49 protein-coding genes (2 of these 49 only partly in view) are annotated in these 56,909 nt (G+C 68.2%); 16 read left to right on the top strand and 33 right to left on the bottom strand.

Annotated features, from left to right (window positions below):
- The 14 genes from flhA to flhD all read right to left on the bottom strand — a co-directional run.
- Positions 1-451 carry the beginning of a flagellar biosynthesis protein FlhA gene (flhA, locus tag EL288_RS10855; protein ID WP_003811905.1) on the bottom strand. It extends 1,667 nt beyond the left edge of the window, so only the first 451 of its 2,118 coding nucleotides appear in the window; its start codon is at positions 449-451; the stop codon falls past the left edge of the window.
- A gap of 3 nt (positions 452-454) precedes the next feature.
- Complete coding sequence (gene flhB / locus EL288_RS10850) at positions 455-1,609, bottom strand: flagellar biosynthesis protein FlhB (protein ID WP_015063731.1); 1,155 nt, start codon at positions 1,607-1,609, stop codon at positions 455-457.
- A 227-nt stretch (positions 1,610-1,836) separates the two neighbouring features.
- The gene (cheZ, locus tag EL288_RS10845) at positions 1,837-2,469 is read right to left on the bottom strand and encodes a protein phosphatase CheZ (RefSeq protein ID WP_003811909.1); all 633 of its coding nucleotides are present in this window, start codon (positions 2,467-2,469) and stop codon (positions 1,837-1,839) included.
- An 8-nt stretch (positions 2,470-2,477) separates the two neighbouring features.
- The gene (cheY, locus tag EL288_RS10840) at positions 2,478-2,867 is read right to left on the bottom strand and encodes a chemotaxis response regulator CheY (protein ID WP_003811911.1); all 390 of its coding nucleotides are present in this window, start codon (positions 2,865-2,867) and stop codon (positions 2,478-2,480) included.
- A gap of 52 nt (positions 2,868-2,919) precedes the next feature.
- On the bottom strand, positions 2,920-3,972 hold the full coding sequence (locus EL288_RS10835) for a protein-glutamate methylesterase/protein-glutamine glutaminase (protein WP_003811913.1): 1,053 nt from the start codon (positions 3,970-3,972) through the stop codon (positions 2,920-2,922).
- Positions 3,969-4,829 carry a CheR family methyltransferase gene (locus EL288_RS10830; protein ID WP_003811915.1) on the bottom strand — a complete coding sequence of 287 codons (861 nt, stop codon included), beginning with the start codon at positions 4,827-4,829 and terminating at the stop codon, positions 3,969-3,971. Before EL288_RS10830 ends, EL288_RS10835 begins: the two co-directional genes overlap by 4 nt.
- Before the next feature lie 8 nt (positions 4,830-4,837).
- A complete protein-coding gene (locus tag EL288_RS10825) occupies positions 4,838-6,544 on the bottom strand; it encodes a methyl-accepting chemotaxis protein (protein ID WP_033450720.1) in 1,707 nt (568 codons plus the stop codon).
- 73 nt (positions 6,545-6,617) lie between these two features.
- The gene (gene cheW / locus EL288_RS10820) at positions 6,618-7,118 is read right to left on the bottom strand and encodes a chemotaxis protein CheW (RefSeq protein ID WP_003811919.1); all 501 of its coding nucleotides are present in this window, start codon (positions 7,116-7,118) and stop codon (positions 6,618-6,620) included.
- Between the two features lie 14 nt (positions 7,119-7,132).
- Entirely contained in the window at positions 7,133-9,190 is a 2,058-nt protein-coding gene (gene cheA, locus EL288_RS10815) for a chemotaxis protein CheA (protein ID WP_126621924.1), read from the bottom strand.
- A gap of 26 nt (positions 9,191-9,216) precedes the next feature.
- Positions 9,217-9,597 (bottom strand): response regulator, encoded by a 381-nt coding sequence (locus tag EL288_RS10810; RefSeq protein ID WP_003811922.1) that lies wholly within the window; start codon positions 9,595-9,597, stop codon positions 9,217-9,219.
- A gap of 14 nt (positions 9,598-9,611) precedes the next feature.
- Positions 9,612-10,559: a flagellar motor protein MotB gene (gene motB / locus EL288_RS10805; protein ID WP_003811924.1), complete on the bottom strand. Its 948-nt coding sequence runs from the start codon at positions 10,557-10,559 to the stop codon at positions 9,612-9,614.
- 12 nt (positions 10,560-10,571) lie between these two features.
- The gene (gene motA / locus EL288_RS10800; protein ID WP_003811927.1) at positions 10,572-11,447 is read right to left on the bottom strand and encodes a flagellar motor stator protein MotA; all 876 of its coding nucleotides are present in this window, start codon (positions 11,445-11,447) and stop codon (positions 10,572-10,574) included.
- Between the two features lie 120 nt (positions 11,448-11,567).
- Positions 11,568-12,128, bottom strand: coding sequence for a flagellar transcriptional regulator FlhC (gene flhC, locus EL288_RS10795; RefSeq protein WP_003811929.1), 561 nt, complete (start codon positions 12,126-12,128; stop codon positions 11,568-11,570).
- A 34-nt stretch (positions 12,129-12,162) separates the two neighbouring features.
- On the bottom strand, positions 12,163-12,486 hold the full coding sequence (gene flhD, locus EL288_RS10790) for a flagellar transcriptional regulator FlhD (protein ID WP_003811931.1): 324 nt from the start codon (positions 12,484-12,486) through the stop codon (positions 12,163-12,165).
- A 435-nt stretch (positions 12,487-12,921) separates the two neighbouring features.
- On the opposite strand from flhD, the gene EL288_RS10785 reads away from it, so the two are divergent.
- A complete protein-coding gene (locus tag EL288_RS10785) occupies positions 12,922-13,659 on the top strand; it encodes an RNA polymerase sigma factor FliA (protein ID WP_003811933.1) in 738 nt (245 codons plus the stop codon).
- A 417-nt stretch (positions 13,660-14,076) separates the two neighbouring features.
- The gene (locus EL288_RS10780; protein ID WP_033459589.1) at positions 14,077-15,246 is read left to right on the top strand and encodes a flagellin FliC; all 1,170 of its coding nucleotides are present in this window, start codon (positions 14,077-14,079) and stop codon (positions 15,244-15,246) included.
- Between the two features lie 222 nt (positions 15,247-15,468).
- Here the strand turns inward: EL288_RS10780 and lpdA are convergent, their stop codons facing one another.
- From lpdA to aceE, 3 genes are read right to left on the bottom strand one after another with little or no spacing between them, the layout of a single operon-like run.
- Entirely contained in the window at positions 15,469-17,229 is a 1,761-nt protein-coding gene (lpdA, locus tag EL288_RS10775; protein WP_033459591.1) for a dihydrolipoyl dehydrogenase, read from the bottom strand.
- A 12-nt stretch (positions 17,230-17,241) separates the two neighbouring features.
- Positions 17,242-18,885 carry a dihydrolipoyllysine-residue acetyltransferase gene (gene aceF / locus EL288_RS10770; protein ID WP_033459592.1) on the bottom strand — a complete coding sequence of 548 codons (1,644 nt, stop codon included), beginning with the start codon at positions 18,883-18,885 and terminating at the stop codon, positions 17,242-17,244.
- A 12-nt stretch (positions 18,886-18,897) separates the two neighbouring features.
- Positions 18,898-21,603 (bottom strand): pyruvate dehydrogenase (acetyl-transferring), homodimeric type, encoded by a 2,706-nt coding sequence (gene aceE / locus EL288_RS10765; RefSeq protein ID WP_003811941.1) that lies wholly within the window; start codon positions 21,601-21,603, stop codon positions 18,898-18,900.
- Positions 21,604-21,895: 292 nt separating this feature from the next.
- Here aceE and EL288_RS10760 point away from each other — a divergent pair, with 292 nt between their 5' ends.
- The 6 genes from EL288_RS10760 (at position 21,896) to EL288_RS10735 (ending at position 28,547) form a co-directional block, all read left to right on the top strand.
- Positions 21,896-23,650: a PAS domain-containing sensor histidine kinase gene (locus tag EL288_RS10760; protein ID WP_003811943.1), complete on the top strand. Its 1,755-nt coding sequence runs from the start codon at positions 21,896-21,898 to the stop codon at positions 23,648-23,650.
- Positions 23,647-24,273: a response regulator transcription factor gene (locus EL288_RS10755; RefSeq protein ID WP_003811946.1), complete on the top strand. Its 627-nt coding sequence runs from the start codon at positions 23,647-23,649 to the stop codon at positions 24,271-24,273. Before EL288_RS10760 ends, EL288_RS10755 begins: the two co-directional genes overlap by 4 nt.
- The gene (gene folD, locus EL288_RS10750; protein WP_003811948.1) at positions 24,270-25,121 is read left to right on the top strand and encodes a bifunctional methylenetetrahydrofolate dehydrogenase/methenyltetrahydrofolate cyclohydrolase FolD; all 852 of its coding nucleotides are present in this window, start codon (positions 24,270-24,272) and stop codon (positions 25,119-25,121) included. Before EL288_RS10755 ends, folD begins: the two co-directional genes overlap by 4 nt.
- A gap of 75 nt (positions 25,122-25,196) precedes the next feature.
- Positions 25,197-27,311, top strand: a complete 2,115-nt coding sequence (locus EL288_RS10745; RefSeq protein ID WP_080707692.1) for a M3 family metallopeptidase — start codon at positions 25,197-25,199, stop codon at positions 27,309-27,311.
- 224 nt (positions 27,312-27,535) lie between these two features.
- Positions 27,536-28,150 (top strand): SCO family protein, encoded by a 615-nt coding sequence (locus EL288_RS10740; RefSeq protein WP_033446818.1) that lies wholly within the window; start codon positions 27,536-27,538, stop codon positions 28,148-28,150.
- 145 nt (positions 28,151-28,295) lie between these two features.
- Entirely contained in the window at positions 28,296-28,547 is a 252-nt protein-coding gene (locus EL288_RS10735) for a GlsB/YeaQ/YmgE family stress response membrane protein (protein WP_003811953.1), read from the top strand.
- Positions 28,548-28,616: 69 nt separating this feature from the next.
- Here EL288_RS10735 and adeC read toward each other — a convergent pair whose 3' ends face one another.
- From adeC to EL288_RS10720, 3 genes are read right to left on the bottom strand one after another with little or no spacing between them, the layout of a single operon-like run.
- Positions 28,617-30,083: an AdeC/AdeK/OprM family multidrug efflux complex outer membrane factor gene (adeC, locus tag EL288_RS10730; protein ID WP_003811956.1), complete on the bottom strand. Its 1,467-nt coding sequence runs from the start codon at positions 30,081-30,083 to the stop codon at positions 28,617-28,619.
- Complete coding sequence (locus EL288_RS10725) at positions 30,080-33,259, bottom strand: efflux RND transporter permease subunit (RefSeq protein ID WP_033451100.1); 3,180 nt, start codon at positions 33,257-33,259, stop codon at positions 30,080-30,082. Before EL288_RS10725 ends, adeC begins: the two co-directional genes overlap by 4 nt.
- Positions 33,260-33,271: 12 nt before the next feature.
- A complete protein-coding gene (locus tag EL288_RS10720; RefSeq protein WP_003817140.1) occupies positions 33,272-34,462 on the bottom strand; it encodes an efflux RND transporter periplasmic adaptor subunit in 1,191 nt (396 codons plus the stop codon).
- Positions 34,463-34,694: 232 nt separating this feature from the next.
- Here EL288_RS10720 and EL288_RS10715 point away from each other — a divergent pair, with 232 nt between their 5' ends.
- A complete protein-coding gene (locus EL288_RS10715) occupies positions 34,695-35,630 on the top strand; it encodes a LysR family transcriptional regulator (RefSeq protein WP_225665747.1) in 936 nt (311 codons plus the stop codon).
- Between the two features lie 51 nt (positions 35,631-35,681).
- On the opposite strand, the gene EL288_RS10710 is transcribed toward EL288_RS10715, so the two are convergent.
- Entirely contained in the window at positions 35,682-36,413 is a 732-nt protein-coding gene (locus EL288_RS10710) for a pseudouridine synthase (RefSeq protein WP_003811964.1), read from the bottom strand.
- A 59-nt stretch (positions 36,414-36,472) separates the two neighbouring features.
- On the opposite strand from EL288_RS10710, the gene EL288_RS10705 reads away from it, so the two are divergent.
- Complete coding sequence (locus tag EL288_RS10705; protein ID WP_010926548.1) at positions 36,473-37,045, top strand: chorismate--pyruvate lyase family protein; 573 nt, start codon at positions 36,473-36,475, stop codon at positions 37,043-37,045.
- Between the two features lie 72 nt (positions 37,046-37,117).
- Positions 37,118-38,302, top strand: a complete 1,185-nt coding sequence (locus EL288_RS10700; protein WP_033447190.1) for an MFS transporter — start codon at positions 37,118-37,120, stop codon at positions 38,300-38,302.
- Positions 38,303-38,437: 135 nt separating this feature from the next.
- On the opposite strand, the gene EL288_RS10695 is transcribed toward EL288_RS10700, so the two are convergent.
- Positions 38,438-38,974, bottom strand: coding sequence for a YaeQ family protein (locus EL288_RS10695; RefSeq protein ID WP_003811971.1), 537 nt, complete (start codon positions 38,972-38,974; stop codon positions 38,438-38,440).
- 91 nt (positions 38,975-39,065) lie between these two features.
- Between EL288_RS10695 and EL288_RS10690 the strand changes: the two genes are divergently transcribed.
- A complete protein-coding gene (locus EL288_RS10690; protein ID WP_003811973.1) occupies positions 39,066-39,710 on the top strand; it encodes a LysE family translocator in 645 nt (214 codons plus the stop codon).
- A gap of 2 nt (positions 39,711-39,712) precedes the next feature.
- On the opposite strand, the gene EL288_RS10685 is transcribed toward EL288_RS10690, so the two are convergent.
- The 5 genes from EL288_RS10685 to ggt form a co-directional block, all read right to left on the bottom strand.
- A complete protein-coding gene (locus EL288_RS10685; RefSeq protein WP_003811975.1) occupies positions 39,713-41,572 on the bottom strand; it encodes a dipeptide ABC transporter ATP-binding protein in 1,860 nt (619 codons plus the stop codon).
- A gap of 2 nt (positions 41,573-41,574) precedes the next feature.
- Positions 41,575-42,450 (bottom strand): ABC transporter permease, encoded by an 876-nt coding sequence (locus EL288_RS10680; RefSeq protein ID WP_003811978.1) that lies wholly within the window; start codon positions 42,448-42,450, stop codon positions 41,575-41,577.
- On the bottom strand, positions 42,447-43,391 hold the full coding sequence (locus EL288_RS10675; RefSeq protein ID WP_003811980.1) for an ABC transporter permease: 945 nt from the start codon (positions 43,389-43,391) through the stop codon (positions 42,447-42,449). Before EL288_RS10675 ends, EL288_RS10680 begins: the two co-directional genes overlap by 4 nt.
- 94 nt (positions 43,392-43,485) lie before the next feature.
- On the bottom strand, positions 43,486-45,003 hold the full coding sequence (locus tag EL288_RS10670; RefSeq protein ID WP_003811982.1) for an ABC transporter substrate-binding protein: 1,518 nt from the start codon (positions 45,001-45,003) through the stop codon (positions 43,486-43,488).
- A gap of 41 nt (positions 45,004-45,044) precedes the next feature.
- Positions 45,045-46,673 carry a gamma-glutamyltransferase gene (gene ggt / locus EL288_RS10665; protein WP_003811984.1) on the bottom strand — a complete coding sequence of 543 codons (1,629 nt, stop codon included), beginning with the start codon at positions 46,671-46,673 and terminating at the stop codon, positions 45,045-45,047.
- Between the two features lie 107 nt (positions 46,674-46,780).
- Between ggt and EL288_RS10660 the strand changes: the two genes are divergently transcribed.
- Together EL288_RS10660 and EL288_RS10655 are read left to right on the top strand one after the other, a co-directional pair.
- Positions 46,781-47,662 carry a LysR family transcriptional regulator gene (locus EL288_RS10660; RefSeq protein ID WP_003811986.1) on the top strand — a complete coding sequence of 294 codons (882 nt, stop codon included), beginning with the start codon at positions 46,781-46,783 and terminating at the stop codon, positions 47,660-47,662.
- 72 nt (positions 47,663-47,734) lie between these two features.
- Entirely contained in the window at positions 47,735-48,280 is a 546-nt protein-coding gene (locus EL288_RS10655; RefSeq protein WP_003811996.1) for an ATP-binding protein, read from the top strand.
- A 149-nt stretch (positions 48,281-48,429) separates the two neighbouring features.
- On the opposite strand, the gene EL288_RS10650 is transcribed toward EL288_RS10655, so the two are convergent.
- Complete coding sequence (locus tag EL288_RS10650) at positions 48,430-50,367, bottom strand: PhoX family protein (protein WP_010926545.1); 1,938 nt, start codon at positions 50,365-50,367, stop codon at positions 48,430-48,432.
- Positions 50,368-50,483: 116 nt separating this feature from the next.
- Positions 50,484-50,864 (bottom strand): RNA-binding S4 domain-containing protein, encoded by a 381-nt coding sequence (locus EL288_RS10645; RefSeq protein ID WP_010926544.1) that lies wholly within the window; start codon positions 50,862-50,864, stop codon positions 50,484-50,486.
- Between the two features lie 85 nt (positions 50,865-50,949).
- Here EL288_RS10645 and EL288_RS10640 point away from each other — a divergent pair, with 85 nt between their 5' ends.
- Positions 50,950-51,324 (top strand): pyrimidine dimer DNA glycosylase/endonuclease V, encoded by a 375-nt coding sequence (locus EL288_RS10640; protein WP_003812001.1) that lies wholly within the window; start codon positions 50,950-50,952, stop codon positions 51,322-51,324.
- Positions 51,325-51,348: 24 nt separating this feature from the next.
- Here the strand turns inward: EL288_RS10640 and EL288_RS10635 are convergent, their stop codons facing one another.
- The 3 genes from EL288_RS10635 to EL288_RS10625 are packed head-to-tail and all read right to left on the bottom strand — an operon-like array spanning position 51,349 to position 54,750.
- Entirely contained in the window at positions 51,349-51,687 is a 339-nt protein-coding gene (locus EL288_RS10635; protein WP_003812004.1) for a P-II family nitrogen regulator, read from the bottom strand.
- Between the two features lie 43 nt (positions 51,688-51,730).
- Positions 51,731-53,365, bottom strand: a complete 1,635-nt coding sequence (locus EL288_RS10630) for an NAD+ synthase (RefSeq protein WP_003812006.1) — start codon at positions 53,363-53,365, stop codon at positions 51,731-51,733.
- Positions 53,366-53,403: 38 nt separating this feature from the next.
- Positions 53,404-54,750, bottom strand: coding sequence for a mechanosensitive ion channel family protein (locus tag EL288_RS10625; protein WP_003812007.1), 1,347 nt, complete (start codon positions 54,748-54,750; stop codon positions 53,404-53,406).
- A 107-nt stretch (positions 54,751-54,857) separates the two neighbouring features.
- Here EL288_RS10625 and argH point away from each other — a divergent pair, with 107 nt between their 5' ends.
- Positions 54,858-56,279 carry an argininosuccinate lyase gene (gene argH, locus EL288_RS10620; RefSeq protein ID WP_003812010.1) on the top strand — a complete coding sequence of 474 codons (1,422 nt, stop codon included), beginning with the start codon at positions 54,858-54,860 and terminating at the stop codon, positions 56,277-56,279.
- A gap of 69 nt (positions 56,280-56,348) precedes the next feature.
- Here argH and EL288_RS10615 read toward each other — a convergent pair whose 3' ends face one another.
- On the bottom strand, positions 56,349-56,909 hold the 3' portion of the coding sequence (locus EL288_RS10615; RefSeq protein WP_010931084.1) for a nitroreductase family protein. It continues 24 nt past the right edge of the window; only the last 561 of its 585 coding nucleotides appear in the window; its start codon lies beyond the right edge, outside the window; it ends in the stop codon at positions 56,349-56,351.

Below are 56,909 nucleotides of genomic sequence, written 5' to 3'. Positions count from 1 at the left end.
GCGCGCCGACTTCGGCGATCCGCCCGGCGCCCTTGGTGATGACGATGAAGTTGATGATGGTCAGGATCACGAACAGGATGATCCCGACCGCGAAATTGCCGCCCACCAGGAAGTGGCCGAACGCCTCGATCACCTTGCCGGCCGCGTCCGGGCCCTGGTGGCCGTTGAGCAGCACCACCCGCGTGGACGCCACGTTCAGGGACAGGCGCAGCAGCGTGGCAAACAGCAGCACCGAGGGGAACGCGGCGAAATCCAGCGGCTTGCGCGTGAACATCGCCACCAGCAGGATCATCACCGACAGGGCGATGTTGAAGGTGAACAGCAGGTCCAGCAGGAAGGTGGGCAGCGGCAGCACCATCATGCCCAGCACGAGCACGATGAGGATGGGGCCGGCCAGCAGCTTGGCGTTGGCGGCCCCGTTGGTTTTCAGCATGGAGAGCAGCGCGCTCATTCGTCAGGCTCCTTGGGTGGCGGGCGGGCTGTGCGGGTCCAGTTCGGCCGGTACGGCCAGCGCCGTCGGCGCCTGCGGCTCGCGTCCCAGTCCGGGACGCCAGCTGCGCAGCTGGAACACCCACGCCAGCACCTCGGCCACCGCGGTATAAAGCGCCGTCGGGATTTCCTGTCCCAGTTCGACGTGTTGATGCAGGGCGCGCGCCAGCGGCGGCGCCTCGAGCGTCGGGATGCGATGCTCGGCGGCGAGCTCGCGGATGCGGGCGGCGATCAGCCCGGTGCCCTTGGCGACCACGCGCGGCGCGCCGGCCGCGCCGTCCACATATTTCAGCGCCACCGCGTAATGGGTCGGGTTGGTCACCACCACGTCGGCGCCGGGCACCTCCGACATCATGCGCCGGCGCGCCATGGCGCGCTGCTGCTGGCGGATGCGGCCCTTCACATGGGGGTCGCCCTCGCTTTCCTTGTGTTCCTGCCGCACATCTTCCTTGGTCATGCGCAGCTTCTTCAGATGGTTCCAGATCTGCCAGGGCACATCCAGCAGCACCACGAACAGCAGCGAGCCCACGATCAGGGCGCTGCACAGCGCCACCAGCGACATGGCGCTGGTCAGCGCGGCGCTGGGCGCCACGTGCATCAGGCCCAGCATGTCGTCGTGGTAGTGCCAGATCACCCAGACCGCCACCCCGCCCACCAGCGCGGCCTTGGCCAGCGCCTTGACCAGTTCGACCACGGTCTGGGCCGAAAACATGCGCTTGATGCCCGACCAAAGGCTCAATTTCGAGAAATTCGGCTCCAGCGGCTTGGTCGAGAAGACAAAGCCGCCCAGCAGCACCGCCGACAGCACCGCCACCACGGCCAGCATGCCGAACATGGGCAGCACCGTCAGCAGCGCCCGCCCGGCGCCATGCACCGCCTGCTCGACCATCACGCCCGGGTCCTGCGCCACCCGCGGCTCGAACCCCAGGCCACGCCGCAGCACGCCGGTCAGGCCCTGGTACAGCATCGAACCGCTCAGCCATACGCCCGCCACGCCGGCGGCCAGCATCATGAACGTGCCCAGCTCGCGCGAACGCGCAATCTGCCCCTCCTCGCGCGCCTTTTCCAGGCGCCTGGGAGAGGCGGCTTCGGACTTTTCAAGATCGCTTTCTTCGGCCATGCTCGACGCTTCGTTTGCAGCCCGGATGCGGGTTGTGGACTGCCCGCCGAGATTCTAGGCGGACGGCCCGCGCGGCGATAAGCCAAGAAGCGGGGGGAAAGCGGCGTTATTCCGGGATGGCGGCGGCCGGCGCGTGGGGGCGCCTGTCCCCGCGGGGACAGGCGCCCCGCACCCTGCGCCACGCCCAGTCGGTGCCTGTCCCTGCGGGGACAGGCACCCTGCCCTGGTCAGAAGCCCAGGCTGGCCAGCAGGTCGTCGACCTGGTCCTGGCTGGTGACGACGTCGGCCTTGCCGCCGGGGTTGACCTGCGGGCCGTTGAGCAGCGAATTGGCTTCGTCGCGGCGCTCCTGCGGCACATTGTCCAGCAGCACCTGCAGCAGTTCGCGCTCGATCGCGCCCACCACGTCCATCATGCGCATGATGACCTGGCCGGTCAGGTCCTGGAAATCCTGCGCCATCACGATTTCCATCAGCTTCGCCTGGGTCTGCTGCGTGTGCTGCGGCACCGCGGCCAGGAAGGCGCGCGTGTCCTGCACCAGGGCGCGCGCCTGCGGCAGCTCGAGCGGCTGGTCGTACCATTGCTGCCAGCGCGCGTCCAGCGCCTGGGCGCCGCGCGCCATGCCGTCCTGGATGGGGCCGGCGGCCTCGGTGGCGTTCAGCACCCGGTTGGCGGCCTGCTCGGTCATCTGCGCCACGTAGCGCAGGCGGTCGCGCGCATCGGGAATCGCCTCGGCGGCATCCTTGATGGCCTGGTCCAGCCCGAGCTCGCGCATGCTGTCGCGCAGCATGCGCGTCAACGAGGCGATCCGCTGGATCAGGTCGGTCGGGTCTGCCTGCATGCCAGTGTCCGTCGCATTCATTCGGTACCTCAGCCGGCGAGTTTCTCGAAGATCTTGTTCAGCTTTTCTTCCAGCGTCGCGGCCGTGAACGGCTTGACCACGTAGCCGTTGGCGCCGGCCTGGGCCGCCGCCACGATGTTCTCCTTCTTGGCCTCGGCCGTCACCATCAGCACCGGCAACGACTTCAGCGCCGCGTCGGCGCGGATCTGCTTGAGCATCTCCAGGCCGTCGAGGTTCGGCATGTTCCAGTCCGACACCACGAACTGAAAGGCGCCGTTGCGCAGTTTCTCCAGCCCGATGGCGCCGTCCTCGGCCTCGTCGACGTTCTCGAAACCCAGCTCCTTGAGCAGGTTGCGTATGATGCGCCGCATGGTGGGGAAATCATCCACCACCAGTATCTTCATTCCCTTATCTACCATCTCAACTCCAAGAAAATAATGTCCGGACGCCCGCTCCGTTGGGACCGGGGCGTCAAACGCGATGCCCGCGGTCGCCCAGACGCGTCAGAATCCGCTCACTGATGTCGGCCAGCGGCACGACCTCGTCGGCCGCGCCCAGCGCGATGGCCTCGCGCGGCATGCCGAAGACCACGCAACTGGCCTCGTCCTGCGCCATGGTCCGCGCGCCGGCGCGTTTCATGGCCAGCAAGCCGGCCGCGCCATCCTTGCCCATGCCGGTCAGTATCACCCCGATCGCATTGCCGCCGGCCGCCTCGGCGGCCGAATGGAACAGCACGTCCACCGAGGGGCGGTGCCGGTTGACCGGCTCGCTGGCCTGCAGCCCGATCACGTAGTTGGCGCCGCTGCGGCCCAGGCGCATATGCGTCTCGCCGCCCGGCGCCAGGTACACGTGGCCAGGCAGCACCCGCTCGCCGTCGCTGGCTTCGCGCACGGTCACCGCGCACAGCGCGTCCAGGCGCTGCGCGAACGAGCGCGTGAAGCCGGCCGGCATGTGCTGGGTGATGAGGATCGCCGGGCTGTCGGCCGGCAGGGGCTGCAGCACCTCGCGGATCGCTTCGGTGCCGCCGGTCGATGCGCCCACGATCACCAGCTTCTCGGAGCTGGCGAACGGGCTGCGCAGGCGCAGCGGCGCCGCGTGGCCGGCCGGCGCCGGCGCGCGCAGGCGCGCGCGCGAGGCGGCGCGGATCTTGTCCGCGATCACCTCGGAATACTCGATCAGTCCGTCGCGGATCCCCAGCTTGGGCTTGGTCACGAAATCGATCGCGCCCAGTTCCAGCGCCCGCAGCGTGATCTCGCCGCCGCGCTCGGTCAGCGACGACACCATCACCACCGGCATGGGCCGCAGCCGCATCAGCTTCTCGAGGAAATCCAGGCCGTCCATGCGCGGCATTTCCACATCCAGCGTCAGCACGTCCGGGTTGTGCTTCTTGATCAGTTCGCGCGCCACCAGCGGATCGGGCGCGGTCGCGACCACCTCCATGTCCGGATGGCTGTTGATGATCTCGGTCATCAGGCCGCGCACCAGCGCGGAATCGTCCACGCACAAGACCTTGATCTTCTTCATACTGGCAACTCGCCGCTGGCCTGCTCATAGACAGTCTGTCCGCGCAGGCGGAAGTCGCGGCTGATATAGGTGAAATTCTCGGAATGCCCGGCAAACAGCAGCCCGCCCGGCTTGAGCAAGGGGACGAACCGCCGCAGGATCCTGGCCTGGGTCGGCTTGTCGAAGTAAATCATGACATTGCGGCAGAAGATCGCGTCGAACTTCTCGTTGATCGGCCAGTGCGGCGCCAGCAGGTTCAAGGTCTCGAAGCGCACCATGTCGGCCAGCTCCGCGCGCACCTTGACCTGCCCCTCATTGGCGCCGCGTCCGCGCATGAAGAAGCGCTTCAGGCGCGCCGGGTCCAGCTTGGCCACCCGCTCGTACGGATAGACGCCCGCGCGCGCGCGCTGCAGGCAGTTGGTGTCGATATCGGTAGCCAGCAGCTGGCTGGCCTGGGCGCGCGCGCCCAGGCTCTCGACCAGCGTCATGGCGATCGAGTACGGCTCCTCGCCGGTCGAGGCGGCGCAGCACCACACCGATACCGGCCCGCCGCGCTGGCGCGCGAAATCGGCCAGAATGGGAAAGTGATGCGACTCGCGAAAGAAGGCGGTCAGGTTGGTCGTCAGGGCGTTGACGAAGTCTTCCCACTCGGGCGCGGCCGGCTCGTTCTCCAGCCCGTCCAGGTAGACGCGGAACTCCTGCTGCCCCAGCGCGCGCAGGCGCCGCGCCAGGCGGCTGTACACCATCTCGCGCTTGTGCGCGCCCAGCGAAATGCCGGCGCGCGCGTAGATCATCTGCCGTACCCGGGCGAAGTCCGCGTCGCGGAACTCGAACTGGCGCTCGGCGCTGAAAGCCGGCGTCGTCATTGCTGTCGCCACGCCTGACCTCAGTGCCCCAGCGCCAGCGCGTCATCGTGCGCCAGCGCCGTCTCGCGCGCACCCGGCGCCTGCCTCGATCCCAGTTGGCGGGCCGGCAGATCGATCACTTCGCCGGCGTTGATCCTGAACACCGCGACCGCCTCGGCCAGGCGCTGCGCCTGCTCCTGCAGCGAACCGGCCGCCGCGGCCGCCTCTTCCACCAGCGCCGCGTTCTGCTGCGTCACCTCGTCCATCTGCGACACCGCGCGGTTGACCTGCTCGATCCCGCTGGACTGCTCTTCCGAGGCCGCCGAGATCTCGCCCATGATGTCCGTCACCCGCTTGACCGAGGCCACGATCTCCTGCATCGTCGCCCCGGCGCGCTCGACCTGCTGCGAACCCGTGCCCACCTTGCCGACCGAATCCTCGATCAGCACCTTGATCTCCTTGGCCGCCTGGGCGCTGCGCTGCGCCAGCGAGCGCACTTCGCCCGCCACCACCGCGAAACCCTTGCCCTGCTCGCCCGCGCGCGCCGCTTCCACCGCCGCGTTCAGCGCCAGGATGTTGGTCTGAAACGCGATCCCGTCGATCACCGACACAATCTCGGAAATCTTGCGCGAGCTGGCCGAGATGTCCTGCATCGTCGCCACCACCTCCGACACCGCCGAACCGCCACGCTCGGCCACGTCCGAGGCGACTCCCGCCAGCTGGTTGGCCTGGCGCGCGTTGTCGGCATTCTGCTTGACCGTCGAGGCCAGCTGCTCCATCGAGGCCGCGGTCTCTTCCAGCGAGGCCGCCTGTTCCTCGGTGCGGCTGGACAGGTCCGTGTTGCCGGCCGAGATCTCGCGCGAACCCACGTTGATCTCGTCCACCCCGCGGCGCACCGCCGCGACGGTACGCGTCAGGCTTTCCTCCATGCGCTTGAGGCCGGCGAACAGCTGGCCGATCTCGTTGCTGTTGCGCACGTCCACCCGCGCGGTCAGGTCGCCCGCGGCGATCTTGTCGAAATGCTGGCCTACTTCGCGCAAAGGCTGGAGCACGCGGCGGCGCAGGAACAGATAGGTCGAAAACACCAGCAGCGCGGCCAGCACCCCGCCCGCGGCCACGGCCGCCAGCACGAAGCGATAGCGCGTCTCGGCCACTTCGTGGGCGTCGAGCAGCTCGCTGGCGCGCCAGAAGTCGAACGCGGCGATGGCGCCCGAGAAACGTCCTTCCAGCGCGTCAAGGACGTTCTGCGCATGCGACTGATAGCCGGCCATGTCGCCCTTCTCCAACGCGGCGGCCAGCGGATGGAGCCCCTGGCCGACCAGCGCCTCGAAGGCGTTCTCGACTTCTTTCAGGCTGTCGGCGGCGCTGGCCGGCCGAGCCAGGCCCTTGTAGTACTCGTATTCGGTCTCGGCGCGGTTGAGCGAAGCCTTGGCGCGCTGCAGCAAGCCCGCCGCCTCGCTGCCCAGGCCCTGTTCGACCTGCACCGGCTGGCCGATCGCGCTCACGATCGCGCCATAGTGCGACGCCGCGGCGCGACCCAGGCCGTTGAGCGCGTCCTTGTAGCTGTTGACGACGCGATCCATCGCGTCGGCGACATCCTGGGTCTGCTTGACTCCCTGCAACGTGTCGTTGCTGACCCGCAGCGACAGCACGCCCAGGGCGGCGCCGACGACCAGCATGAAAGAGAAGAACGCCAGCACGCCCAACAGGCTGCCGCGTATCGACAGGTTCGCGAGGAACTTGCGCATGACAGGAACCACTCCTTGACTGCAAGCGTTGAACGAAACGACGGGCGGCGCGCCGCCCGCGGCCTGACCGCCGTCAGGACGCCACTTTCTCCACCAGCGCCATCTCGTCGCTGGTCATCAGCTTCTCGATGTCGACCAGGATGAGCATGCGTTCGTCCACCGTGCCCAGGCCGGTCAGGTACTCGGTGGACAGGGTGGCGCCGAACTCGGGCGCCGGACGCACCTGGGCCGCGTTGAGCATCAGCACGTCCGACACCCCGTCGACCACGATGCCGACCACGCGGCGGTCCAGGTTGAGGATGATGACGACGGTCTGCTCGTTGTATTCGACGCTGCCCAGGTTGAACTTGATGCGCAGGTCCACGATGGGCACGATGATGCCGCGCAGGTTGGTCACGCCCTTGATGAAGGACGGCACGTTCGCGATGCGCGTGACCGTAGCCGCGTCGTAGCCGCGGATTTCCTGCACTTTCAGGATGTCGATGCCGTATTCTTCCTCGCCCAGCGTGAAGACCAGGAACTCGTTGCCCACGTCTTCCGCGCGCGTGGCCTGGGTGTGCGGTTTGGCTGCCATGATATGTCTCTCCGTCAATTCAGAATGGCTTCGGGCTGGGACCACTTTTCCCGGTTGGCGCGCGCCAGCGCGAATACGTCCACGATCAGCGCCACGCTGCCGTCGCCCAGGATGGTGGCGGCCGAAATGCCAGGCACCTTGCGATAATTCGATTCGAGATTCTTCACCACCACCTGGTGCTGGCCGACGAGGTGATCGACCAGCAGCGCGAAGCGGCGCTCCTCGGCCTGCATGATGACGGCGATGGCCTGGGTGGGATCGGCCTGCGCCTGGCCCACCGAAAACACCCGGTGCATTTCCACCAGCGGCAGGTATTCGCCGCGCACCTGCATCACGCGCTCGTTGCCGGCCACCGAATAGATCTGGTCGGCCTGCGGCTGCAGCGATTCCGTCACATGGTTCAGCGGCAGGATGAAGGTTTCCTCGCCCACCCGCACCGACATGCCGTCCAGGATGGCCAGCGTCAGCGGCAGCACGATGCGCGTGGTCGTTCCCTGCCCCGGCACGCTGGAGAGCTGCACGTGGCCGCCCATGTCCTGGATGTTGCGGCGCACGACGTCCATGCCGACGCCGCGCCCGGAGATGTCCGTGACCTGGTCGGCGGTGGAGAAACCGGGCGCGAAGATCAGTTGCCAGATCTCGTCGTCGGGCGAGTTCTCGTTGACCGTCAGCCCCTGGGCCACGGCCTTCCTGAGGATGCGCTCGCGGCTCAGGCCGCCGCCATCGTCGCTGACCTCGATGACGATGTTGCCGCCATTGTGCTGCGCCGAGAGCACCAGTTGGCCCACCGGCTCCTTGCCGGCCGCCACGCGCTTGTCCGGCGTTTCGATGCCGTGGTCCAGGCTGTTGCGCACCAGGTGCGTCAAGGGGTCGATGATGCGCTCGATCAGGCTCTTGTCCAGCTCGGTGGCCCGCCCATAGGTCTGCAGTTCGATCTGCTTGCCCATCTTGCCGGCGATATCGCGCACCAGGCGCGGAAAGCGGCTGAACACGTAGTCCATCGGCATCATGCGGATGGACATGACCGCTTCCTGCAGGTCGCGCGCATTGCGCTCGAGCTGCTCCATGCCATTGAGCAGGCGATCGTGCAGCACCGGATCGAGCGTCGAGGCGGTCTGCGCCAGCATCGCCTGCGTGATCACCAGCTCGCCGACCAGGTTGATCACCTGGTCGACCTTCTCGACGCCGACGCGGATCGAGGTCGATTCCTTGTCGGCGTGCGCGGGCGCGATGCTCGGGCGCGCGGCGCGCGCCGGCTCGGCGGCCTGGGCCGCGGCGGGAGCGGCAACCGGCGCCGGCGTGGCGGCGGCATCCGGCGCGGCCGCTACGGCCGCCTGCGCCGACGCGTGGGCCGGCTCGGCCTCGCGGGCGATTTCCAGTTGGTCCGCGTCGATGATGAAGCAGCACACCGCTTCGATATCGTCCGGCGAGCAGGTCGTGTCGACCCACACCGTCAGCGTCTGGCCGGCGCGCTCGCTGGCGCGCACGTCGCCCAGGTTGCCCATTTCCTCCAGCAGCGACTGGGCGTCCTTGTCCGAGACCTTGCTGAAACGCACCCGCAACGGCAGGCCCGCCGCCGTCGATGCCGCGGCGGGCTGGGGCGCGGGTGCGGGTTCCGGGCCGGGTTCGGAAGCCGCTACCGGCGCCGGCGCCGCGGCCGCCGGCGCCTGTCCGCCTTCCAGCGCCAGCTGGCGCAACACGGCGCAAATGCGCTCGAACACGGCATCTTCGGGCTCTTCGGAGGCCCGGTAGGCGTCCAGTTGGCTTTTGAGCACGTCTTTCGTTTCCAGGAAAATGTCCACCATGTCGGCGCGCAGTCCCATCTCGCCGCGCCGGATCGCGTCCAGCAGGTTCTCAAGCAAATGCGTGGTTCCGGCCAGCTTCTGGAAGCAGCCGAAAGTGGCCGCGCCGCCCTTGATGGAATGCGCGGCGCGGAAGATCGCGTTGAGCTGCTCGATGTCGGGCGCGCCCACATCCAGCTCGAGCAGCAACTGCTCCATCTGCGCGAGCAGCTCGTCGGCTTCGTCGAAGAATGTTTCGTAGAACTGACTGAGGTCCAGACCTGAACTCATGACCCGTATGCTTCCTATAGAAACCGCTACGCGCCTGGCGCCACGCCAAGCAGCTCCGCCGCCAGATCGACCAGCACATCCGGATCGAGCGGCTTGTTGAGCCAGCCGCATACGCCCAGATCGCGCGCGGCGGCCTTGCTGTCGCCATCGTCCTCGGTGGTCAGCACCAGCACGGGCAGATCCTGGTAGCGGGCCTGCCCACGCAGGCCCCGGATCAGGTCCAGCCCGCCCATGACGGGCATGTTCCAGTCACTGACGACCAGGTCGACAGCCTGCGCCTGGGCCAGTTCGAGCGCCTGTTTGCCATCGCTGGCGGTCACGACCTGCCAACCCGCCCCCGTCAACGCGGCCTGCACGATCATGCGCATCGTCGCCGAATCGTCCGCCACCAGAATTCTTGCCGTCATGCCTCTCCCTATCGCTACCTGGCGCCCCCGTCCGAGCCGCTGACCGCCAACTGGCCGGCCAGCGCCGCGCCGACGCCCTGCGCGTCGCGCGCGTTGACATCGGCCGCCGCTGCGTTCTCGTTCTCGATGCGCCGCTGGGTCGATGCATTGAGCACCACCAGACTGATACGTCTGTTAACGGCAGCAAACGGGTCATCTTTAACCAGGCTCATGCTCGAGGCCAGGCCCTGGATGCGCAACACCTTGCCCTCGTGCATGCCGCCGGCCACCAGCTCCTGGCGCGACGCGTTGGCGCGGTCGGCCGACAGCTCCCAATTGCTGTAGGCGCGCTCGCCGCGCGCGTACTGCGACGCGTCGGTATGGCCGGCGATGCTGATCTTGTTGGGCAGGTCGTTGAGCACCGGCCCCAGCTCGCGCAGGATGTCGCGCATGTACGGCTGCACGTCGGCGCTGCCGGTGGCGAACATGGGGCGGTTCTGGTTGTCGACGATCTGGATGCGCAAGCCCTCGGTCGTCATGTCGATCAGCAGCTGCGGCCGGAAATTCTTCAGGACCGGGCTTTCCTCGATCAGGTTTTCCAGGCGGACCTTCAGGCGTTCCAGGCGATGGCGGTCGCGCCGCTCGGCGTCGCCCATGGGCTGGGCCTCGACCCGGTTGCCCTCGGCGCGCCGCACGTCGCCCTGGCTGCGCAGCGGGTCCTGCCCGCCGCCGGGGATCGCGCTGGTCTCGGCCGAGCTGCTGGGGCCGCCGGTCAGGGCCACCCGCAGGGGCATGCGGAAATACTCGGCGATGCCCTTGAGTTCTTCGCGCGGCACGATGCTGATCAGCCACATGACGAGGAAGAACGCCATCATGGCCGTGATGAAGTCGGCGTAGGCGATCTTCCAGCTGCCGCCGTGGTGTCCGCCGCGGCGCACCTTGCGGCGCCGGATCACCACACGGTGATTGTTGACCGTGCTCATGCGGCGGCTCCGTCAGGCGCGGCCGGTGGCCGCGCTCTTGGCCTGGCGCACATGCTCTTCCAGCTCGCCGAACGAGGGGCGCACCGCCGAGAACAGCACCTTGCGGCCGAACTCCACCGCCAGTTGGGGCGGATAGCCGTTCATGCTGGCCAGCAAGGTCACCTTGATGCATTCGAGCACCTTGACCGATTCCGAGGTGCGCCGTTCGATGCGGGCGGCCATCGGCGCCACGAAACCGTAGGCCAGCAGCACGCCCAGGAAGGTGCCGACCATGGCCTTGGAGATCAGGTCGCCCAGGATCGCCGGCGGCTGGTCCACCGCCGCCAGCGCCTTGATCACGCCCAGCACGGCGGCCACGATGCCGAAGGCCGGCAAGGCGTCGGCCACCTGCTGCAGCGCATGGGTAGGCACTTCGCGCTCGTGCCGGTAGGTCTCGATCTCCTCGTCCATCAGCGTTTCGATCTCGAACGAGCTCATGTTGCCGCTGATCATGATGCGCAGGTAGTCCGTGATGAACTCCATCAGCTTGGCATCCTTCATGATGCGCGGATACTCATTGAAGATCGGGCTGGACAGCGGATCCTCGATGTGCGATTCGATGGCCATCAGCCCTTCGCGGCGCGCCTTGTTCAGCAGCACGTACAGAAGCGCCATCAGCTCCATGTACACGTCCTTGCTGTAGGGCGAGCTGCGAAACGCCTCCGGGATCGCCTTGGCGACCAGGCCGAGCGACTTGCGGCTGTTGCCCGCCATGAAGGCGCCCACGGCCGCGCCGGCGATCAGCGTCAGCTCGAAAGGCTGGTAGAGCGCGCCCAGATGGCCGCCCAGGCCGATGAAACTGCCGACCACCGCCAGGATGACCACTGCATAACCGATAACAATCAACACATCAGGCCTCTGCCAACGAAGTCTAGAACCGACGCCAATGATCCCCCCTGACCCGTCGGGCAAAAACGCGGGTTATGGGGGGTTTTCTGGTGCTTTTGGCCTATTTGGAAGCTGGCGCGCTCACGGCCGCGCCGGCGCGGCGAGCTGCCCGGCGCGCGCGCGGGCCGCCGCGCGCGTCTTGCCGGCCCGGGGCGGCGGGCGGCAGATGGCGCAGACGAAATCGGTCTGCGGATCGTGCGCGTGGGCGATGAAATGCCCGCCGCACTGGCGGCAGCCCGACAGCTGCAGCATGCCGCCGTCGAAGAACCGCACCAGCATCCAGGCCCGCGTGAAGCTGAGCACCGGCTCGGCGGCATCGGCCGGCGCGTGCTCCAGGTACAGGCGGTATGCGTCGATCACAGCCCGGATGCCCTGGCTCGAGGTGCGCTGGTTCAGGAACGTATACACGTTGTAGAACAGCGACGAATGGATGTTCGGCAGCCAGGTCATGAACCAGTCCACCGAGAACGGCAGCATGCCCTTGGGCGGCGAACAGCCGCGAATCTCGCGGTACAGCCGCGCCAGCCGGTCGTGGCTGAGGCCGGTCTCGGCCTGCAGCACCTGCAGACGCGCGCCCAGCGTGATCATCGAACTGGCAAGCAGGATCTCGTCGGCTTCCTGCGAAACACTCTTGGTGGCCATTGCGCCCTCTTGTTCCTATCTATCCAGCCGGCGCTCAGGCCAGCTCTTCGACAGGCTGGCGCGCCAGCAGGATGGTGGCGTGCGCCTGTTGCAGGGCGCCGCCCAGCACGTCCTGGGTCAGGGCCGACAGGAGGCTGTAATCGTCGAAGCGAAATCGGCACAGCAGCGAGCTGGAGCTGGCCAGCTTCACCAGCTGGGCCGGCGATAGCCGCATCAGGATATCGGCCACTTCATTGCTGAAACCCAGGCGGAACATCGACGCGGCATAGTCGTCGCGCAGCATGCGCTGGGCCAGCAACAGATACGAAAGATTGACTTCCCGAATATCCGCGAGCAAGGAACTATCGGCTGTTTTCACACATGACTCCTGAGACTTAGGCAAGCCGGGGGGCTGAACTCCAGGCGGCGCGCCCCGAGAACCCCGCGCCAGCCTGCTTTCGTCTTAATGCGAAATGTATCATTTCATCGCAATTTGAATGCAATTTACCATGGATGGTGTCATTTTCTATGACTTTTATGACAAAACATTGATATTTTGCAGATTATCTCCGGTAAAGTTACCGCCGAGTTACATCATTTGCATTTCGATGTCGGCAATTTCGTAAATAAACGTGCAAAAAGTTGCGTTCTTCTCCGAATGAAAAGCGGCTATTTGCCGACAATCTCCCCTTGAAACGACAGGGTCGAACCGGTCCGCGCCCAGCGGCCTGACCGCCAGGCCACTGTCGCCGCCCAGCAACACCCCACCTGTTCGCAGCTTTGTTCGCGCGAGACATCCGCAGACAGAACCTGAATGCCCAACCCCGAAGACAGCCTGGTCCAATATGCCCCGCTGGTGCGCAAACTGGCGCTACAGCTCCTGGCGCGCCTGCCCTCCAGCGTGCAGCTGGACGACCTGGTGCAGGCCGGCATGATCGGCCTGCTCGACGCCGTGCGGCGCTACCAGGAAAGCCCTGACGCGCAGTTCGAGACCTATGCCACCGCGCGCATCCGCGGCGCCATGCTCGACGAGCTGCGCAGCCAGGACTGGCTGCCGCGCAGCGTGCGCAGCAAGAGCCGCCGCATCGAAACCGCCATCCAGCGCAAGGAACAGGAATTGATGCGCGCCCCCAGCGAAGGCGAGATCGCCGAGGAGCTGGGCGTGCCGCTGGCCGAGTACCAGGGCATGCTGGCCGATGCGCAAGGCGTGCAGATCCTGCACTACGAAGATTTCAATACCGACGGCGACAGCGACAGCCCGTGGGCTGAAAGCAGCGCCGAACATGCCGATCCGCTCGACGCCCTGCTCGCCGGCGACCTGCGCCGCGCCCTCATCGACGCCATCGACGGCCTGCCCGAACGCGAGAAGCTGCTGCTGTCGCTGTGCTACGAACAAGGCCTGAACCTCAAGGAAATCGGCGCCGTGCTCAACGTCACCGAGGCGCGCGTGTGCCAACTGCGCGCCCAGGCCACCGCCCGCATCCGCGCCCGCCTCAAGGAGCAAGCCTGGGCCCGCCTGCCCACCGCCCATCACCTGGCGCAGGTGGTATAGGCGCATGCCATGGCCGCGCGGCGCCTGCCTGCCCGGTGCCCGCCCCTGCTTTCCGAGCGCTGCGCCAACGGTGCCAGTCCCCTGCGGGGACAGGCACCTGCCCCATCTCCCCCCGCCGCACGGGCGCTTGCCGCATCCCGCCCCCGCCGCACGAGCGCCTGTCCCCGCAGGGGGACTGGCGCCTGCCCTATCCCGCCCGCACCGCACGGACGCCTGTCCCCGCAGGAACATGCCCTTTGCCGCCAGATTCCCCCGCACATTTCCGAACTTCACTTTTTTTGCTTAAGTCCGTCGCAAACCTGCCGTAATCCAGGCAACAAAGGAAATCGCGGCGCTGTGCAAGCGAAAGTCCGATGTTACAGATGGGCGGCCTAGCTGCCCGGTTTGAAGAAGCCTTTCTCTCTTGGGAGCCTCAACATGGCTGCAGTCATCAATACCAACTACTTGTCGCTGGTTGCCCAGAACAACCTGAACAAGTCCCAATCGGCCCTGGGTAGCGCCATCGAGCGCCTGTCGTCGGGTCTGCGCATCAACAGCGCCAAGGACGACGCGGCCGGCCAGGCCATCGCCAACCGCTTCACCGCCAACGTCAAGGGCCTGACCCAGGCTGCCCGCAACGCCAACGACGGCATCTCGATCGCCCAGACGACCGAAGGCGCGCTGAACGAAATCAACAACAACCTGCAGCGCATCCGCGAACTGACGGTTCAGGCCTCCAACGGCACGAACTCGGCTTCGGACATCGACTCGATCCAGCAGGAAGTCAACCAGCGCCTGGAAGAAATCAACCGCATCGCCGACCAGACCGACTTCAACGGCATCAAGGTCCTGAAGTCCAAGACGGACGACGTGACCCTGTCGATCCAGGTCGGCGCCAAGGACAACGAAACGATCGACATCAAGATCGCCGCCAACCAGTCCTGGAACATTTACGACGCCGCTGGTGCGATCCCCGGCACCCAGGTTAACGGCGAAGCCCGCAAAGTGGCCGCCCTGGGCTTTGACGTGCTGTCCGCTGCTGCGAGCACCGTTGCTGCAGATACCGTTTCGTTCGATGCCGCCGTGGCTGCTGCCATCGCTGGCCATGCTGGCGCCACGGGTGGCGAGGTCCGCTCGTACGGCGACGCAGCCAACCCGCAATACGCCGTGGTGCTGGCTGACGCGGGCGGCGACATCGCAGCCTATGCCCTGACCTTCGACAAGGATGGCAAGGCCGCTCTGGGCGACGAACTGGGCGCGGTTGCTTCGCAAGCCGCTCTCGCCTCGACGACTGTTATCGCCAACACCGACACGGTCACCGTGTCCGGCGGCAACGCCGACGCGCTGTCCAAGCTGGACGACGCCATGAAGGCCGTGGACGAACAGCGCAGCTCGCTGGGCGCGATCCAGAACCGTTTCGAATCGACCGTTGCCAACCTGAACAACACGATCACGAACCTGTCGGCCGCCCGTTCGCGCATCGAAGATTCGGACTACGCGACCGAAGTGTCGAACATGACCAAGAACCAGATCCTGCAACAGGCTGGCACCTCGGTCCTGGCCCAGGCCAACCAAGTCCCGCAAAACGTCCTGTCGCTGCTGCGCTAAGCATCGGCACACCCCGGGCGGGCACAACCCGCCCGGGGCCATGGCAGTACGTACGCCCGGCCGCCTCACCGCGCCGGGCGTTTTTGCGTCCGGGGCGTGAGCAGGCGCCTGTCCCCGCGGGGACAGGCGCCTGCCCACGCCCCGCCCTCTTGCGTTGGCCAATGTGCCGCGCCAACGCACAAGGGCCCCGCGAGGGGCCCTTGTGCTGCCATGCCGCGCGCCTTACTTCTTGCGCATCGGCGGCAGGTCGGTGCACACGCCTTCGGCGACTTCGGCGGCCATGCCGACCGATTCGCCCAGGGTCGGGTGCGGGTGGATGGTCTTGCCGATGTCGACCATGTCCGCACCCATTTCGATGGCCAGGGCGATTTCGCTGATGAGATCGCCCGCGTGCGTGCCGACGATGCCGCCGCCGACGATGCGGTGGGTCTCGGCGTCGAACAGCAGCTTGGTGAAGCCCTCGTCGCGGCCGTTGGCGATGGCGCGGCCGGAGGCCGCCCACGGGAACAGACCCTTCTCGACCTTGACGCCCTGCTTCTTCGCCTCGTCCTCGGTCAGGCCCACCCAGGCCACTTCCGGATCGGTGTAGGCCACCGACGGGATGACGCGCGCGTCGAAGAACGACTTCTCGCCATGGGCCGCCTCGGCCGCCACGTGGCCTTCGTGCACGGCCTTGTGCGCCAGCATGGGCTGGCCGACCACGTCGCCGATGGCGTAGATGTGCGGCACGTTGGTGCGCATCTGGCGGTCCACCTCGATGAAGCCGCGCTCGGTGACGGCCACGCCGGCGCGCTCGGCGCCGATCTTCTTGCCGTTGGGGCTGCGGCCCACGGCCTGCAGCACCAGGTCGTAGCGCTGCGGCTCCTTGGGCGCGCCCTCGCCCTCGAAGCTGACGTAGATGCCGTCCTTGCGGGCCTCGGCGCCTACCGTCTTGGTCTTGAGCATGATGTTGTCGAAGCGCGGCGCGTTCATCTTCTGCCACACCTTGACCAGGTCGCGGTCGGCGCCCTGCATCAGGCCGTCGAGCATTTCCACCACGTCCAGGCGCGCGCCCAGGGTGGAGTACACCGTGCCCATTTCCAGGCCGATGATGCCGCCGCCGATGATCAGCATCTTCTTGGGGATGGCGCGCAGCTGCAGCGCGCCGGTGGAGTCCACGATGCGTTCGTCGTCGGGCAGGAACGGCAGTTTCACCGACTGGCTGCCGGCGGCGATGATGGCCTGCTTGAAGCGGATGGTCTGCTTCTTGCCTTCGCCGTCGGTCACCGTGAGGTGGTGCGGGTCGGCGAACTCGCCCGTGCCGGTGACCACGCGCACCTTGCGCGCGCGGGCCATGCCGGCCAGGCCGCCGGTCAGCTTGGCGACCACGCCGTCCTTGTAGCCGCGCAGCTTGTCCAGGTCGACCTTGGGCTCGCCGAAGCTGATGCCATGGGCGGCCAGCGCGCGCGCTTCGTCGATCACCGCGGCGTTGTGCAGCAGCGCCTTGGAGGGAATGCAGCCCACGTTCAGGCACACGCCGCCCAGGGTGGCATAGCGCTCGACCATCACGGTGTCCATGCCCAGGTCGGCGGCGCGGAAGGCGGCCGAATAGCCGCCGGGGCCCGCGCCCAGCACCAGCATGTCGCATTCGAGGTCGGCCGAGCCGCTGTAGGCGGCCGCAGCCGGCGCGCTCGCCTTGGCGGCCGGCGCCTTCGGTGCCTCCGCCTTCGGCGCCTCGGCCTTGGGCGCGGCGGCGGCCTCGCCGGCCGCCTCCACGTCCAGGATGACCGTGCCCTCGGCGACCTTGTCGCCCACCTTGACCTTGACCGATTTCACCACGCCCGCCGACGAGGCCGGGATTTCCATCGACGCCTTGTCCGACTCGACCGTGATCAGGCTTTGCTCGGCCTTGATGGTGTCGCCGGCGGCGACCAGCACCTCGATGACTTCGACTTCCTTGAAGTCACCGATGTCGGGCACCTTGATTTCCACGATATTGCTCATCGATTGCCCCCGTTACAGCGCGATGCGGCGGAAGTCGGCCAGCAGCTGGCCGAGATAGGCGTTGAAGCGCGCCGCCGAAGCGCCGTCGATGACGCGGTGGTCATAGGACAGCGACAGCGGCAGGGTCAGGCGCGGCACGAACTGCTTGCCGTCCCAGACCGGCTTGTGGGCCGAGCGCGACACGCCCAGGATGGCCACTTCGGGCGCGTTGATGATGGGCGTGAAATGCGTGCCGCCGATGCCGCCCAGCGACGAGATCGAGAAGCAGCCGCCCTGCATCTCGGCGGGCGAGACCTTGCCTTCGCGGGCCTTCCTGGCCAGCTCGGAGGTTTCGCGGGCCAGCTCCAGGATGCCCTTCTTGTCGGCGTCGCGCACCACCGGCACCACCAGCCCGTTGGGCGTGTCGGCGGCGAAGCCGATGTGGTAGTACTGCTTGAGCACCAGGTTGTCGCCATCCAGCGAGGCGTTGAACTCGGGGAATTTCTTCAGCGCCGCGACCACCGCCTTGATCAGGAAGGCCAGCATGGTGACCTTGACGCCCGATTTCTCGTTTTCCTTGTTCAGCGCCACGCGCAGCGCCTCCAGGTCGGTGATGTCCGCTTCGTCGTTGTTGGTGACGTGCGGGATCATGACCCAGTTGCGGTGCAGGTTGGCGCCCGAGATCTTCTTGATGCGCGACAGCGGCTTGGCTTCGATGGGGCCGAACTTGGTGAAATCGATCTTGGGCCACGGCAGCAGCCCCAGCGCGGCGCCATCGCCGCCGCCCGAGGCGCCAGCCGGCGCGCCGGCCGACAGCGCCTGCTTCACGTAGGCGCGCACGTCATCGGCCGTGATGCGGCCCTTCGCGGCCGAGCCGGTGACGCGGCTCAGGTTCACGCCCAGCTCGCGCGCGAACTTGCGCACCGACGGCGAGGCATGCGGCAATTGGCCGGGCTTGAGGTCTTCGTCCTGCAGCGCGGCGGCCGGGGCGGGCCGCTGCGCCGGAGCCGGAGCCGGCGCCGAAGCCGGGACCGACGCGGCAGGCTCGGCTGCCGCCTGCGCCTCGGCCTTGGCGGCCGGGGCGGCTGCGCCCTGGCCCTGCACCACGGCGATGACCGTGCCCATCGCGACCTTGTCGCCTACCTTGACCTTGAGCGACTGCACCACGCCGCCCGCCGAGGCCGGGATTTCCATCGAGGCCTTGTCGGACTCCACCGTGATCAGGCTTTGCTCGGCCTTGATCGTGTCGCCCTCGGCGACCAGCACCTCGATGACCTCGACTTCCTTGAAGTCGCCGATATCGGGCACCTTGACTTCGATCGGGCCGGCGGCGGCCGGCGCCTCGGCCTGGGGCGCCTCGGCCTTCGCGGCGTCGGCCTTGGGCGCCTCGGCGGCCTCGGGGGCCTGCTCGGCCTTGGGCGCGGCGGCGGCCTCGCCGGCCGCCTCCACTTCCAGGATGACCGTGCCCTCGGCGATCTTGTCGCCCACCTTGACCTTGACCGACTTCACCACGCCCGCGGCCGAGGCCGGAATCTCCATCGATGCCTTATCGGACTCCACCGTGATCAGGCTTTGCTCGGCCTTGATCGTGTCGCCCGCCGATACCAGCACCTCGATGACTTCCACCTCCTTGAAGTCACCGATGTCCGGTACCTTGATTTCCACGATATTGCTCATGTCTGTTTACCCTCAGGCGTGATGCGGGTTGGCTTTGTTCGGGTTGATGCCGTACTTCTTGATGGCTTCGGCGACCTTGGCGGCCGGAATCTTGCCCTCGTCGGCCAGCGCGCGCAGCGAGGCCAGCACCACGAAGTGGCGGTCGACCTCGAAATGCTCGCGCAGCTTGTAACGGAAGTCCGAGCGGCCAAAACCGTCGGTTCCCAGCACCTTGTAGGTACGGTCCTTGGGCACGAACGGGCGGATCTGGTCGGCGAACAACTTCATGTAGTCCGTCGAGGCGATGATCGGGCCTTCGCTCTTGGCCAGCTGCGTGGTCACGTACGGCACCTGCTGCTTGCCTTCCGGATGCAGCAGGTTGTGGCGCTCGGCGTCCAGGCCGTCGCGGCGCAGCTCGGTGAAGCTGGTCACGCTCCAGATATCGGACGCCACGCCCCAGTCGGCTTCCAGCAGTTCCTGGGCCGCCATCACTTCGCGCAGGATGGTGCCCGAACCCATCAGCTGCACGCGCTGCTTGCCCTTGCCGTGCGACTTCAGCTTGTACATGCCGCGGATGATGCCTTCCTCGTCGCCGGCGGTCAGGCCCGGCTGCGGGTAGTTCTCGTTCATCACGGTCAGGTAGTAGTAGACGTTCTCCTGGTCCTCCACCATGCGCTTGAGGCCATGCTGGATGATGACGGCCAGCTCATGGGCGAACGTCGGGTCGTACGAGACGCAGTTCGGGATGGTCGAGGCCAGCAGGTGGCTGTGCCCGTCCTCGTGCTGCAGGCCCTCGCCGTTGAGCGTGGTGCGCCCGGCGGTGCCGCCCAGCAGGAAGCCGCGCGCCTGCATGTCGCCGGCCGCCCAGGCCAGGTCGCCCACGCGCTGGAACCCGAACATCGAGTAATAGATGTAGAACGGCACCATGATGCGGTTGTTGGTGGAGTACGACGTGGCCGCCGCCATCCACGAGCTCATCGCGCCCGCTTCGTTGATGCCCTCCTGCAGCAGCTGGCCGTCGGCCGACTCCTTGTAGTACATGACCTGGTCCTTGTCGACCGGGGTGTACTTCTGGCCTTCGGGCGCATAGATGCCGATCTGGCGGAACAGCCCTTCCATGCCGAAGGTGCGCGACTCGTCGGCCAGGATGGGCACCACGCGCGGACCGAGGTCCTTGTCGCGCAGGATCTGGTTGAGCACCCGCACGAAAGCCTGGGTGGTGGAGATCTCGCGCCCTTCCGCGGTGGGCTCGAGCACGGCCTTGAAGGCGTCCAGGGCCGGCGCCTTCAGTTGCTCGTCGGCCTTGGCGCGGCGCTTGGGCAGGTAGCCGCCCAGCGCCTTGCGGCGCTCGTGCAGGTACTGCATTTCGGGCGAATCTTCGGCCGGCTTGTAGTACGGCAGCTCTTCCAGCTTGTCGTCGGGAATCGGGATGCCGAAGCGGTCGCGGAACTCGCGGATCGAGTCGAGCTCCAGCTTCTTCTGCTGGTGGGTGGGGTTCTTGGCCTGGCCGACATGGCCCATGCCGTAGCCCTTGATGGTCTTGGCCAGGATCACGGTGGGCTGGCCGGCGTGCTTGCTGGCCGCGTCGAACGCCGCATAGACCTTGTGGGGGTCATGGCCGCCGCGGTTCAGGCGCCAGATGTCCTCGTCGCTCATGCGCGCGACCATCTCCAGCAGCTTGGGATGCTTGCCGAAGAAGTGCTCGCGCACGTACTTGCCGTCGTTGGCCTTGTACGCCTGGTATTCGCCGTCGACGGCCTCTTCCATGATGCGGCGCAGGATGCCTTCCTTGTCGTGCGCCAGCAGCGGGTCCCAGTAGCCGCCCCAGATCAGCTTGATGACGTTCCAGCCCGAGCCGCGGAAGTCGCCTTCCAGCTCCTGGATGATCTTGCCGTTGCCGCGCACCGGGCCGTCCAGGCGCTGCAGGTTGCAGTTGATGACGAAAATCAGGTTGTCCAGCTTCTCGCGCGCGGCCAGGGCGATGGCGCCCAGCGATTCGGGCTCGTCCATCTCGCCGTCGCCGCAGAACACCCACACCTTGCGGTTGCTGGTGTCGGCGATGCCGCGGGCATGCAGGTACTTCAGGAAACGGGCCTGGTAGATGGCCATCAGCGGGCCCAGGCCCATCGACACCGTGGGGAACTGCCAGAAATCCGGCATCAGCTTGGGGTGCGGATAGGAAGACAGGCCCTTGCCGTCGACTTCCTGGCGGAAATGGTTGAGCTGGTCCTCGGTCAGGCGGCCTTCCAGGTAGGCGCGGCCGTACATGCCCGGCGAGGTATGGCCCTGGAAGTACACCAGGTCGCCGCCGTGCTCTTCGGTCTCGCCATGCCAGAAATGGTTCTGGCCGCAGCCGATCATGGTGGCCAGCGAGGCGAACGAGGCGATATGGCCGCCCAGGTCGCCGCCGTCGGGCGGGTTGTGCTTGTTGGCGCGCACCACCATCGCCATGGCGTTCCAGCGCACGTACGAGCGGATGCGGGCTTCCAGCTCCAGGTTGCCGGGATGGGCAGGCTCCAGCCCCGGCGGAATCGTGTTCACGTAGGCGGTGTTCGGCGAGAACGGGATATGGGCGCCGGAACGGCGCGCCTCGTCGATCAGACGCTCCAGCAGGTAGTGCGCGCGCTGCGGTCCTTCACGGTCGAGGACGGCGGCCAATGCTTCCAGCCATTCCTGTGTCTCGAGGGTGTCTTCGTCATTGGCGGCCGCTAGGGCGCCAGCCTGGGCGAAAGAGGACATCGTGTGTCTCCTGTTGGGGTTTCTGGCCGCTTCCCGGCTTATCAGTGTGCGGGGCGCAAGGGTTGCCGGATGCCGGATACCATGTTACGCGTGGGTTGCGGACGGCTGCATTGTGCCGAAGCCGGCATTCTAAGTAGCAAGATTAACCCGTCGCAAGGAAATTTTCATGTTGCGGTACGGCATTTCATAATACAAAATCCGCTGTAGCGACAGTTATCGCGGAAATCCCCTTCCCCGGCAAGCAACAAGCCGCAACAGGCTCTAAAATGCCGGCTCCAACGGCAAGAAGTCCATGTCCAGCCCGCCCAAGTCCAATATTCCGATGTCGTTCCGTGACCACGCCCGCGCGCGCAGGCGTGGCGTGTACTGGCTGACGCCGGCGCTCGTGCTCGTCCTCTATATATGTGTGATGGGCGTGTTCTTCTGGCTGCAGCGCATCCACGACGACAGCGTCATGTTCGTCACCATCGACCAGGAGCTGCGCCAGCAGCGGCTGATCTGGGTGGTGCTGGCGCTGTCCTGCGTCATCGTGATCAGCCTGCTGATGCTGTGGCGCTATACGCGCTTTCGCTCCGAGGCCGAGGCCGCCCTGATCGCCGAGACGGGCTTTCGCCGCGCGATGGAGAACTCCATGTCCACCGGCATGCGGGTGCTGGATATGGAGGGACGCATCGCCTACGTCAATCCGGCGTTCTGCCGCATGATAGGCTGGAACGAAGCCGACCTGATCGGCCGCAGCCCGCCCTTTCCGTACTGGGTGCCCGGCCGCCACGAGCAGCACCAGCACACGCTGGAGGTGCTGACCTCGGGCAAGACGCCCAGCAGCGGGCTGGAGGTCGAGGCGCAGCGCCGCGACGGCTCGCGCTTCACGGCGCGCATGTACGTCTCGCCCCTGCTCGACCCCAACGGCGACCAGATCGGCTGGATGACCTCCATGACCGACATCACCGAACCCAAGCGCATCCGCGAGGCCCTGACCGCCGCGCACGAACGCTTCATGACCGTGCTCGAAGGCCTGGACGACGCCATCTCGGTCACCGCCGACACCCACGACGGACTGGAACTGCTGTTCGCCAACCGCACCTACCGGCGCGTGTTCGGCGCCCAGACCGGCGGCCACGACGAGCTGCTGGCCGGTCGGCGCGGCCGCTTCACCGACGAGTCGGTGGAGGTGTTCGCCCCCTCGGTGCAGCGCTGGTTCGAGGTGCACCACCGCATGCTGGCCTGGACCGACGGCCGCCGCGTGCGCATGCAGGTGGCGCGCGACATCACCGAGCGCCGCGTCCACGAGGAAGCCTCGCGCGTGCAGCAGGAGAAGATCCAGCTCACCAGCCGCCTGACCACCATGGGCGAGATGGCCTCGTCGCTGGCGCACGAGCTGAACCAGCCGCTGACCGCCATCGCCAACTACAGCATGGGCGCGGTGGCGCTGGTCAAGGCCGGCCACACCAGCCCCAACATGCTGCTGCCGGCGCTGGAGAAGGCCGCCTCGCAGGCCGAGCGAGCCGGCAAGATCATCAGCCGCATCCGCGAGTTCGTCAAACGCAGCGAACCGCGCCGCCAGCGGGTGGCGATCAGCCGCATCGTCGACAACGCCATCGGGTTCGCCGAGATCGACGCGCGCAAGCGCCGCATCCGCATCGAGCGCTTCGTGCCCTCGAACGCGCCCGACGTGCTGGCCGACCCCATCCTGATCGAACAGGTGCTGCTGAACCTGCTCAAGAATGGCCTGGAGGCCATGGAAAAGAGCGAGTCCGACGAGCTGAAAGTGGCCGTCATCCCGCACGAGCAGCACATCGAGGTGGCGGTGGTCGATCGCGGCCATGGGCTGCCCGAGCCGGAGCGCCTGTTCGAACCGTTCTTCAGCACCAAGTCGCAAGGACTGGGCATGGGGCTGAACATTTGCCGTACCATTATCGAGTCGCACCACGGCCGTCTGTGGGCGGATCCCAATCCTGCCGGCGGCACCATTTTCCGCTTTACACTGCCCTGCGCCACGCCCCAGTCGCAGGCACAGAACGACCAGTCCGAGGAGTTGCACGCATGAACACGCCCCACCTGTCGAGCACCGTATTCATAGTTGACGACGACGAAGCCGTGCGCGATTCCCTGCGCTGGCTGCTGGAAGCCAACGGCTACCGCGTACGCGCCTACGCCAGCGGCGAGAATTTCCTGGACGAGTACGACGCCAGCCAGATCGGCGTGCTGATCGCCGACGTGCGCATGCCGGGCATGAGCGGCCTGGAACTGCAGGAGCAGCTGATCGCCCGCAACGCCCCGCTGCCCATCGTGTTCATCACCGGCCACGGCGACGTGCCGATGGCGGTGTCGACCATGAAAAAGGGCGCCGTGGACTTCCTGGAAAAGCCGTTCAACGAATCCGACCTGCGCGAGATCGTGGCCCGCATGCTGGAGCAGGCGGTGCAGCGGATCAGCAAGTTCCAGGCGCAGAAAGACCACGAAGCCATGCTTGCCCGCCTGACGGCGCGCGAGCAACAGGTGCTGGAGCGCATCGTCGCCGGCCGCTTGAACAAGCAGATCGCCGACGACCTGGGCATCAGCATCAAGACCGTCGAGGCGCACCGCGCCAACATCATGGAAAAACTTGAAGTGACCACCGTAGCAGACCTGATGAAAGTGGCCCTGGCCAAACCCGAGGCCCACGCATGACCGCACGCATCATCGACGGCGCCGCCCTGTCGCAGCGCATTCGCGAAGAAGTCGCCCAGCGCGTGCAGGCGCTGACGGCCAAGGGCGTGCGCCCCGGCCTGGCGGTCGTGCTGGTGGGCGACGACCCCGCCTCGCAAGTCTATGTGCGCAACAAGGTCGCCGCCTGCGAGAAGGCCGGCCTGCATTCGGTCAAGGAGCAATACCCGGCCGACCTCACCGAGGCCCAGTTGCTCGAACGCATCGACGCGCTCAACCGCGACCCGTCCATCCACGGCATCCTGGTGCAGCTGCCGCTGCCCAGGCACATGGACGCGCACAAGGTGATCGAGGCCATTGCCGCCGAGAAGGACGTCGACGGTTTCCACATCAGCAATGCCGGCCTGCTCATGACCGGCCAGCCGCTGTTTCGCCCCTGCACGCCCTACGGCGTGATGAAGATGCTCGAATCCGAAGGCGTGGCCCTGCGCGGCGCCGAGGCGGTCATCGTGGGCGCCAGCAATATCGTCGGCAAGCCGATGGCGATGCTGCTGCTGCAGGCGGGCGCGACCATCACCATCTGCAACTCCAAGACCCGCGACCTGGGCGCCCAGACGCGCCGCGCCGACGTGCTGGTGGTGGCCACCGGCAAGCCCGGCATGATCGACGGCTCGATGATCAAGCCCGGCGCCGTGGTCATCGACGTCGGCATCAACCGCGGCGCCGACGGCAAGTTGTGCGGCGACGTCGACATGGCCTCGGCCCGCGAAGTGGCCGGCGCCATCTCGCCGGTGCCCGGCGGCGTCGGCCCCATGACCATCGCCATGCTGCTGGTCAATACGGTTGAAGCGGCCGAACGCGCTGCCGCGTAAGGCCCTGCCCCACGCAGCCAGGCGCGCCGCGCCTGGCATGCCCGCCTTGCAATCCGCCCGTCCGTCCCCACTCTCATGGCATGCGCGCCCTTCGGGCCGCGCCCGCTCGTCCACGGAATTCCCAAGCCCATGACCCAGAATCCCCTGCTTGCGCCGGTCGCCGACCTGGTCGACTACGCCGCCGTCAAACCCGAACACATCGTGCCGGCCGTCCAGGCCCTGCTGGATATCGCCCGCGCGGCGGTCAAACACGCGGCCGACCCGGCCCTGCCCGCCACCTGGGACGCCGTGGTGGCGCCCCTGGACAGCGCATCCGAGCGCCTGTGGCGCGCCTGGTCGGTGGCCGGCCACCTGAACGCGGTGGTCAACACGCCCGTGCTGCGCGAGGCCTACAACGCCGCGCTGCCGCTGGTCACCGAGTTCTCCACCTGGGTCGGCCTGCACGAAGGCCTGTATCGCCAGTACCAGCGCCTGCAGGCCGCCGAGGATTTCGCGGCCTGGCCGCCGGTGCGCCGCCGCGTGGTCGAGCTGGCGCTGCGCGACTTCCGCCTCAGCGGCGTCGAGCTGCAAGGGGCCGCGCGCGAACGCTACGCCGAGATCTCCGACCGCGAGGCCCAGGCATCGCAGAAGTTCTCCGAGAACGTGCTCGACGCCATCGACGCGTGGTCGCTGCTGGTCGACGACCAGGCGCGCCTGGACGGCATCCCGGCCGACGTGCTGGCCGCGGCGCGCAAGGCGGCCGAGGACGATGGCGCCACCGGCTGGAAGCTGACGCTGAAAATGCCCTGCTACCTGCCCGTCATGCAGTACGCGCGCGACCGCGCCCTGCGCGAAACCCTGTACCGCGCGTACGGCACCGTCGCGTCCGAACATGGCGACGCCGCCTACGACAACTCGCCGCTGATCGAAGAACTGCTGCAGCTGCGCGCCGACGAAGCCGGGCTGCTGCAGTACCCCACCTTCGCCGCCCTGCGCCTGCAGACCCGCATGGCGCGCGACGCCACCGAAGTCGTGGACTTCCTGCGCGACCTGGCGCGCCGCGCCAAGCCGTACGCCGAACGCGACCTGGCCGAATTGCAGGCCTTCGCCGCCGGCGAGCTGGGCCTGGCCGAGCTGCAGCCCTGGGATGTGCCCTTCGCCGCCGAGCGGCTGCGCGAGTCGCGCTATGCCTATTCGGAAGACGAGATCAAGCAGTACTTCACCGAGCCGCGCGTGCTGGCGGGCCTGTTCGAGGTCATCGAGACGCTGTTCGACGTGCGCCTGCGCGAAGTGCCGGTGTCGTCCTGGCATGCCGACGTGCGCGGCGTGCGGGTCGAAAGCCCGGCCGGCGCGACGCTGGGTCATCTTTACCTCGACCTGTACGCGCGCGCCGGCAAGCAAAGCGGCGCCTGGGTCGACAGCGAGCGCAGCCGACGCCGCGTGCAAGGCGATCTGCAGACGCCGGTCGCCTACCTGACCTGCAACTTCTCGCGCCCCAATGGCGACAAGGCCGCGCTGCTCACGCACGATGACGTCATCACGCTGTTCCACGAAACCGGCCACGCGCTGCACGCCCTGCTGTCCGAAGTGGACGAGCCCGGCGCGGCGGCGTTCGCCAGCGTCGAATGGGACGCCATCGAACTGCCGTCGCAGTTCATGGAGAACTTCTGCTGGGAATGGAGCGTGGTGCAGAAGCTGTCGGCCCATGTCGAAACCGGCCAGCCGCTGCCGCGCGATCTCTACGACCGCCTGGTGGCGGCGCGCAACTTCCAGAGCGGCATGCAGACCGTGCGCCAGATCGAGTTCGCGCTGTTCGACATGATGCTGCACGACCGCCCGCAAGGCGCGCCCATCGCCGACGTGCTGGCGCTGCTGCAGCAGGTGCGCCAGGAAGTCGCAGTGCTGTTCCCGCCCGCGTGGCATCGCCTGCCCCACAGCTTCTCGCACCTGTTTGCCGGCGGTTATGGCGCCGGGTACTACAGCTACAAGTGGGCCGAGGTGCTGTCGGCCGACGCGTACGAAGCCTTCGAGGAAGCCGCCCGCCAGGGCGAGCCGGCCGCCACCACGCTGGACGGCGCCACCGGCGCGCGCTTTCGCAAGGAAATCCTCGCCGTCGGCGGCGCCCGCCCCGCCGCCGACTCCTTCCGCGCCTTCCGCGGCCGCGAACCCCGCATCGACGCCCTGCTGCGGCACAGCGGCATGCAAGCCTGACCTCTCAGGTGCCTGTCCCCGCATGAAGCCTGACCTCTCAGGTGCCTGTCCCCGCGGGGACTGGCACCTGCTGACTTCTGACGCCTGACGCCTCAGGTGCCTGTCCCCGCGGGGACAGGCACCTCTGCCCCCCTCCCCCCGCGCCCCTCCCGCCCCGACGCGGTAGAATCCCCAGGTCCTTCCCACTCATGCGCGCGCCGCATCGGCGCCTGGCTGTATCTACCATGTACTCACCTCTTTCCGGCCGCGCGTGGCGCGGCCTGCTCCTGGCGATGTTGATGCTGCTGGCGGCGTGCAGCGAACGTTCGGCGGATTGGTCGCTGTACAACGTCAAGGGCCATCTGCCCGACCTGAAGTTCAGCCTGCCGGGCGCGCACGGCAAGACCGTCAGCAGCGACGACCTCAAGGGCAAGACGGTATTGCTGTTCTTCGGCTACGCCAGCTGCCCCGACGTCTGCCCCACCACCATGGCGCAACTGACGGCGGTGCTGCAGCAACTGGGCGAGCAGGCCAGGGACGTGCGCATCCTGTTCGTCAGCGTCGACCCGCATCGCGATACCCCGGACATCCTGCAGGCCTATGTCAATGCGTTCAACAACAACGCGATCGGCGTGACCGGCAACGAAAAGCAGATCGCCGACCTGGCGCGGCGCTATCGGGTGGCCTACCAGATCGAGAAGCCCAAGCCGGGCGACGACGCCGATATCTACGACGTCACCCACAGCCGCGGCGTCTATATCTTCGACAACCAGGGCAAGGCGCGCCTGCTGGCCTCCGACACGGACACCATCGACACCATGGTCAAGGACCTGCGCCAGCTCATCGCGCAGACCCAATGATCCGGACCGCGCCCCAGGGCGCGGTTGTTGCTTTTGCGCCCCACCGCGCGGCAATCCCCTGCGGTCGTACGTGTTGTTACAGCGTCGGGCGCACGGCCATGGGTATCATGGCCGCACCATTTCGCCACCACGAAGGAGCGCGCGTATGAGCATCATCATCATGATCATCGTCGGGTTTGTCGTCGGACTGATCGCCCGGGCCATCATGCCGGGAGACCAGAACATGGGCTACATCATGACGACGATCCTGGGCATCATCGGATCGGTGGTCGCCGGTTTCCTGGGCCAGCAACTGGGCTGGTACGCACCGGGCGAACCCGCGGGCTGGATCGGTTCGGTCGTCGGCGCGATCATCGTGTTGTTCGTCGTGGGCCTGGTCGCCAAGAAGCGCGCCTGACCCCCGCCACTGCGCAAACAGACAGGCCGGCATCTTGCCGGCCTGTCTGTTTTGGACGGCCGCGCGCGATCAGCCGGCCTGCGCCGCCGCCACCGTGCGCTCGGACCAGCCGCCGCCCAGCGCCTTGTAGAGCTGGATCAGGTTGGACAGGCGCGCCAGCCGCGTCTCGACCAGCGTCTGCTGCGCCGTATACAGCGAACGCTGCGAATCCAGCACGCTGAGATAGTTGTCGATGCCCTGCTGGTAACGCTGCTGCGACAGGTCGTAGGCGCGCTGGTTGGCCTGCACCAGCAGTTCCTGCGACCGGATCTGCTCCTGCAATGTGCCGCGGCCGGCCAGCGCGTCGGAGACCTCGCGGAACCCGCTCTGGATGGCCTGCTCGTAGCGCGCGATGCCGATATCCTTCTGGATCTTGGCCAGGTCCAGGCTGGCGCGCAGCGCCCCGCCCGCGAAGATCGGCACGCTGATCTGCGGCGCGAAACTCCAGGCGCCCGACCCGGCATCGAACAGGCCGCCCAGGCTGGCGCTGGCCGTGCCGGCCGAGCCGGTCAGGCTGATGCGCGGGAAGAACGCCGCGCGCGCCGCGCCGATGCTGGCGTTGGCGGCTTGCAGCTGGTGCTCCGCCGCGCGGATATCCGGCCGGCGCGCGAGCAGATCCGACGGCAGGCCCGCCGGCAGGTCGGCCAGGACCACGCCATCGGGCAGCGCCACGGCCTGGTCCAGCTGCGCGCCGATCCCGGCCGGCAGCGGCTGGCCCACCAGCAGCACCAGCGCGTTGCGGTCCTGCGCCGCCATGCGCGTGTACTGCGACAGATTGCGCTCGGCGGTGCGCAGCGAAATCTCGGCCTGGCTCAGGTCCAGTTCGGTCGCCACGCCCAGGTCGTAGCTCTGGCGGGTCAGCTTGTACGACTCCTGCTGGGCCGCCAGCGTCTGGCGCGTCAGCGCCAGCAGTTCCTGGTCGGCGCGCAGGGTCAGGTAGGCGTTGGCGGTCTCGGCCACCAGCGTCAGCTGGGTGGCCAGGCGCGTTTCGTCCTGGGCCAGATAGAGCTGCAGCGCCTGCTCGCTGAGGCTGCGGATGCGCCCGAACAGGTCCAGCTCCCAGGTCGACAGGCTGGCGCCGACCTGATAGCTGCGGCTGATGCCGGCCTGTCCGCTCGGGTTGAGGTCGGCCGGGGTGCGCTGCACCGAGCCGGTGCCGCCCACGCCCACGCTGGGCGCGAGATCGGCGCGCTGGATGCGGTACTGCGCGCGCGCCGCCTCCACGTTGAGCGCGGCGACCCGCAGGTCGCGGTTGTTGGCCAGCGACAGCGCCAGCAGTTCCTGCAGCAGCGGGTCGCCGAAGAAGTCGCGCCAGCCCACGTCGGCGGCGGCCGGCGCGCCCGCGGCGGCCTGGCCCGGCGCGCCGTAGGCCGGGCCGGACGGATAGGCCGCGTCGACCGGCGCCTGCGGGCGCTCGTAGGTGGGCGCCAGCGAGCAGCCGGCCAGGGCCGTGGCCACGGCAAGGGACAACAAGGTTCTCATGACGGCAGGTTTCATTGCGGCTGTCCTCCGTGCGTGGCCGGCTGGGCGCCGCCATGCGGGTCGTCGTCCTCGCGGTTCTCCGAGGCGCGCTTGACCTTGAACAGGCGCAGGGTAAGGACAAAGAACAGGGGCACGAAGAAGATCGCCAGGAAGGTGCCGGTGAGCATGCCGCCGATCACGCCCGTGCCGATGGCGTTCTGGCTGCCCGAGCCGGCGCCCGTGGAAATGGCCAGCGGCACCACGCCCAGGATGAACGCCAGCGACGTCATCAGGATGGGGCGCAGACGCTGGCGCGCGGCGTGCACCGCCGCCTCGGTCAGGCTGGCGCCCTCCTCGTAGTGCTCCTTGGCGAACTCCACGATCAGGATGGCGTTCTTGGCGGCCAGCCCGATGGTGGTCAGCAGCCCCACCTGGAAGTACACGTCGTTGGACAGGCCCCGCGTCAGGGTGGCCAGCAAGGCCCCCACCACGCCCAGCGGCACCACCAGCATCACCGCGGTGGGAATGCTCCAGCTTTCATAGAGCGCGGCCAGGCACAGGAACACCACGATCAGCGAGATCGCGTACAGCGCCGGCGCCTGCGCGCCCGACAGGCGCTCCTCGAACGACAGGCCGGTCCAGTCGTAGCCGATGCCCAGCGGCAGCTTGTCGGCCAGCCGCTCCATCTCGGCCATGGCGTCGCCCGAGCTGTAGCCCGGCGCGGCCTGGCCCTGGATGTTGTACGACGGCACGCCGTTGTAGCGGTTCAGCTTCTGCGGCCCGAAGGTCCATTGCGCCGACGAGAAGGCCGAGAACGGCACCATGTCGCCCGCGTTGTTGCGCACGTACCATTTGTCCAGGTCCTGCGGCAGCATGCGCGACGATGCCTCGCCCTGCACGAACACCTTCTTGACCCGGCCGCGGTCGATGAAATCATTGACGTAGGACGAGCCCCAGGCGGTGGCCAGCGTGTTGTTGATCTCGGTGATCGACACGCCGAGCGCGCGCGCCTTCTCGCGGTCGATGTCCAGCTGGTACTGCGGCGCGTCCTCGATGCCGTTGGGGCGCACGGCCACCAGCATGGGACTTGCGCCGGCCTCTTGCAGCAGCTGGTTGCGCGCCGCCAGCAGCTTCTCGTGGCCGACGCCGGCGCGGTCCTGCAGCTGGAAGTCGAAGCCGGTGGCGTTGCCCAGCTCCATCACCGCGGGCGGCGCGAACACGGCCGCCTGCGCGTCGCGCAACTCGGCGCGGAACTTGGCATTGGCGCGCGCGGCCACCGCGGCGGCGCGGTGCTCGGCGCCCTTGCGTTCGTTCCAGTCGCGCAGCTTGATGAACAGGATGGCGGCGTTCTGCCCGCGGCCGCCGAAGCTAAAGCCGTTGACCGCGAACACCGAGGCCACCGACTCCTTCTCGTCTTCCAGCAGGTACTTGACCGCCGCGTCGATGGTGGCCTGGGTGCGTTCGCTGGTGGCGCCGGCCGGCGCCTGCACCTGGGCGAACAGGATGCCCTGGTCTTCGTCCGGCAGGAACGCGGTGGGAATGCGCATGAACATCCAAGCCATACCCAGCAGGATCACCACGTAGATCAGCAACAGGCGCTTGGTGCGCCCCATGCTGCGGGCCACGTTGTTGGCATAGGCCTGGCTGGAACGCTCGAAGGTGCGGTTGAACCAGCCGAAAAAGCCCTTCTTGGAGCCATGGTGGCCCTTCGGGATGGGTTTGAGCATGGTGGCGCACAGCGCCGGCGTGAAGACAATGGCCACCACCACCGACAGCACCATGGACGAAACAATGGTGATGGAGAACTGGCGATAGATCACCCCGGTGGAACCGCCGAAGAACGCCATGGGCACGAACACCGCCGCCAGCACCATGGCGATACCGATCAGCGCGCCGGTGATCTGGCTCATCGACTTGCGGGTGGCCTGCCTGGGCGACAGCCCCTCCTCGGCCATCACGCGCTCGACGTTCTCGACCACCACGATGGCGTCGTCGACCAGCAGGCCGATGGCCAGCACCATGCCGAACATGGTCAGCGTGTTGATCGAATAGCCGAACGCCGCCAGCACCCCGAACGTGCCCAGCAGCACCACCGGCACGGCCAGCGTGGGGATGAGCGTGGCGCGCACGTTCTGCAGGAACAGGTACATCACCAGGAAGACCAGCAGCACCGCTTCGAACAGCGTCTTGACCACGCCCTCGATCGACAGGCTGACGAACGGCGTGGTGTCGTACGGATACACCACGTCCATGCCCGGCGGGAAGTACGGCTTGAGGCCGTTGATGGTCTCGCGCACCGCCTGGGCGGTATCGAGCGCGTTGGCGCCGCTGGCCAGCTTGATGGCCAGGCCCGAGGCGGGCTTGCCGTTGTAATAGCTGTCGATGGCGTACGTCTGCGCGCCCAGCTCGATGCTGGCCACGTCCTTCAGGCGCACCTGCGAGCCGTCGCTATTGACCTTGAGCAGGATGCGGCCGAAGGCTTCCGGGGTCTGCAGCCGCGACGGTCCGATCACCGTGGCGTTGAGCTGCTGGCCGCGCACCGCCGGCTGGCCGCCCAGCTGCCCGGACGAGACCTGCACGTTCTGCTCGCGGATCGCGGTGGTGACGTCGGAGGCGGTCAGGCCGAAATTGACCAGTTTCTCGGGGCTGATCCATATGCGCATGGCGTATGGCGCGCCGAACAGCTGGAAGTCGCCCACGCCGGGCGTGCGGCTGATCGGGTCCTGGATGTACGAGGCCACGTAGTCGGCCAGGTCGGACTTGTCCATGGTGCCGTCGGTGGACACGAAGCCGGCGACGATCAGGAAGTTCTTGGTGGCCTTGGTGACGCGGATGCCCTGCTGCTGCACTTCCAGCGGCAGCAGCGGCTGGGCCACCGCCAGCTTGTTCTGCACCTGCACCTGCGCCGTATCCGGGTTGGTGCCCTGCGAGAACGTGAGCGTGATCGACATGCTGCCGTCGGAATTGCTTTCCGACGAGATGTACTGCAGGTTGTCGATGCCGTTCATCTGCTGCTCGATGACCTGCACCACCGTGTCCTGCACGGTCTGGGCCGAGGCGCCAGGATAGGTCACGTTGATGCTGATGGCGGGCGGCGCGATGTTCGGATATTGCGCGACCGGCAGGCTCAGGATGGAGAGCGCGCCGGCCATCATCAGCACAATCGCGATCACCCAGGCGAACACCGGCCTGTCGATGAAAAACTTTGCCATGCGGGAACTCCCTTACTTCGCGGCGGCCGGTTGCGCGGCGGCCTTGGATGCGGGCGGACTCCATTCGGCCGCCTTGACCTCGGCGCCTGGACGCACGGATTGCAGGCCTTCGACGATCACGCGGTCGCCGGCGGCCAGGCCGCTGCTCACCAGCCATTGGTCGCCGATGGCGCGGTCGGTCTTGAGCGTGCGCAGTTCGACCTTGTTCTCGGCGTTGACCACCAGCGCGGTGGGCAGGCCGCGCTGGTTGCGCGTGACGCCGCGCTGCGGCACCAGCAGGCCCTCGGACGCCACGCCCTCGGCCAGCCGGGCGCGCACGAACATCCCCGGCAGCAGCTTGCGCTGCGGATTGGGGAACACGGCGCGCAGCAGCACCGAGCCGGTGCCCGGGTCGACGGTGACCTCCGAGAATTGCAGCTTGCCGTCCTGGTCGTACTGCGTGCCGTCTTCCAGCGTCAGCGTCACGCGCGCCGACTGCTCGCCAGCCTCGCGCTGCAGCAAACCGCTGTCCAGGGCGCTTTTCAGGCGTAGCAGCTGCACGCTGGACTGCGTCACGTCGACGTAGATGGGGTCGATCTGCTGGACCGCCGCGACCGCCGCGCTCTGGTTGGCCGTCACCAGCGCGCCTTCGGTGACGTTGGAGCGGCCGATGATGCCGCCGATCGGCGCCAGCACCTTGGTATAGACCAGGTTGATGCGCGCGGTGTCCAGCGCAGCCTTGGCCGCCAGGACGTCGGCCGAGGCCTGGTCGCGCGCGGCGACCGCGTCATCGTAGGCCTGCCGGCTGACCGCCCGCGTATCGACCAGCGGCTTGTAGCGCTGCACCAGCAAGGTGGCGGTCTTCAGCTGCGCCTGGACGCGCGCCAGCGCGGCCCGCCGGCTGTCGACCTCGGCCTGGTACAGCGCCGGATCGATCTGGTAGAGCTGCTGGCCGGCGGCGACTTCGCCGCCTTCGGTGAACAGGCGCTTCTGGACGATGCCGCTGACCTGCGGACGCACTTCGGCGATGCGGTAGGCGGCGGTGCGGCCAGGCAATTCGCTGGACAGCGCCACCGACTGGGTTTTCAGGGTGACCACCCCGACCTGCGGTTGCCCGCCTTGCTGCGCCGCCTGCTGTTCCTTGCCGCATGCGGCCAGCGTCAGGGTCAATGCCGCCAAGGAAAGCGCGGCGATGCCGCGCCCGACCAGATAGTTATTCTTCATAGCTTGCCTTTCCATTCAAACCAAGCGCCGGGATGCCTGTGCGCACCCGTTGCTCGCCACAACGCATAAAAGGAAACACACCGCCTCCGCCATGCGGGTTTGCCGGCCGGCTTGGTGCTGCGCTGCAAAACGAGCATTTTGCGTTATCCCGCGGTGGAAACAAACAACTTGTTTTCGAAAACATCATTCCAAATATGGGACAATTTCATATTCCGCCCTCTCACCATCCGCCATGAACCGTTTGCAAGGCATGGAACTCTTCGTCGAAGTGGCCAGGACGCTCAGCTTCAGCCGCGCCGCCGAGAACCTGGCCATTCCCAAATCCACCCTGTCGCGCCAGGTGGCCGAACTGGAGCGTTCGGTCGGCCTGAGGCTGCTCAGCCGTACCACGCGCCGGGTCGAGCTGACCGAAGCCGGGCAGCTTTACTTCGAGCGCTGCCAGCGCATCGTGGCCGAAGCCCGCATCGCCCATGAAGAGCTGCAGAACCTGGTCGAGACGCCGTCCGGTCCGCTGCGCGTGAACATGCCGGCCGACTTCGGCACCGACTTCCTGTCCGAGGCGTTCACGGAGTTCTCGCGCCGCTACCCCGAGGTCACCTTCTACCTGGACCTGGCCAGCCCCGAGCACGCCGAGCGGGTTTTCCAGACCTGCGATGTGTCGATCGAAATCGGCGATCTGCCCGACTCCACCCACATCGCCCGCCTGCTGGGCGTGCTGCCGGCCCACCTGTATGCGTCGCCCGATTACCTGGCGCGCCACGGCGAACCGCAACACCCCGACGACCTGCCCCGCCACGAATGCATTCAGTTCCGCGCCGGCACGGGCCGCGTCACGCGCTGGCCCCTGAACAGCGGCGAGCGCCACGTCGAGATCACCCCGGGCAACCGCTTTTCGGTCAACAGCGTGTCGATGGTGCGCAACCTGGCCACGCTGGGCGCCGGCATCGCGATCCTGGCGCCCATGGGCAATGTGCGCGAGGACATCGAATCGGGCCGTCTCAAGCGCATCCTGCCCGATTGGCTGGCCGGGCCGTTCCCGGTCTACGCGGTCACGGACACCCGCATGCTGCCGGCCAAGACCCGCATCTTCGTGGAATTCCTGATGGAGCGTCTGAGCAACAAGACACTGGCAGGCCAGAATAACCCGGCGTTTTTAAATTTGCGTTAATCGCCGGGCCGGCGGCGGCCGCTTGGAAATCGACTGAAACGGTTACGTCGCTCAGAAGCGTTCGTCGGCGCGCAGATAGCGCCATTGGCCCACCGGCAGGTCGCCCAGCGACACCCGGCCGATGCGCACCCGTTTCAAGCCCACCACCCGCAGCCCCACCAGCTCGCACATGCGGCGAATCTGGCGTTTCTTGCCCTCGCGCAGCACGAACCGCAGCTGGTCGGCGTTCTGCCAGCGCACCTGGGCGGGGCGCAATGGCTTGCCGTCCAGCGACAGGCCGTGGTTGAGCAGCGCCAGCCCCGCCTCGGACAGGCGGCCCTGCACCCGCACCAGGTATTCCTTGTCGACCTCGGAGTCTTCGCCGATCAGCTTCTTGGCGATACGGCCATCCTGCGTGAGGACCAGCAAGCCCTGCGAGTCGATGTCGAGCCGCCCGGCCACGGCCAGGCCCTGCAGCTGGCCGCGCTCGAAGCGCAGGGGCGCGCGGTCGCCCGCATAGCGCGAGCGCGCGTCGATCAGCGCCACCGCCGGGGTGTAGCCTTTCTCGGCCTGTCCCGATACATAGCCCACGGGCTTGTGCAGCAAGATGGTGACACGCGCGGTCTGGCGCGCGGCCGCGGCGCGCTCCAGCGTGATGGCCTGATCGGGAAAGGCGCGCGCGCCCAGCTCGGACACCACCACGCCGTCGACGCGCACCCAGCCCCGTTCGATATAGCTGTCGGCCTCGCGGCGCGAACAGAGCCCGCGCTCGGACATCAGCTTGGAGATGCGTACTTTTTCCATGGCGCGTATTGTAGAGCCTGCCTCACGGGCGCCGCGCCGGCTTGGCATAATACACAGCCATGACCACCCCCATTCCCCTTGCGCGCGGCTGGCTGCCCGCCGCGCCCTCGACGCTGGATCCCTTGCGCAAGTATTGGCTGTTCCGTCCCGGCGCGCTCACCGCCGGCCTGCGCCAGCTGGGCCACGTACGCCTGCGCGTGCTGGCAGAGTACCCGACCGGCGCGCCCCGCGACGAGGCCGACGGCATGCGCATCGCCGCGCAAAGCCCGGTCTGGGTGCGCGAAGTGCTGATGTCGATCGACGGCGTGGACAGCGTCGTGGCGCGCAGCCTCACGCCGCTGCGCGCCTCGCATGGCGTCTGGCAGGGCATGCGGCGCCTGCTGACGCGCCCGCTGGCCGACATGCTGTACCACGATCCCGGCATCCATCGTTCGGTCTTCGTATGCCGCCGGCTGGCCGCCGGCGTGCCCTTCCATGCCACCGCCATCGCGCGCGCGCCGGCCGGCGGCCCCGAGCCGGCGCTGTGGGCGCGCCGCTCCGCCTTCTGGCGCGCCGGCCAGCCGCTGCTGGTGGCCGAGTGCTTCCTGCCCGCCTTCTGGTCGCTGGCGCGCGCGCCTGTCGCGCCGCGCTGACGCCGCGGGCGGTTTTGACGCAGAATCAGGGTTGCGCGGCGGCCTGCCGCGCCCTGTTCGCGCCAGGTGCCCATGACCACGACCGCCGAATCGCCGAATATCCGCCGCAACACGCGCCTGCTCAGCTGTGCGCAGGCGCTGGGCGGAGCCAGCCCGGCCATCGTCATCTCGATGGGCGGGCTGGTGGGCCAGATGCTGGCCGGCGACCCGGGGCTGGCGACGCTGCCGGTCAGCCTGTACAACCTCGGCCTGGCCGCCGGCATCCTGCCCGCGGCCGCCATGATGCGCCGCCGCGGCCGGCGCGGCGGCTACCAGTTGGGCGCCCTGCTGGGCCTGCTGGGCGGCCTGCTGGCCGCCTGGGGCATCTGGAGCGGCCGGTTCGCGCTGTTCTGTACCGGCACGGCGCTGGCCGGCCTGTACGGCGCCTACGTGCAGAGCTACCGCCACGCCGTCACCGACGGCGTGCGCCCCGAGCACCGGCCGCGCGCCATTTCGGCCATCATGAGCGCCGGCCTGGTGGCGGCGGTGCTGGGCACCAATGCCGCCATCTGGACCCGCAACCTGTGGCCCGCCGCGCCCTTTGCCGGCAGCTTCGTCTCGCAGGCCGCGCTGGCGCTGCTGGCGCTGGGCGTCGTCAGCCGGCTGCGCGCGGTGCCGGTCGGCCTGGCCGCGGCGCAGGCCGGCCGGCCCCTGGCGCGCATCGCGCGCACGCCGCGCTTCATCATCGCGGCCGCGGCCGGCGTGGTGTCGTTCGGCTTGATGAGCCTGGTCATGACCGCCGCGCCGCTGGCCATGGTCGACTGCGGCCACAGCGTCGCCGCCGCGGCCCTGGGCATCCAATGGCATGTGCTGGCCATGTATGCCCCCAGCTTCGTCACCGGCCGGCTGATCGAGCGTTTCGGCAAGCTGCCGGTCACCGCGCTGGGCCTGGCGCTGATGCTGGCCGCGGCCGGCGTCTCGCTGACCGGCCTGAGCGTGCCGCATTTCTGGGCCGTGCTGGTCCTGCTGGGCGTGGGCTGGAACCTCGGCTTCATCGGCGCCACCGCCATGCTGGCCGACTGTTGCGAGCCGCACGAACGCCTGCGCGTCCAGGCGCTCAACGACCTGCTGGTATTCGGCTGCGTGGCCGCCGCTTCGTTCTCGTCCGGCCAGCTGCTGGCCCATGGCGGCTGGTCCATCGTCAATCTGACGGTCTTTCCCGCCGCCGCCGCCGTCCTGCTGCTGCTGGCCTGGCAAGAACGCAAGGCGCGCGGCTGATCCGGCGCGCCGTGGCTGCCCCGGGCGCCTGTCACCGCTGCGGCAGGGGTGCCTGTCCCCGCTGCGGCAAGGGTGCCTGTCCCCGCTGCGGCAGAGGTGCCTGTCCCCGCGGGGACAGGCACCCTTTACCCCCCCTCAGCGCCAGGATTGCGGCTCGACCTGGACCTGGCCCTCATCGGTGCTGACGAAGGCCGCGCCGTCGGAGATATTGACATGCACCTGCATGGTGCGGCGCGCCAGCTGCGCCAGCGCCTCGGTCTGCGCCGCGGGCAGGCAGACCACGCGCAGGTTGCGCGCGCGCTCCAGCTTGCCGCGCACGCCGTCCCACCAGACCTGCGAGGCATGGCCGCCGTAGCAATACACCACGACCTCGGCGGCGCGCCCGCAGGCCTTGAGGATGCGCCGCTCGTCGGGCTGGCCGACCTCGACCCACAGTTCGATATCGCCGGTCAGGTCCTTGCGCCAGAGGTCCGGCTCGTCGGTATCGCTCAACCCCTTGGTGAAGGCGAGCTGTTCGTCGGCGTGCAGCGCATAGGCCAGCACCCGCACCATCATGCGCTCGTCCGTCTCGGACGGATGACGCGCGATGGTCAGGCCATGGCTGGCATAATAGTGGCGGTCGGTATCGGCGACATGCAGGTCCGCCTTGTAAATGGTTGCGCGCAGGGCCATGAAGAGTGCCTGATCCAGTTGCTGGGTTGCCAAAGACCGGCAATGATAACTGCCCGCGCGATTGCGCGCCGCACCTGCTCCGTCCCTCGCCATGACGCCTCTTGCCGCCCTGCTGGCCTTCACCGTGGCCGCCACCCTGCTCACCATCACCCCCGGCCTGGACACCGCCCTGGTGCTGCGCACCGCGGCGATCGACGGACCGCGCCGCGCGCTGCTGGCCGGCCTGGGCGTATGCGCCGGCTGCCTGGCCTGGGGCGTGGCCGCCGCGCTCGGCCTGGGCGCGCTGCTGGCGGCGTCCTCGCTGGCCTACGACGCGCTGCGCATCGCCGGGGCGATCTACCTGTGCTGGCTGGGCGCGCGCCTGCTGGCCCGCAGCCTGCGCCGGCGCGCCGGCGACGCGGCCCCCGGCATGCTGCCGGCCGCGCCGGCCGGCGGCGGCGCCTTGCAATGGTTCTGGCGCGGCTGCCTGACCAACATGCTCAACCCCAAGGTCGGCGTCTTCTACGTCACGTTCCTGCCGCAATTCATCCCGGCCGGGGTGGACGTGCTGGCATTCAGCCTGCTGCTGGCCGCGCTGCACGCCGCGCTGGGCCTGCTGTGGTTCGCCGCCCTGGTGGCGGCCACCCGGCCGTTGTCGCGCTGGCTGGCGCGCCCCTCGGTGGCGCGCGGGCTCGACCGCCTGAGCGCTGGCGTCTTCATCGCCTTCGGCCTGAAGCTGGCGCTGGAGCGGCGCTGAGCTCAGGCGTACACGCCCACGGGATGGCGCGCCACGTAGTGGCCTTCGCCCACCCGCACCAGCGGCGCGACCACCGGCTCGTCGCCCACCTTGCGCACCGGGCTGGGAATCTCGTCGACCAATAGCGAACGCTCGCGGTGGCGCCGGCGCGGATCGGCGATCGGCACCGCCGCCATCAGCTTGCGGGTATAGGGATGCTGCGGGTTTTCGAAGATGGCGCGGCGCGGGCCGATCTCCACGATCTGGCCCAGGTACATGACGGCCACGCGGTGGCTGACGCGCTCGACCACCGCCATGTCGTGCGAGATGAACAGGTACGACACCCCCAGCTCGCGCTGCAGATCCAGCAGCAGGTTGACGATCTGCGCCTGGATCGAGACATCCAGCGCCGAGACCGATTCGTCGGCGATCACCACCTTGGGGTTGAGCGCCAGCGCGCGCGCGATGCAGATGCGCTGGCGCTGCCCGCCCGAGAACTCGTGCGGGTAGCGGTCGGTCATTTCGGGCAGCAGCCCGCACTTGTCCATCAGCCAGCGCACCCGCTCGCGCGCGGCGCGCCCGCTGGCCGTCCTGTGGACCAGCAAGGGCTCCATGATGGAGTCGCCCACCGTCATGCGCGGGTTGAGCGAGGCGAACGGATCCTGGAAGATGAACTGGATATGGCGCCGCAGCGACTGCATGGCCGCGCCGCGCAGCACCCCGATGTCGCGGCCGTCGAACTCGATGCTGCCGCCCTGGCTTTTGACCAGCTGCAGCAGCGAGCGGCCCGTGGTGGTCTTGCCGCAACCGGACTCGCCCACCAGCGCCAGCGTCTCGCCGGGGAACAGCTCGAAGCTGACCTGCTCGACCGCGTGCACGCGCTTGTCGATCCGCCCGAAAATGCCGCCGGCGATGTCGAACCGCGTCACCAGCCCGCGCACTTTCAGCACCGGACCGCCGTCGCGGCGCACGGTGTCCACCTCGGCCGCGCCGGCCTGCGGAGCCGGCGCCAAGGCCTGCTGGTCGACCTGCAACAGCGGAAACGGCGCCGGCTGGTCGGTGCCCTGCATGGCGCCCAGCCGCGGCACCGCCGACAGCAGCGCGCGCGTATAGGCATGGCGCGGCGCGGCGAACACGCCGTCGCACCCGCCCTCCTCGACCTTGTCGCCGCGGTACATCACCAGCACGCGGTCGGCCACCTCCGCCACCACGCCCATATCGTGGGTGATGAAGATGACGCCCATGTCCATTTCCTCCTGGAGCTGGCGTATCAGCTGCAGGATCTGCGCCTGGATGGTGACATCCAGCGCGGTGGTGGGTTCGTCGGCGATCAGCAGCTGCGGCTTGCACGACAGCGCCATGGCGATCATCACGCGCTGGCGCATGCCGCCCGAGAGCTGGTGCGGATAGCGGTCCAGGATGGCGCGGGCTTCCGGAATGCGCACCCGCTCCAGCATGCGCAGCGCCTCGGCGCGCGCGCCGGCCGCGTCCAGCCCCTGGTGCAGTTGCAGCGCCTCGGCGATCTGGTTGCCGGCGGTGAAACTGGGGTTGAGCGAAGTCATCGGCTCCTGAAAAATCATCGCCACATCGGCGCCGCGCACCCGTTGCAGGGTGCGCTCGTCGGCGCGCGCCAGGTCCAGCACGTCGCCGCCGCGCCGGCGCAAGCGCATGTCGGTCGCGCTGAGCCGCCCCCCGCCGTACTCGACCAGCCGCATCAGCGCCAGCGAGGTCACCGACTTGCCCGAACCCGATTCGCCGACGATGGCCAGCGTCTCGCCGCGGTCGACGTGGAAGGACACATCGTTGACGGCCTGGACCACCCGCCCCGGGGTGTTGAAGCGCACGCTCAGGCCGTCGACCTGCACCACACGATTGGCGTCCATGCCTACTTCTCCTGGCGCGGATCCAGCGCGTCGCGCAGGCCGTCGCCCAACAGGTTGAAGCCCAGCACCACCAGGAAGATCGCCGAGCCGGGGAAGATGGACATCCAGGGCGCCTGGGTCATGAAGTTCTTGGCCGTGTTGAGCATCGACCCCCAGGATGGATTGGGCGGCTGCAGGCCCAGCCCCAGGAACGACAGGCTGGCCTCGGCGATGATGGCGGTGGCGATGGTGATGGTGGCCTGCACGATCAGCGGCGGCATGACATTGGGAAAGACGTGGCGGCCGATGATGCGCAGGTCCGAGGCGCCCAGGGCGCGCGCGCTCTGCACGTAGTCCTCGTTCTTGACGGCCAGCACCTGGCCGCGCGTGAGCCGGATGAACTTGGGCGCGGCCGATACGCCGATGGCGATCATGGCGTTGGTCAGGCTGGGCCCCAGGAAGGCGGCCAGCGCGATCGCCAGGATCAGGAACGGAATGGCCAGCAGCGCCTCGGTGGCGCGCGAGATGACGCTGTCGGTCCAGCCGCCGAAATAGCCGGCGGCCAGTCCGAACGGCACCCCCACCGCCAGGGCGATCAGCACCGACACCATGCCCGCCATCAGCGAGGCGCGCGCGCCGTACACCATGCGGCTGAAGATGTCCCGGCCCAGTTCATCGGTGCCCATCCAGAACGCCGCCGAGGGCGCCTTGCGGATGGTCATGAAGCTGGTCTGGAACGGGTCGTGGCTGGCCACCCAGGGCGCCAGCAGCGCCAGCACGACGAACGCCAGCACGATGAGCGCGCCCAGCATCGCAATCCGGTTGCGGCGGAACTTGCCCCAGGAGCGGTTGGCGCGGCGCGGCGCGGCCATGCCCGCGCTTGCGATGGGTGCGCTCATGCGTGCCTCAGGCGGGGGTTGACGAGGATGTACAGGATGTCGGCCAGCAGGTTCATGACGATGAAGCCGACCGCCACGCACAGCACCACGCCCTGGACCACGGCGTAGTCGCGGTTGAAGACCGCGTCGACGATCAGCTTGCCGAAACCCGGAATGGTGAACACCTGCTCGGTCAGCACCGCACCGGCCAGCAGTTCGCCGAACAGCAGCGTCACCAGCGTCACGATGGGCATCAGCGCGTTGCGCAGCGCGTGGCGCAGCACCACCTTGCGCGGCGCAACGCCCTTGGCGCGCGCGGTGCGCACGTAATCGGCCGACAGCGCCTCCAGCATGGCCGAACGCGTGTGCCGCATCAGGTAGGCGGCGATCGCCGTGGACAGCACCAGGGCCGGCATCAGCATGGTCTTGATGGAAAGCCAGAAGTCCTCGGCCGGCGAGACATAGCCGGAGGCCGGCAGCAGCTTCCACTGCACCGAGACCACCATGATGAGGATGATGCCCAGCCAGAAATTGGGAATGGACATGCCCGAGAGCGCGGCCATGTTGGCGCCCATCTCGACCGCCGTGCCCTTGCGCACGGCGGCGACGATGCCCAGGGGAATGCCCACCAGCAGCGCGAACGCCATCGCCATCACGGCCAGCTGCAGGGTCACCGGCAGCTTTTGCGCGATCAGGGTCAGCACCGGCACGTCGGTGCGCATGGACTTGCCCAGGTCGCCCTGCAGCACCTGGGCCACCCAGGCGCCGTACTGCACCGGCAGCGGGTCGTTGAGGCGGTATTTCTCGCGCAGGTAGTCCAGCACCGCGGGATCGCGCTCCTCGCCGGCCAGCGTGAGCACCGGATCGCCGGGCAGGATTTTCTGCAGCATGAAGACGATCATCGACACCAGGATCAGCGTCGGGATCGCCACGACGACGCGTCGCAGGATCAGTTTGAACATGGTCGCCACCGAAAAACGGGCGCGGCGGCGCCCGCGCGCCGCGCCGATCGCGGCAGCCGGCCGCCGCCGCGGCGGCCCGCCGCCCCCACCGTCGCTACTTGGCCAGCGTCACGCCCTTCAGGCGCACCATGCCGTCCGGGTACGGCTTGAAGCCGCGTACGTTCTTGCCCAGCACGAACGGCCACGGCTGGTAGTACAGGTAAATATCGTGCGTGTCGGCCTGCAGCAGCGCCTGGGCCTGGTCGTAGATCGCCTTGCGCTTGGCCTGGTCTGGCACGGTGCGCGCCTCGGCCAGCAGCTTGTCGACCTCGGCATTGCAATAGCGGCCGTCGTTCAGCGCGCCCTTGCAGGTCACGAACTGGTAGATGTTGCCGTCCGGATCGACCCGGCCCGACCAGCCGCGCATGATCATCTCGAAGTTGCCGGCCTGCGCCTCGTTGAGCATGGCGGCGTATTCGGTGGGCCGCAGGCTCAGCTCGAAGCCGGCCTCGGCCGCCATGGCCTGGATCATTTCGGCGATGGCCGACGTCGTGGTGTTGTTGCCGAAGGCGAACTCGGCCTTGACCTTCTGCAGGCCGGCTTGCTTGAGCAGCGCGCGGGCGCGCTCGACATCGCGCTTGGGCACCGGGAACTTGTCGCTGTGATAGGGGCTGGCCGGCGGGAACGGCTGGCTGGCCGGGTCGAAGATGCCGCCGCCGACCACTTCGTTGATGATGGCGCGGTCGATCGACAAGGCCAGCGCCTGGCGCACCCGCTTGTCCTTGAACGGATTGGTCTCGGCGCGCTTGCCGTTGCCCGTATTGAAGAAGACCTCCTGGTAACCCAGCCCCGACACCGGCATGAACTGCACGCTGGCGTCGTTCTTGACCTGCGGCGCGTCCGAGGGGTTCATGCGCTCCAGGATGTCCAGCCCGCCGGCGCGCAGATTGGACAGGCGCACCGTGGTGTCCGGAATGGGCAGGAATACCAGCTTGTCGAAGTGGTAATCCTTGGCGCCGTAGTACTGGTCGAACTTCTGCAGCACGATGCGGTCGTTCTGCACCCGTTCGACGAACTTGTAGGGGCCCGAGCAGACCGGCTTGCGGCCCACCGCGGCCGCGTCGCCCTCGAAGGCCTTGGGCGAGAGCATCATGCCGGCGCGGTCGGACAACTGAGCCAGCAAGGTGGCGTCGGGGCGCTTGAGCGTCAGCACCAGGGTGGCGGGATCGGGCGCCTCGATTTTCTCGACCGAGGCCAGTTCGCCCTTGCGCATGCTGTCCTGCAGCGTCATGGCGCGCTCCAGATTGGCGCGCGCCGCGGCGGCGTCGAACTTGCTGCCATCGTGGAACTGGACATCGGTGCGCAGCTTGAATGTCAGCGTCTTGTTGTCCTCGCTGAAACTCCACGACTGCGCCAGCTGCGGCACGAACTGCAGCTTCTCGTCGATGTCGACCAGCTTGTCGCACAACGAGGTGAAGACGATGCGGCCCACATAGGTGCGGGCGCGGTGCGGATCGAGCACGTCCGGGTCTTCCTGCAGGCCGATGCGCAGGTCCTGCGCCAGGGCGGCGCCGCCCGCGCCGGCCAGCACGGCCGCGCCCATCATCATGCTCAGGCTCTTGGTCTTGGTCATGTTGTGGATTTCCCCTTGGTGGTCGTGCGCCCGCAGGCGCGTCAGAAGCCTACGGCCTGCCCGTCGCGCCGGCTGTCGCTGGCCGCCACGTAGCCGAGATCGTTGTCGCTTTCCGCCATGCGCCAGATGAACTGGCCGGCGCCGAAGTCCATGTACGGGTCGTCCACCGCCTTGAGGCGGTGGCCCAGGTTCTTCAGCCCCTCGACCGTCGCGCGGTTCATGGTGGACTCGATATCCAGCGTGAAATCGCGGTTGACCTTCCAGCGCGGCGCGCAGCAGGCGGCCTGCGGCTGCTGGTGGTAGTCCAGCATGCGGATGACGGTCTGCAGATGGCCCTGCGGCTGCATGTCGCCGCCCATCACGCCAAAGCTCATGACCGGCTTGCCGCCGCGCGTCAGGAAGCCCGGGATGATGGTGTGGAACGGCCGCTTGCCGCCTTCCACCACGTTGGCCGAGGCCGGGTTCATCGAGAAGCCCACGCCGCGGTTCTGCAGGCTGATGCCGGTGCCCGGCACGACCACGCCCGAACCGAAGCCCATGTAGTTGGACTGGATGAACGAAATCATCATGCCGTTCTCGTCGGCGGCCGTCAGGTAGATGGTGCCGCCGGCATGCGGTCGCCCCGCCTCGAAATGCGTGGCGCGGTCCGGGTCGATCAGCCTGGCCCGGCTGTCCAGGTACGCGTCGTCGAGCATCTGCTGCGGCGTGACTTCCATGCTGCGCGGATCGGCGACATAGCGGTACAGGTCGGAGAACGCCAGCTTCATGGCCTCGATCTGCAGATGCTGCGACTGCACCGAATCGACCGGCATGTCGGCCAGGTCGAAGCGCTCGCAGATGCCCAGCGCGATCAGCGCGGCGATGCCCTGCCCGTTGGGCGGGATCTCGTGCAACTCGTAGCCGCGGTAGGAGCGGGAAATCGGCTTGACCCACTCGGGGCGGTAATTGCGCAGATCGTCCAGCGTCATGGCGCCGCCGCACTCCTTGCTGAACGCGGCGATGCGCTCGGCCAGCTCGCCCTCGTAGAAGTCGCGTCCGCCCGAGGCGGCGATGCGGCGCAGCGCGTACGCGGCGTCGGGGAAGCGGAAATGCTCGCCCACCCGCGGCGCGCGCCCCTCGGGCATGAACGCCTGGGCGTAGCCGGGCTGCTCGCTCAGCTCGGCGGCCGCGGCGGCCCATTTGTGCGCCACCACCGGCGGCACCGTATAGCCGCGCTCGGCGATCTCGATGGCGGGTTCGAACAGCTGCTCGAACGGCAGCTTGCCCAGCTTCTCGTGCAGCGCGGCCCAGCCCGCCACCACGCCGGGCACGGTCACGGCGTCCCAGCCGCGCTTGGGCTGCACGGCCAGCCCGTCCGGGCCGGTGCCGTACTTGCGCTTGAAATACTCCACATTCCACGCCGCCGGCGCCACGCCCGACGAGTTCAGGCCGTGCAATTGCCGGCCATCCCAGACGATGGCGAAGCAGTCGCCGCCCAATCCACAGGACACCGGCTCGACCAGCACGATGGTCGCCGCCGCCGCGATGGCCGCATCGACCGCGTTGCCGCCCTTGAGCAGCATGCGCAGGCCGGCCTGCGCCGCCAGCGGGTGCGAGGTGGACACGACATTGCGGGCGAAGACGGGAATGCGGGTGGACGGGTACGGATTGACCCAATTGAAGGCTTTCATCTGATGATCTCTATCGATAGCGCGGGCACAAGTTGAACCCGATGACGTTACTCTCGTGATCTAATTAAATCAATTTGATTTTTTGTTCCGTCATTCAAAATATTTTTATGAGTAGCATACGGTTCCTGCGTACCTTCCTGGCGGTGGCGCAGCACGGCACGTTCTCGGAAGCGGCCGAGCAGGTGGCGCTGACGCAGGCCGCGGTCAGCTTCCAGATGCGCGCGCTGGAAGCCGAACTGGGCCGCGAGCTGTTCGACCGCGGCGGGCGGCTCGCCATCCTGAATGCGGCGGGGCGCGAACTGGTGCCGGAGATCAAGCGGCTGCTTGATTTATACGACCACCTGAAGGCGCCACGCAACGTGCCGGGCGAGCTGGCCGGCTCGGTCTCGGTGGGCGCCATCGTGTCGTGCATGGGCACCCTGTCCAAGGTGGTTTCGCAGTTGAAGCGCGATCATCCGGCGCTGGACGTGCGCGTGTTCTCCGGCAAGGCCAGCGAACTGGCCGGCAAGGTCGAGGCCGGCGAGCTGGACGCGGCCCTGGTGGTCGAGGCCGGCCGCAAGATGGCCAGCACGCGCTGGACGCCCCTGTACGAAGAGCCGCTGGTCGTGCTGGCGCACCCCCACGCGCCCGGCGCCGACGCGCGCGAAGTGCTGGCCGCCAATCCGTTCCTGCGCTTTGACCGCACCCAGCGCACCGGGCGCCAGATCGACCGCATCGTGCGCCGGCTGGGCGGCGGCCTGAACGAGTTCCTCGAACTCAACGCCATCGAAACCCTGGTGGAACTGGTGCGCCAGGAGGTGGGCGTGACCCTGCTGCCGCTGCTCAACGGCGCCAACTGGCAAGCCAGCCCGCAGTTGCGCGTGCTGCCCCTGCCCGCCGAACTGGGCCCGGCGGTGCGCGCCATCGGCATGATCGAGCGGCGCGACCACGCGCGGCTGGCCGTCACCGCCGAGATCTGCGCCCAGTGCGGCGCGCTGTTCGGCCGCTGAGAACCGCGACAGACCCGAGCGGCCCCGCCCGCGCGTACTATCACCGTGCACACCGTCTCCAGGAATCCATCCATGCTTCCCATCGTCATCGTCTCGGGGCCGCCCGGTTCGGGCAAGACCACCGCGTGCGGCCTGCTGGCGCAGGCCGACCCGCAGGGCCTGCACCTGCCGTCCGACCTGTTCTATGGCTTTCCGGCCCACCCCATCCCGCCCTACCGCCCCCAGGCCGATGCCCAGAACGCCGCGGTCATCCGCGCGGTATGCCGCAGCGCGGCGTCGTTCGCCGCCGACGGCTATCGCGTCTACCTGGACGGCATCTTCGGACCGTGGTTCCTGCCCCTCATCGCCGCGCAATTGCAGGCGGCGCGCTGCCCGGCCGCCTACGCCTTGCTGGATATCGGCCTGGACGAAGCCCTGGCGCGCGTCGAGCAGCGCAGCGGGCCCGGACAGGCGTCGATGGTGCGGACCATGCACGATGCGTTCCGCGCGGCCGGCAGCCTGGCCGGCCACCGCGTCGTCACGGCGGGCCGGCCGGCCGCCGAGATCGCGGACGAGATCGCCGGGCGATTGCAGGCCGGCGCGCTGGCGTTGGACCTGGCCCGCTGGGCGCCAGGCTGACCGCGGCAGGTGCGGGGGCGCAAGGTGCCTGTCCCCGCGGGAGAGCGACACCTGCGGCCAGGGTGCCTGTCCCCGCCGGGAAGCGACACCGCGGACAGTGTGCCTGTCCCCGCCGGGACAGGCACACTGTCGGGGACAGGCACCGGGAGTTACGGCTTTATCGTGATATACCCCACCGAGGCGCCGAAGCCGTCGCGGTAGCTGGCCTTGACCAGCGGGTCCAGCGTGGCGCGCACGACGGCGTGGACGCCGCCCCAGTCGGCGGCGTGCTGGAAGTTGCTGGTGATGTAGGTCCAGCCGTTGATCTCGTCGACCGCCTGCAGGCCGGTGGACTCGCCGCCGGCCGGGCACGACAGGATGCGCGAGAGTGCCCCGCTGTCGACGTTGTAGGCCCACAGGAAGTTGTTGACGTGGCCGTTGCTGTCCTCGCCGATGAACAGCGTGCGCAGCTTCTCCGAAAACTTGATGTTGTCGGGATTGGAGATGCGGTCGGCGTGGTGGCGGTTGCCCAGGGCGTCGGGCGCGGCCAGTTTCTCGCCGACCAGGGCCGGCACCGCCGCCATGTCCACCGGCACCCACTCGCTGTCGATCGCCGTGCCGGCGCTATCGCGCTGGCCGCCGCGCAGGTTCAGCGCGTACACCGCGCCCGGCTCGGGGCCCTGCACGCGCAGGTCGGGCGAGGTGCCGTCCACCATCGAGGTCTCGATGCGCGACATGGCGCTGTAGGCGATGCGGTCGCGCGCATTGACGGTGGTGCCTTCCATCTTGGAAAACGCCATCGTGCCGCCCGCCAGGGCCGCGTAGCGGTGCGTTTCCAGGAAGGCCGCGGCCTGCTCGCGGCCCGGCGCCAGCCTGACCCAGTTGGCCTTGCCGTTGACGCGTATCGCCTTGAAGGCCGGGTCGCCCGGATCCGCGGTGCGCACGTCCATGATGTCGGCCGCCGTCAGGGTATCGGCCAGCGCCTCGATGTCGGCGCTGCGGGCATGGCCCAGGTTGATCCAGCCCAGCGTGCCGGCCCCCGGGCCCTCGCCCGAGGTCTGGCGCCACTTGGCGACGTAGAGGGTGCCGGCCGACAGATCGGCCTTGCGGTCGGCCACGAACATGAACAGCCCGCCGTTGGTGGCGTCGTCGCCCATCAGACAGGTGCGCTGGTCGGGCATGACCTGGATCAGCTCGTGCGAGATGCGGCCCAGGCAATAGTGCTTCCTGATGGTGCCGGTGCCGTCCGGGTGGACCACCACTTCGGGCAGGTGCCCATAGTGATACGGATTGGCCTTGGCCGCATCGCCGTACAGGTTGCGGCTGAAGCCCTGGAACTGCGCCGAGGCGCGCGCGGTGGTCGCGTCCGGCTCGTATTCCTCGCTGGCCAGATGGGTGTTCCACGGCGACAGGCTCGCGCCGCAGGTGATCCACAGGCCGTGGGCCGGGGCGGTATCGACCGGGCTGTACTTGACCAGCGCCAGCCTGCCGGTGGCCGGATCCTGCGCCAGGGTCAGCACCGCGATGGGCGACGGCAGCAGGCCGTACATGGACTCGCCCTTCTGGTTGTGCGAGGCGTACTCGAACTGCACCACGGCGAACACCGTATTGCCCTTGACGCCCGGCACCCGGGCCGACGGCAGGGCCAGCAGGGACATGCCGTCGGGGCAGTCGGAAAAGAACTGGCGCGCCTTGCCGGGCACCGAGCTGTCCATGATGGGTCGGCCCTGGATATCGAGATAGCCGCCCGCGACCAGGGTCGCGCCCTGGCCATCGGGCACGCTGTCGCCGGTCATGAAGAACGGTTCGTACCCCAGCTGGAACGTCTGCCTGCCGCCGTCGCTGAAGCGGACCTCCAGGGTCGACTCGACGGTGGTGACGGCCATTTTTTCCGGCGCGTCCAGCGACGGCGCGGCCATGGACGTGAAGGCGGCCGCCGCGAAATCGCCCCGCGGCCCGGCGCCGCGCGCGGCGGCCTGTGCGCCGTCGGCGCCGGCCCTGCAGCCGGCCAGCAGCGTGGCCGCGCCCACGGCGCCCAGCGGCAGCATGGGCGCGCCGCCCAGCATCTTCAGCACCAGGCGGCGCTTGCTCATCGTCGGTTCGTGCATGCCAGTATTCCCTCCGGATCGCGTGGTGGCGTGGGTATGACCCCCCGCATCCTAGCGATCCGCGATGACAATTCCGCTGCACTGCGCGAGGCGCCCGGCCCCGCCCTGCCGATGTCCTAAGCGTCGCGCCACTTGTCGATCAGGCGGCGGTCGCGCTTGGTCGGACGGCCGGCGACGATATCCATGGCGGGCTCGGGCGCCAGCCGCCGCATCTCGGCGGCCCGCTCGCGCGCCGCCGCGCTTTCCGGCGTTTCCTCGTACAGCTGCTGCGCCACCGGCGCCGGGCCGCGCACGCCGCTGACCGCGCAGACCCGCACATGGATGGGCGGATCTTCCTTGCGGATGCACACCACGTCGCCCGGCGCCACCTCGCGCGCCGGCTTGGCCGGCTGGCCGTTGACCTGCACCCTGCCCTTGCCGATTTCCTGCACCGCCAGGCTGCGCGTCTTGTAGAAGCGCGCCGCCCATAGCCATTTGTCCAGGCGTATCTTGTCCATCTGCCGTCGCTCCGCTGCCTTTCTGATCTAATGCGTGGCCGGATGGCCGTCATGGCCGCCGCCGCGCCCCCACAGGAGCCCCGCCTTGACCCGCATCAATTGTGTCCCCGTCGAAGAACTGAGCGGCCCGCACCTGGTCGCCGAATACCGCGAACTGCCGCGGGTTTTCGCGCTGGCGCACAAGGCCGCCGCGCGCGGCGCGCTGGTGCAGCCGGCCGCCTACACGCTGGGCAAGGGCCATCTGCTGTTCTTCTACACCCGCCTGGGCTATCTGGCCAGGCGGCACCGCGCGCTGGTCGAGGAAATGCGGCGCCGCGGCTATCGGCCGGCATTCGCCGGCGTCACGCGCGAGGACTTTGCGGATATTCCCGCGCCGTTCTGGAACGACTGGACCCCGACCGAGGAGGCCCTGGCGCTCAACCGCGCGCGCATTGCCGCGCGCGGCGGCGGCAAGGCCTAGCGGCCCGGCGCCTGGCGCGAACGCCTACAGCGCCTCTTCGTCGCTCTCGCCGGTGCGGATGCGGATGGCCTGTTCGACCGGGGTCACGAAGATCTTGCCGTCGCCGATCTTGCCGGTGCGCGCGGCCTTGACGATGGCCTCGATGGCCGGATCGACCATGTCGTCGGCCAGCACGACCTCGACGCGGATCTTGGGCAGGAAATCCACCACATACTCGGCGCCGCGATACAGCTCGGTATGGCCCTTCTGGCGGCCGAACCCCTTGACCTCGGTGACGGTCAGGCCGCTGACGCCGACCTCGGCCAGCGCTTCGCGGACTTCGTCCAGCTTGAAGGGTTTGATGATGGCGGTTACTTGTTTCACGTTGTGCTGTCCTGGCTTTTTCTGAATGGGATGCCCGCCGGCCTCAAACCGTCTCGCGGAATCCGTTGGTCACAGGATACCGCCAATCACGGCCGAACGCGCGCGGCGTGATGCGGGGCCCGGGCGGGGCCTGGCGCCGCTTGTATTCGTTGATGCGGATCAGCCGCACGACCTGCCCGACCGCCTCGCGCGGAAAGCCGGCGGCCACGATATCGGCCGCCGAGGCGTTGTGTTCCATGTAGCGCTCGATGATGCCGTCGAGGATGTCGTAGGGCGGCAGGCTGTCCTGGTCGGTCTGGTCGGGCCGCAGCTCGGCCGACGGCGGGCGGGTGATGATGCGCTCGGGAATGATGGGCTGGCGCTGGTTGCGCCAGTTCGCCAGGCGGTAGACCAGGGTCTTGGGCACGTCCTTGATGACGGCGAAGCCCCCCGCCATGTCGCCATACAGCGTGCAATAGCCGGTGGTCATTTCGGATTTGTTGCCGGTGGTCAGCACCAGCCGGCCGGTCTTGTTGGACAGCGCCATCAGCAAGGTGCCGCGCGCGCGCGCCTGGATGTTCTCCTCGGTGGCGTCGACCGGCAGGCCGGCGAACTGCGGCGCCAGCGCCGCCTCGAAGCGGTCGACCACCTCGCCGATGGCGATCACGTCGTATTGCACGCCCAGGCGCCGGGCCATGTCGGCGGCGTCGGTCAGGGAGATGTCGGCGGTATAGCGCGAGGGCATCATGACCGCGCGCACGTTGTCCGCGCCCACGGCGTCGACCGCCACCGCCAGCACCACGGCCGAATCGATGCCGCCCGACAGGCCGATGATGGCGCCGGGAAAGCCGTTCTTGCCCAGGTAGTCGCGCACGCCCAGCACCAGCGCGTTCCAGACCTGCTCTTCGAGGCCGTAGGGCTGCACGGCGGCCTGTTCGGTCACCGGGCGCACCGTGCCGCGCGCATCGACCTCGAGCACATTCACGCCTTCGGTGAAATCCGGCAGGCGGGCGCTCATGCGGCCTTGCGCGTCCAGCGCGAACGACGCGCCGTCGAACACCAGTTCGTCCTGGCCGCCGACCAGGTTGGCGTAGATCAGGGCGCAACCGGTGTCCTGCACGCTGCGCCGCGCCACCGACAGGCGCTCTTCCTGCTTGCCGGTGTTGTAGGGCGACGCGTTGGGCACCAGCAGCACCTGCGCCCCGTCGGCCGCCGCCGCGCGCGGCGCGCGCTCGAACCAGATGTCCTCGCAGATGTTCAGGCCGAAGCGCACGCCCTTGACGGTAAAGCCGAAGGCTTCGCCATGGGCGGAGAAATAGCGCTGCTCGTCGAAGACCGAATAATTGGGCAGTTCGCGCTTGCAGTAGCTGCCCAGCACCCGCCCTTCGCACACCACCGTGGCGGCGTTGTACAGGCGGTCCTGGCGCGCCAGCACATGGCCGATCACCACATGCAGGCCGGCCAGGCCGGCCAGGTCCTGGCAAAGCCGCTCGAACACGGCCTGCTGCTCCTGGATGAACCGGGGACGCAGCAGCAGGTCTTCCGGCGGATAGCCGGTCAGGACCAGCTCGGGGGTGACCAGCACGTCGGCGCCCTGCCCGGCCGCCTGCCGCGCCGCTTGCAGCACCCGGGCCGCGTTGCCGGCGAGATCGCCGACGCAGGCGTTGATTTGCGCGATTCCAACCCGGGCAAGGCTCATGAACGACGGTTCCAGAATGGGAAAAAGGGAAAGAAAAATTATCGCACGGGCGCGGCGCCGTCGCCGCGCAGCGCCAGCGGCGCCTCGCCCGCGGCCACCTGCTCGCGCCGGAACTCGTGCAGGGCCGCCTCGCGCATGCCGCCGGCCAGGTTGCCCAGGTCCGAGCCGGAGGGCTCCTGGAACAGCCGCAGCCCCAGCTCGGGCAGGATGGCCAGCAGATGGTCGAAGATGTCGCCCTGGATGCGCTCGTACTCGACCCAGGCGGTGATGGCCGTGAAGCAATAGATCTCGATCGGGATGCCGTTGGGCTGCGGCTCCATCATGCGCACCATCATGGCCATGTCCTGGCGCACCTCGGGGTGCTGGCGCAGGTAGGCCAGCGCATAGCCGCGGAAGGTGCCGATGTTGGTCAGGCGGCGGCGGTTGGCCGGCACCTCGGCCAGTTCGCCCAGCTGGCGGTTGGCCTCCAGCAGCGCGTCCTCCTTGGCCTGCAGGTAGTCGCGCAGCAGCACGAAGCGCTTGAGCCGTCCGCCCTCTTCCTCGTTCATGAAGCGCACGCTGGCCGCGTCCAGCCGCAGGGTGCGCTTGATGCGCCGCCCGCCCGACTCGAACATGTGGCGGTAGTTGCGGTAGCTTTCGGAAAACAGCTTGTAGGTGGGCACGGTGGTCACCGTGTTGTCCCAGTTCTGCACCTTGACGGTATGCAGCGCGATGTCCTTGACGAAGCCGTCGGCGTTGGCCTGCGGCATCTCGATCCAGTCGCCGATGCGCAGCATGTCGTTGGACGTGAGCTGGGTGCTGGCCACCAGCGACAGCAGCGTGTCCTTGAACACCAGCAGCAGCACCGCCGACAGCGCGCCCAGGCCGGAGATCATCCACAGCGGCGAGCGGTCCAGCAGGATGGAGAGCACCAGCACCGCCCCCACCGCGCACAGGATCAGCTTGCCGATCTGGATATAGCCCTTGATCGAGCGCGTCTGCGCCCGCGTGGTGGCCGAATAGGTATCCTGCCAGGCGCTGAGCACGCCGCTGAAGGCCACGAACACGCAGATCCAGGCCCCGGCGTGCGACAGCCGGCCCACGACGGTGACCGCGCGCTCGGCATGCGGCACCAGTTCTATGCCCATGGAGACCACCGCGAACGGCACTGCGTACCAGAAGTTCTGGTAGGCGCGGCGGCGGCTCAGGGCGCGGTCCCAGTCCTCGCGGCCGCTCAGCACCAGCAGCCGGTGGGCGAAATACAGCACGACGCGCGCCACCACCCATTGGACGAACAGCGCCGTCAGCACCAGCACGCCGATGCCGACCAGCGTCTGGCCCCATGCCGTGTCCGGCACATAGTTGTCCAGCGTGGCGACCACGTTCTCCAATTCCTTCGGCAGCACTGCATCCTCCTGAAAGCGCCATGGTGCAGATTATCCGACAAGTCGGCCGGCGCGCCGTTCCGTGGCGCCGCCGCGGCGCGCGCCGGCCCTATATAATTGCCCGCATCATGGCAAATACTTCCCACTCCAGCCAGGACCAGTTCGCCAACAAGGCGCAGGCGTGGTCCGCCCGTTTCTCGGAACCCGTTTCCGACCTCGTCAAACGCTACACGGCCTCGGTCGATTTCGACAAGCGCATGGCGCGCCACGACATCCGCGGCTCGCTGGCGCACGCCGACATGCTGGCCGCGCAAGGCATCATCTCGGCCCAGGACCTGGCCGACATCCAGCGCGGCATGCAGCAGATCCTCTCGGAGATCGACGCCGGCTCGTTCCAGTGGCTGCTGGACCTGGAAGACGTGCACCTGAACATCGAGAAGCGCCTGGTGGAGCTCGTGGGCGACGCCGGCAAGCGCCTGCACACCGGCCGCTCGCGCAACGACCAGGTCGCCACCGACATCCGCCTGTGGCTGCGCGACGAAATCGACACCCTGGTCGACCTGCTGCGCCAGCTGCGCCACGCGCTGGCCACGGTCGCGCTGGAGAACGCCGCCACCATCATGCCGGGCTTCACCCACCTGCAGGTGGCCCAGCCCGTCACGTTCGGCCACCACCTGCTGGCCTATGCCGAGATGTTCGGCCGCGACGCCGAGCGCCTGGCCGACTGCCGCCGCCGCGTCAACCGCCTGCCGCTGGGCGCGGCCGCGCTGGCCGGCACCAGCTATCCCATCGACCGCGAGCGCGTGGCCCGCACGCTGGGCTTCGACGGCGTCTGCCGCAACTCGCTCGACGCCGTCTCCGACCGCGACTTCGGCATCGAATTCTGCGCCGCCGGCGCCCTGATCATGACGCACATCTCGCGTCTTTCCGAGGAACTGGTGCTGTGGATGAGCCCGCGCGTGGGCTTCATCGACCTGGCCGACCGCTTCTGCACCGGCAGCTCGATCATGCCGCAGAAGAAAAACCCCGACGTCCCCGAACTGGCGCGCGGCAAGACCGGCCGCGTCAACGGCCACCTGGTGGCGCTGCTGACCCTGATGAAGGGCCAGCCGCTGGCCTACAACAAGGACAACCAGGAAGACAAGGAAGGCCTGTTCGACACGGCCGACACGCTGCGCGACACCCTGACCATCTTCGCCGACATGGCCGGCGGCATCAAGGTCAAGGCCGACAACATGCGCGCCGCCGCCCTGCAGGGCTTTGCCACCGCCACCGACCTGGCCGACTACCTGGTCAAGCGCGGCCTGCCGTTTCGCGACGCGCACGAAATCGTCGCCCACGCGGTGCGCGACTGCGAGCAGCGCGGCTGCGACCTGGCCGACCTGTCGCTGGCCGACCTGCAGGCCTACCATCCCAGCATCGGCGAGGACATCCACCAGGTGCTGACGCTGGAAGGCTCGGTGGCCGCCCGCAAGCACATCGGCGGCACCGCCCCCGAGCGCGTGCGCGAGGAAGCCCAGCGCGTGCTGGCCGAGACCGCCGGCGCCTGACACGGCCCCGCTCCATGTAAAAACCCGGCCTGTGCGCCGGGTTTTTACATGCCGCGCGCGCAGACGCGCTCAGGCGGTGACGCCCTGCCATTCGGACACGAACTCGCGGAAATCCGGGCGCTGCGCCGGCGGCACCGCGCAGCCCGGCGTGCCCAGGGCCACGAAGCCCAGGAAGCGGTAGTCCATCGCGTCCAGGCCCAGCGCGTCCTGCACGTCCTCGACGTAAGTGCCCAGGCCCGTGCTCCAGAACGCGCCGTACCCCAGCATGTGCGCGGCGTTGAGGATGTTCATGACCGCCGCGCCGGTGGCCAGCAGCTGTTCCTGCTCGGGAATGCGGGTGTTGTCATGCGAAATCTTCTGCGCCACGGCGATGAACAGCGGCACGCCGGCGGCCCATTCGCGCACCGACTTCTCTTTCTCGGGCGTCATGCGCTTGTCGCCGCTGCGCTTGACCGCCTCGATCGCCAGGTCGGCCAGCCGGCCGATGGCATCGCCCCGGATCAGCACGAACCGCCACGGGCGCAGCGCGCCATGGTCGGGCGCGCTCATGGCGGCCTGCAGGATTTGCTCCAGTTCGTCCTGCTTGGGCGCGGGCGCGCGCAGGAACTTCATCGAACGGCGCGACGTCAG

The organism is Bordetella bronchiseptica (genome assembly GCF_900636925.1).
Taxonomy (GTDB): domain Bacteria; phylum Pseudomonadota; class Gammaproteobacteria; order Burkholderiales; family Burkholderiaceae_B; genus Bordetella; species Bordetella pertussis.
The sequence above is the reverse complement of the archived record's forward strand: the minus strand, read 5'-3'. Positions and strand labels throughout refer to the sequence as shown.

Excerpts from the sequence above, each read along its gene's own strand:
- flhB (WP_015063731.1), bottom strand. The coding sequence starts at position 1,609 with ATGGCCGAAGAAAGCGATCTTGAAAAGTCCGAAGCCGCCTCTCCCAGG.
- cheZ (WP_003811909.1), bottom strand. The coding sequence starts at position 2,469 with ATGAATGCGACGGACACTGGCATGCAGGCAGACCCGACCGACCTGATC.
- cheY (WP_003811911.1), bottom strand. The coding sequence starts at position 2,867 with ATGGTAGATAAGGGAATGAAGATACTGGTGGTGGATGATTTCCCCACC.
- EL288_RS10835 (WP_003811913.1), bottom strand. The coding sequence starts at position 3,972 with ATGAAGAAGATCAAGGTCTTGTGCGTGGACGATTCCGCGCTGGTGCGC.
- EL288_RS10825 (WP_033450720.1), bottom strand. The coding sequence starts at position 6,544 with ATGCGCAAGTTCCTCGCGAACCTGTCGATACGCGGCAGCCTGTTGGGC.
- cheW (WP_003811919.1), bottom strand. The coding sequence starts at position 7,118 with ATGGCAGCCAAACCGCACACCCAGGCCACGCGCGCGGAAGACGTGGGC.
- cheA (WP_126621924.1), bottom strand. The coding sequence starts at position 9,190 with ATGAGTTCAGGTCTGGACCTCAGTCAGTTCTACGAAACATTCTTCGAC.
- EL288_RS10810 (WP_003811922.1), bottom strand. The coding sequence starts at position 9,597 with ATGACGGCAAGAATTCTGGTGGCGGACGATTCGGCGACGATGCGCATG.
- motB (WP_003811924.1), bottom strand. The coding sequence starts at position 10,559 with ATGAGCACGGTCAACAATCACCGTGTGGTGATCCGGCGCCGCAAGGTG.
- flhC (WP_003811929.1), bottom strand. The coding sequence starts at position 12,128 with ATGGCCACCAAGAGTGTTTCGCAGGAAGCCGACGAGATCCTGCTTGCC.
- EL288_RS10785 (WP_003811933.1), top strand. The coding sequence starts at position 12,922 with ATGCCCAACCCCGAAGACAGCCTGGTCCAATATGCCCCGCTGGTGCGC.
- EL288_RS10780 (WP_033459589.1), top strand. The coding sequence starts at position 14,077 with ATGGCTGCAGTCATCAATACCAACTACTTGTCGCTGGTTGCCCAGAAC.
- lpdA (WP_033459591.1), bottom strand. The coding sequence starts at position 17,229 with ATGAGCAATATCGTGGAAATCAAGGTGCCCGACATCGGTGACTTCAAG.
- aceF (WP_033459592.1), bottom strand. The coding sequence starts at position 18,885 with ATGAGCAATATCGTGGAAATCAAGGTACCGGACATCGGTGACTTCAAG.
- aceE (WP_003811941.1), bottom strand. The coding sequence starts at position 21,603 with ATGTCCTCTTTCGCCCAGGCTGGCGCCCTAGCGGCCGCCAATGACGAA.
- EL288_RS10760 (WP_003811943.1), top strand. The coding sequence starts at position 21,896 with ATGTCCAGCCCGCCCAAGTCCAATATTCCGATGTCGTTCCGTGACCAC.
- EL288_RS10755 (WP_003811946.1), top strand. The coding sequence starts at position 23,647 with ATGAACACGCCCCACCTGTCGAGCACCGTATTCATAGTTGACGACGAC.
- folD (WP_003811948.1), top strand. The coding sequence starts at position 24,270 with ATGACCGCACGCATCATCGACGGCGCCGCCCTGTCGCAGCGCATTCGC.
- EL288_RS10745 (WP_080707692.1), top strand. The coding sequence starts at position 25,197 with ATGGCATGCGCGCCCTTCGGGCCGCGCCCGCTCGTCCACGGAATTCCC.
- EL288_RS10740 (WP_033446818.1), top strand. The coding sequence starts at position 27,536 with ATGTACTCACCTCTTTCCGGCCGCGCGTGGCGCGGCCTGCTCCTGGCG.
- EL288_RS10735 (WP_003811953.1), top strand. The coding sequence starts at position 28,296 with ATGAGCATCATCATCATGATCATCGTCGGGTTTGTCGTCGGACTGATC.
- adeC (WP_003811956.1), bottom strand. The coding sequence starts at position 30,083 with ATGAAACCTGCCGTCATGAGAACCTTGTTGTCCCTTGCCGTGGCCACG.
- EL288_RS10725 (WP_033451100.1), bottom strand. The coding sequence starts at position 33,259 with ATGGCAAAGTTTTTCATCGACAGGCCGGTGTTCGCCTGGGTGATCGCG.
- EL288_RS10720 (WP_003817140.1), bottom strand. The coding sequence starts at position 34,462 with ATGAAGAATAACTATCTGGTCGGGCGCGGCATCGCCGCGCTTTCCTTG.
- EL288_RS10715 (WP_225665747.1), top strand. The coding sequence starts at position 34,695 with ATGAACCGTTTGCAAGGCATGGAACTCTTCGTCGAAGTGGCCAGGACG.
- EL288_RS10710 (WP_003811964.1), bottom strand. The coding sequence starts at position 36,413 with ATGGAAAAAGTACGCATCTCCAAGCTGATGTCCGAGCGCGGGCTCTGT.
- EL288_RS10705 (WP_010926548.1), top strand. The coding sequence starts at position 36,473 with ATGACCACCCCCATTCCCCTTGCGCGCGGCTGGCTGCCCGCCGCGCCC.
- EL288_RS10700 (WP_033447190.1), top strand. The coding sequence starts at position 37,118 with ATGACCACGACCGCCGAATCGCCGAATATCCGCCGCAACACGCGCCTG.
- EL288_RS10695 (WP_003811971.1), bottom strand. The coding sequence starts at position 38,974 with ATGGCCCTGCGCGCAACCATTTACAAGGCGGACCTGCATGTCGCCGAT.
- EL288_RS10690 (WP_003811973.1), top strand. The coding sequence starts at position 39,066 with ATGACGCCTCTTGCCGCCCTGCTGGCCTTCACCGTGGCCGCCACCCTG.
- EL288_RS10685 (WP_003811975.1), bottom strand. The coding sequence starts at position 41,572 with ATGGACGCCAATCGTGTGGTGCAGGTCGACGGCCTGAGCGTGCGCTTC.
- EL288_RS10680 (WP_003811978.1), bottom strand. The coding sequence starts at position 42,450 with ATGAGCGCACCCATCGCAAGCGCGGGCATGGCCGCGCCGCGCCGCGCC.
- EL288_RS10675 (WP_003811980.1), bottom strand. The coding sequence starts at position 43,391 with ATGTTCAAACTGATCCTGCGACGCGTCGTCGTGGCGATCCCGACGCTG.
- EL288_RS10670 (WP_003811982.1), bottom strand. The coding sequence starts at position 45,003 with ATGACCAAGACCAAGAGCCTGAGCATGATGATGGGCGCGGCCGTGCTG.
- ggt (WP_003811984.1), bottom strand. The coding sequence starts at position 46,673 with ATGAAAGCCTTCAATTGGGTCAATCCGTACCCGTCCACCCGCATTCCC.
- EL288_RS10660 (WP_003811986.1), top strand. The coding sequence starts at position 46,781 with ATGAGTAGCATACGGTTCCTGCGTACCTTCCTGGCGGTGGCGCAGCAC.
- EL288_RS10655 (WP_003811996.1), top strand. The coding sequence starts at position 47,735 with ATGCTTCCCATCGTCATCGTCTCGGGGCCGCCCGGTTCGGGCAAGACC.
- EL288_RS10650 (WP_010926545.1), bottom strand. The coding sequence starts at position 50,367 with ATGCACGAACCGACGATGAGCAAGCGCCGCCTGGTGCTGAAGATGCTG.
- EL288_RS10645 (WP_010926544.1), bottom strand. The coding sequence starts at position 50,864 with ATGGACAAGATACGCCTGGACAAATGGCTATGGGCGGCGCGCTTCTAC.
- EL288_RS10630 (WP_003812006.1), bottom strand. The coding sequence starts at position 53,365 with ATGAGCCTTGCCCGGGTTGGAATCGCGCAAATCAACGCCTGCGTCGGC.
- argH (WP_003812010.1), top strand. The coding sequence starts at position 54,858 with ATGGCAAATACTTCCCACTCCAGCCAGGACCAGTTCGCCAACAAGGCG.